46 protein-coding genes (2 of these 46 cut by a window edge) are annotated in these 57,671 nt (G+C 62.1%); 13 read left to right on the forward strand and 33 right to left on the reverse strand.

Going from position 1 to position 57,671, the window contains the following annotated elements; genetic code table 11:
• Positions 1-819, forward strand: the 3' end of a protein-coding gene (locus tag EK416_RS15390; protein WP_127079020.1) for a M23 family metallopeptidase. It extends 1,182 nt beyond the left edge of the window; 819 of the gene's 2,001 nt are visible here — the last part of the coding sequence; its start codon lies beyond the left edge, outside the window; it ends in the stop codon at positions 817-819.
• A gap of 43 nt (positions 820-862) precedes the next feature.
• Here the strand turns inward: EK416_RS15390 and pdxY are convergent, their stop codons facing one another.
• Positions 863-1,726, reverse strand: a complete 864-nt coding sequence (pdxY, locus tag EK416_RS15395; protein WP_127079022.1) for a pyridoxal kinase — start codon at positions 1,724-1,726, stop codon at positions 863-865.
• Between the two features lie 131 nt (positions 1,727-1,857).
• On the opposite strand from pdxY, the gene EK416_RS15400 reads away from it, so the two are divergent.
• Complete coding sequence (locus EK416_RS15400) at positions 1,858-2,727, forward strand: HpcH/HpaI aldolase/citrate lyase family protein (RefSeq protein ID WP_127079024.1); 870 nt, start codon at positions 1,858-1,860, stop codon at positions 2,725-2,727.
• Positions 2,728-2,809: 82 nt separating this feature from the next.
• On the opposite strand, the gene chrA is transcribed toward EK416_RS15400, so the two are convergent.
• Positions 2,810-4,036 (reverse strand): chromate efflux transporter, encoded by a 1,227-nt coding sequence (chrA, locus tag EK416_RS15405; protein ID WP_127079026.1) that lies wholly within the window; start codon positions 4,034-4,036, stop codon positions 2,810-2,812.
• Between the two features lie 709 nt (positions 4,037-4,745).
• Between chrA and EK416_RS15410 the strand changes: the two genes are divergently transcribed.
• Complete coding sequence (locus tag EK416_RS15410) at positions 4,746-5,981, forward strand: DEAD/DEAH box helicase (RefSeq protein ID WP_127079028.1); 1,236 nt, start codon at positions 4,746-4,748, stop codon at positions 5,979-5,981.
• Positions 5,982-6,148: 167 nt separating this feature from the next.
• On the opposite strand, the gene EK416_RS15415 is transcribed toward EK416_RS15410, so the two are convergent.
• The 10 genes from EK416_RS15415 to EK416_RS15460 form a co-directional block, all read right to left on the reverse strand.
• Complete coding sequence (locus tag EK416_RS15415; protein WP_127079030.1) at positions 6,149-6,514, reverse strand: HesB/IscA family protein; 366 nt, start codon at positions 6,512-6,514, stop codon at positions 6,149-6,151.
• Between the two features lie 192 nt (positions 6,515-6,706).
• The gene (locus tag EK416_RS15420) at positions 6,707-7,171 is read right to left on the reverse strand and encodes an SUF system Fe-S cluster assembly protein (RefSeq protein WP_127079032.1); all 465 of its coding nucleotides are present in this window, start codon (positions 7,169-7,171) and stop codon (positions 6,707-6,709) included.
• Positions 7,168-8,418, reverse strand: coding sequence for a cysteine desulfurase (locus tag EK416_RS15425; RefSeq protein WP_127079034.1), 1,251 nt, complete (start codon positions 8,416-8,418; stop codon positions 7,168-7,170). Before EK416_RS15425 ends, EK416_RS15420 begins: the two co-directional genes overlap by 4 nt.
• Before the next feature lie 22 nt (positions 8,419-8,440).
• Positions 8,441-9,766, reverse strand: coding sequence for a Fe-S cluster assembly protein SufD (gene sufD / locus EK416_RS15430; RefSeq protein WP_127079036.1), 1,326 nt, complete (start codon positions 9,764-9,766; stop codon positions 8,441-8,443).
• Positions 9,767-9,775: 9 nt separating this feature from the next.
• Entirely contained in the window at positions 9,776-10,525 is a 750-nt protein-coding gene (gene sufC / locus EK416_RS15435; RefSeq protein WP_127079038.1) for a Fe-S cluster assembly ATPase SufC, read from the reverse strand.
• Positions 10,526-10,533: 8 nt separating this feature from the next.
• Entirely contained in the window at positions 10,534-10,761 is a 228-nt protein-coding gene (locus EK416_RS15440) for a hypothetical protein (RefSeq protein WP_127079040.1), read from the reverse strand.
• Complete coding sequence (locus EK416_RS15445) at positions 10,758-11,120, reverse strand: DUF4267 domain-containing protein (protein ID WP_127079042.1); 363 nt, start codon at positions 11,118-11,120, stop codon at positions 10,758-10,760. The genes EK416_RS15440 and EK416_RS15445 overlap by 4 nt, the downstream gene beginning before the upstream one ends.
• A gap of 41 nt (positions 11,121-11,161) precedes the next feature.
• A complete protein-coding gene (gene sufB, locus EK416_RS15450) occupies positions 11,162-12,643 on the reverse strand; it encodes a Fe-S cluster assembly protein SufB (RefSeq protein WP_127079044.1) in 1,482 nt (493 codons plus the stop codon).
• Positions 12,644-12,686: 43 nt separating this feature from the next.
• Positions 12,687-13,811: a cysteine desulfurase family protein gene (locus EK416_RS15455; protein ID WP_127079046.1), complete on the reverse strand. Its 1,125-nt coding sequence runs from the start codon at positions 13,809-13,811 to the stop codon at positions 12,687-12,689.
• Positions 13,808-14,287, reverse strand: coding sequence for an Rrf2 family transcriptional regulator (locus EK416_RS15460; protein ID WP_127079048.1), 480 nt, complete (start codon positions 14,285-14,287; stop codon positions 13,808-13,810). Before EK416_RS15460 ends, EK416_RS15455 begins: the two co-directional genes overlap by 4 nt.
• Positions 14,288-14,577: 290 nt before the next feature.
• Here EK416_RS15460 and EK416_RS15465 point away from each other — a divergent pair, with 290 nt between their 5' ends.
• Together EK416_RS15465 and EK416_RS15470 are read left to right on the forward strand one after the other, a co-directional pair.
• A complete protein-coding gene (locus EK416_RS15465; protein ID WP_127079050.1) occupies positions 14,578-15,270 on the forward strand; it encodes an alpha/beta hydrolase in 693 nt (230 codons plus the stop codon).
• A 258-nt stretch (positions 15,271-15,528) separates the two neighbouring features.
• The gene (locus tag EK416_RS15470; protein WP_127079052.1) at positions 15,529-15,906 is read left to right on the forward strand and encodes a response regulator; all 378 of its coding nucleotides are present in this window, start codon (positions 15,529-15,531) and stop codon (positions 15,904-15,906) included.
• Positions 15,907-16,417: 511 nt separating this feature from the next.
• On the opposite strand, the gene rpmG is transcribed toward EK416_RS15470, so the two are convergent.
• The 3 genes from rpmG to topA form a co-directional block, all read right to left on the reverse strand.
• Positions 16,418-16,585, reverse strand: a complete 168-nt coding sequence (rpmG, locus tag EK416_RS15475) for a 50S ribosomal protein L33 (protein WP_013420445.1) — start codon at positions 16,583-16,585, stop codon at positions 16,418-16,420.
• Between the two features lie 288 nt (positions 16,586-16,873).
• Positions 16,874-19,216: a ribonuclease R gene (gene rnr, locus EK416_RS15480; protein WP_127079054.1), complete on the reverse strand. Its 2,343-nt coding sequence runs from the start codon at positions 19,214-19,216 to the stop codon at positions 16,874-16,876.
• A complete protein-coding gene (gene topA / locus EK416_RS15485) occupies positions 19,213-22,011 on the reverse strand; it encodes a type I DNA topoisomerase (RefSeq protein WP_127079056.1) in 2,799 nt (932 codons plus the stop codon). The genes rnr and topA overlap by 4 nt, the downstream gene beginning before the upstream one ends.
• 513 nt (positions 22,012-22,524) lie before the next feature.
• Between topA and EK416_RS15490 the strand changes: the two genes are divergently transcribed.
• Positions 22,525-23,067, forward strand: coding sequence for a Uma2 family endonuclease (locus EK416_RS15490; RefSeq protein WP_210211006.1), 543 nt, complete (start codon positions 22,525-22,527; stop codon positions 23,065-23,067).
• Positions 23,068-23,082: 15 nt separating this feature from the next.
• On the opposite strand, the gene EK416_RS15495 is transcribed toward EK416_RS15490, so the two are convergent.
• The 4 genes from EK416_RS15495 to leuS form a co-directional block, all read right to left on the reverse strand.
• Positions 23,083-24,339, reverse strand: coding sequence for an adenosylmethionine--8-amino-7-oxononanoate transaminase (locus EK416_RS15495; RefSeq protein WP_127079060.1), 1,257 nt, complete (start codon positions 24,337-24,339; stop codon positions 23,083-23,085).
• A gap of 48 nt (positions 24,340-24,387) precedes the next feature.
• Positions 24,388-25,422, reverse strand: a complete 1,035-nt coding sequence (gene holA, locus EK416_RS15500; RefSeq protein ID WP_127079062.1) for a DNA polymerase III subunit delta — start codon at positions 25,420-25,422, stop codon at positions 24,388-24,390.
• A gap of 103 nt (positions 25,423-25,525) precedes the next feature.
• On the reverse strand, positions 25,526-26,092 hold the full coding sequence (locus tag EK416_RS15505) for a hypothetical protein (protein ID WP_127079064.1): 567 nt from the start codon (positions 26,090-26,092) through the stop codon (positions 25,526-25,528).
• Complete coding sequence (leuS, locus tag EK416_RS15510; protein ID WP_127079066.1) at positions 26,079-28,685, reverse strand: leucine--tRNA ligase; 2,607 nt, start codon at positions 28,683-28,685, stop codon at positions 26,079-26,081. The genes EK416_RS15505 and leuS overlap by 14 nt, the downstream gene beginning before the upstream one ends.
• A gap of 88 nt (positions 28,686-28,773) precedes the next feature.
• Between leuS and EK416_RS15515 the strand changes: the two genes are divergently transcribed.
• On the forward strand, positions 28,774-29,463 hold the full coding sequence (locus EK416_RS15515; protein ID WP_127079068.1) for a YggS family pyridoxal phosphate-dependent enzyme: 690 nt from the start codon (positions 28,774-28,776) through the stop codon (positions 29,461-29,463).
• A gap of 157 nt (positions 29,464-29,620) precedes the next feature.
• On the opposite strand, the gene EK416_RS15520 is transcribed toward EK416_RS15515, so the two are convergent.
• From EK416_RS15520 to EK416_RS15550, 7 genes are all read right to left on the reverse strand, one after another.
• Positions 29,621-30,316: a hypothetical protein gene (locus EK416_RS15520; protein WP_127079070.1), complete on the reverse strand. Its 696-nt coding sequence runs from the start codon at positions 30,314-30,316 to the stop codon at positions 29,621-29,623.
• Positions 30,317-30,404: 88 nt separating this feature from the next.
• A complete protein-coding gene (locus tag EK416_RS15525; RefSeq protein WP_127079072.1) occupies positions 30,405-34,175 on the reverse strand; it encodes a vitamin B12-dependent ribonucleotide reductase in 3,771 nt (1,256 codons plus the stop codon).
• Positions 34,176-34,859: 684 nt separating this feature from the next.
• Complete coding sequence (trmB, locus tag EK416_RS15530) at positions 34,860-35,498, reverse strand: tRNA (guanine(46)-N(7))-methyltransferase TrmB (RefSeq protein WP_245434076.1); 639 nt, start codon at positions 35,496-35,498, stop codon at positions 34,860-34,862.
• 122 nt (positions 35,499-35,620) lie between these two features.
• Positions 35,621-36,790: a methionine adenosyltransferase gene (gene metK / locus EK416_RS15535; RefSeq protein ID WP_127079076.1), complete on the reverse strand. Its 1,170-nt coding sequence runs from the start codon at positions 36,788-36,790 to the stop codon at positions 35,621-35,623.
• Positions 36,791-36,844: 54 nt separating this feature from the next.
• A complete protein-coding gene (locus tag EK416_RS15540) occupies positions 36,845-37,351 on the reverse strand; it encodes a helix-turn-helix domain-containing protein (RefSeq protein WP_164730054.1) in 507 nt (168 codons plus the stop codon).
• A gap of 204 nt (positions 37,352-37,555) precedes the next feature.
• Positions 37,556-39,199 carry an apolipoprotein N-acyltransferase gene (gene lnt / locus EK416_RS15545; protein WP_127079080.1) on the reverse strand — a complete coding sequence of 548 codons (1,644 nt, stop codon included), beginning with the start codon at positions 39,197-39,199 and terminating at the stop codon, positions 37,556-37,558.
• 219 nt (positions 39,200-39,418) lie between these two features.
• Positions 39,419-40,231, reverse strand: a complete 813-nt coding sequence (locus EK416_RS15550) for a hypothetical protein (protein ID WP_127079082.1) — start codon at positions 40,229-40,231, stop codon at positions 39,419-39,421.
• 267 nt (positions 40,232-40,498) lie between these two features.
• On the opposite strand from EK416_RS15550, the gene groES reads away from it, so the two are divergent.
• From groES to EK416_RS15565, 3 genes are all read left to right on the forward strand, one after another.
• A complete protein-coding gene (gene groES / locus EK416_RS15555; protein ID WP_127079815.1) occupies positions 40,499-40,816 on the forward strand; it encodes a co-chaperone GroES in 318 nt (105 codons plus the stop codon).
• 56 nt (positions 40,817-40,872) lie between these two features.
• Entirely contained in the window at positions 40,873-42,501 is a 1,629-nt protein-coding gene (gene groL, locus EK416_RS15560; protein ID WP_127079084.1) for a chaperonin GroEL, read from the forward strand.
• Positions 42,502-42,692: 191 nt separating this feature from the next.
• Entirely contained in the window at positions 42,693-43,946 is a 1,254-nt protein-coding gene (locus EK416_RS15565) for an MFS transporter (RefSeq protein ID WP_245434077.1), read from the forward strand.
• A gap of 19 nt (positions 43,947-43,965) precedes the next feature.
• On the opposite strand, the gene mepA is transcribed toward EK416_RS15565, so the two are convergent.
• Positions 43,966-45,237 carry a penicillin-insensitive murein endopeptidase gene (gene mepA, locus EK416_RS15570; RefSeq protein ID WP_127079086.1) on the reverse strand — a complete coding sequence of 424 codons (1,272 nt, stop codon included), beginning with the start codon at positions 45,235-45,237 and terminating at the stop codon, positions 43,966-43,968.
• Positions 45,238-45,449: 212 nt separating this feature from the next.
• The gene (locus EK416_RS15575; protein WP_127079088.1) at positions 45,450-46,841 is read right to left on the reverse strand and encodes an aspartate aminotransferase family protein; all 1,392 of its coding nucleotides are present in this window, start codon (positions 46,839-46,841) and stop codon (positions 45,450-45,452) included.
• Between the two features lie 167 nt (positions 46,842-47,008).
• Here EK416_RS15575 and EK416_RS15580 point away from each other — a divergent pair, with 167 nt between their 5' ends.
• Positions 47,009-47,536, forward strand: coding sequence for a DUF2147 domain-containing protein (locus EK416_RS15580; protein ID WP_164730056.1), 528 nt, complete (start codon positions 47,009-47,011; stop codon positions 47,534-47,536).
• On the opposite strand, the gene hpnN is transcribed toward EK416_RS15580, so the two are convergent.
• Positions 47,506-50,172, reverse strand: coding sequence for a hopanoid transporter HpnN (gene hpnN, locus EK416_RS15585; RefSeq protein ID WP_127079092.1), 2,667 nt, complete (start codon positions 50,170-50,172; stop codon positions 47,506-47,508). The two genes, EK416_RS15580 and hpnN, sit on opposite strands and share 31 nt — an antisense overlap.
• 582 nt (positions 50,173-50,754) lie before the next feature.
• Here hpnN and EK416_RS15590 point away from each other — a divergent pair.
• Complete coding sequence (locus EK416_RS15590; RefSeq protein WP_127079094.1) at positions 50,755-52,047, forward strand: GNAT family N-acetyltransferase; 1,293 nt, start codon at positions 50,755-50,757, stop codon at positions 52,045-52,047.
• A gap of 150 nt (positions 52,048-52,197) precedes the next feature.
• On the opposite strand, the gene EK416_RS15595 is transcribed toward EK416_RS15590, so the two are convergent.
• The 3 genes from EK416_RS15595 to EK416_RS15605 all read right to left on the reverse strand — a co-directional run bounded on the left by EK416_RS15595 (position 52,198) and on the right by EK416_RS15605 (position 55,871).
• Positions 52,198-53,766 (reverse strand): TROVE domain-containing protein, encoded by a 1,569-nt coding sequence (locus tag EK416_RS15595; protein ID WP_127079097.1) that lies wholly within the window; start codon positions 53,764-53,766, stop codon positions 52,198-52,200.
• Between the two features lie 198 nt (positions 53,767-53,964).
• On the reverse strand, positions 53,965-54,741 hold the full coding sequence (gene cobF / locus EK416_RS15600; RefSeq protein WP_127079099.1) for a precorrin-6A synthase (deacetylating): 777 nt from the start codon (positions 54,739-54,741) through the stop codon (positions 53,965-53,967).
• Positions 54,742-54,752: 11 nt separating this feature from the next.
• Positions 54,753-55,871 (reverse strand): hypothetical protein, encoded by a 1,119-nt coding sequence (locus EK416_RS15605; protein WP_127079101.1) that lies wholly within the window; start codon positions 55,869-55,871, stop codon positions 54,753-54,755.
• A 284-nt stretch (positions 55,872-56,155) separates the two neighbouring features.
• On the opposite strand from EK416_RS15605, the gene EK416_RS15610 reads away from it, so the two are divergent.
• On the forward strand, positions 56,156-56,614 hold the full coding sequence (locus tag EK416_RS15610; RefSeq protein WP_127079102.1) for a GyrI-like domain-containing protein: 459 nt from the start codon (positions 56,156-56,158) through the stop codon (positions 56,612-56,614).
• A gap of 91 nt (positions 56,615-56,705) precedes the next feature.
• Here the strand turns inward: EK416_RS15610 and bchE are convergent, their stop codons facing one another.
• Positions 56,706-57,671, reverse strand: the 3' portion of a protein-coding gene (gene bchE, locus EK416_RS15615) for a magnesium-protoporphyrin IX monomethyl ester anaerobic oxidative cyclase (protein WP_127079104.1). Its footprint extends 861 nt past the window's final position; the window shows 966 of its 1,827 coding nt (coding positions 862-1,827); the start codon falls outside the window, past its right edge — the gene reads right to left on this strand; it ends in the stop codon at positions 56,706-56,708.

Below are 57,671 nucleotides of genomic sequence, written 5' to 3' on the forward strand. Positions count from 1 at the left end.
ACATTCGGCGACAGGGCGAGCGTCTATCTCAGCGTCTATCGCGCGGCGCAATCGCAGGAAATTCCATACGACTTCCTCATGAAGTTCATAAAGGTCCACTCCTATGATGTGGACTTCAAGCAGCGCGTGAAGGCGGGCGATAGTTTCGAGCTGTTTTTCGATCTGGTGCAGGACGAAAACGGCACGGAACGCCCCGGCGAACTGTTTTACGCCGCCGTCACCATCGGGGGAGAGACGCACGGCTATTATCGGTTCCGCACGAACGAGGGTGTCGACTATTTTGACGATCGGGGATCGAACTCGAAGAAGTTTCTGATGCGTACCCCCATTCGCGGCGCCCGTCTGACATCCGGCTTCGGCTGGCGCAAGCACCCGCTGCTGCATACGCTTCGGCTCCACTCCGGCGTCGACTGGGGAGGCCCGATCGGCACGCCGATCTACGCCTCCGGCAATGGCGTGATCGAAACGGCGGAGCGCAACGGCAGCTACGGCAATTACGTTCGCATCCGCCACGCGAACGGCTACAAGACCGCATATGGCCATATGCTGCGTTTCGCCCAAGGGGTCGCGACGGGCGTCAAGGTCCGACAGGGCCAGGTCATCGGCTATCTCGGCAACACCGGCATGTCGACGGGTCCGCATCTCCACTATGAAGTGCTCATCAACAACCGCTTCACCAATCCGCTTTCGATCAAGATTCCGAAGGCGCGCCAACTTCAAGGGCGCCTGCTCGCCGATTTCCGCAAGGAACGAGCCCGCATCGACGATCTGATGCGCCGCCCACCGGTGAAGACGCGTCTCGCGACGGTCGAGCGATAAGCCCGCCTGCCGCGTCATGCAGCAAATTCGTGTTGCCGGCTGATCAGATCGTCTCGTCTTCGTCGTCGAGGCCGGGCAGCGATGCAAGCGACGCGAGCAAGGGATCGGTCGCGGCCCAGATGGCTTGCGTTTCGATCAACGCAAGTTCGGTGCGCCCCTCGCTTTTGTCGACGACCGCCTCGATGGCCGCGGTGGATGCGCGAAGAGCTGCGCTCGCGACAAAGCCGTTCAGCTTGTAAGACAACAGAAACGCCGCAAGCGCATCGCCCGTGCCGTGTGCGGCAAGCGAGCGCTTTGCCGACACAGTGGCAAAGACCTCGCCACCTTTTACAAGGATGTTGGCAAGCGCGTCGGGTTTTCCAGCAGGCCCGGAAGTTACGACAACGGTCGGTCGCGCGAGCGTCAGGGCCGCCGCAACAGCACTCGCCGGGCTGGCGATTGGGCGCTTTGCCAGCCATCCGAGTTCGAAAAGGTTCGGGGTCACGGCATCGGCTTCCGGCAGAAGCACATCGCGCACCGCCTCGGCTGTCGCCTCGCTGACATAAAGGCCACGCGGAAGGTCGCCGATGACCGGATCGCACAAATAAAGCGCCGCCGGATTTGTGGCCCTGATCTTCGCGATCCAGTGGCGGCAAAACTCCGCATGGGCTGGCGTCGGAATATATCCCGTCAGTATGCCGTCAATCTCGGCAAGCCGGCCGTTTTCCTCCGCCGCGCGGAGCAGCGCATCGAGCTTGTCTACGTCGATCGGCTCGCCGGCGAGCGCCTTGTAACCGGGGCGGTTCGAGAGCAGAATCGTGGGCAAGGGCAGGACATCATGCCCCATGCGTTGCATGACAAAGGCCGTCGCGGAATTGCCGACATGCCCGTAAATCACCTGTGACGAGATCGATAGAACTTTCGCCATATGGACCGCGCGCTCTTTTTGGACAGTCTTACGCGGATTGCGCCGCCTTGGCTCGCAAAATTTTTGCCGATGGCGGCAATGCGCTTGCCTGCTCAATGCAAAGTTGAGTTATATCCTAAGGAGAACACCCGATGATCAAGCCTCGCCGCAGCGTCCTTTACATGCCCGGCTCGAACGCGCGCGCGCTCGAAAAGGCGAAAACGCTGCCCGCCGACGCGCTCATTCTCGACCTCGAAGACGCAGTCGCACCCGACGCAAAGGAGCTTGCCCGCAATCAGGTTTGCGAAGCGGTGAAGGCGGGAGGCTACGGCGCGCACAAGATCGTCATCCGTGTGAACGGCTTCTCGACGCCCTACGGCGAGGCGGATTTCGCGGCGGCGCTCGAAGCGATGCCCGACGCGATCCTACTGCCGAAGGTCGAGTCGGCGGCAGATCTCGACCTCGCTCGCAAGCGGGCGCCGAAGGGCACGTCCATCTCGCTCTGGGCGATGATCGAGACGCCGCTTGCCATTTTCAACCTGAAGGAAATCGCGCAGGCCGCCGCCTCGAACGAGCTGCCGCTGACCTGTTTCGTGCTCGGCACCAACGACCTCGTGAAGGCCACGCGCGTTCAACCGGGCGCGGATCGCCTGCCGCTCCTCGCATGGCTGTCGCTGACGGTCGCCGCCGCGCGCGCCTACGGCATTGCGGTCGTCGACGGCGTCTACAATTCGATCAAGGACGAGGAAGGATTCCGCGCGGAATGCGTGCAAGGCCGCGCGCTGGGCATGGACGGAAAGACGCTCATCCATCCGAATCAGCTCGCCATCTGCAACGAGGTGTTTTCGCCTTCGGCCGATGAAATCGCCGCCGCGACGAAGATCGTCGACGCGTTCAACCTGCCTGAGAACCAAGGCAAGGGCGCGATCAGCCTCGACGGGCGCATGGTGGAGCGCCTCCATGCCGACATAGCGCGGCAGACGCTCGCCCTTGCGGAAGCCATCGCGGGGCCGAAGCATTAGGTCATGACGCGGCGCGGCGCTTCGGATCAGCCGGTGCGCTGCGCGAAGCCGCGTTTCACCGCCTTCATTTCGAGGGACGGTCTCAGTGTGCCAACGCCATGGCGATCCCTCCAAGCGCGCTGAAGACGACAACGGCAAGGGGTGGCGCGCGCCACGCGGTCAGGAGCACCAAGCCGGCGAGCGCGATCCCGAAATCGCCGATGGACGTGACAGAACCGGTCCAGACAGGATCGTAAAGCGCGGCGGCCAAAAGACCGACAACCGCAGCGTTCACGCCACTCATGGCGGCCTGCGCACCTCTTCGTTGGCGGAACGTATCCCAGAAGGGCAGCGTCCCGAGCAGGATAAGAATACCGGGAAGAAAAATGCCGATCAGCCCCAGCACGGCCCCCGCGATGCCGCGCGGGCCAATGGTCGCCACGGTTCCAAGGTAAGCCGCAAAGGTAAAGAGCGGGCCCGGCATTGCCTGAGCTGCCCCGTACCCGGCCAGAAACGCACTTTCGCTAACCCACCCCGGCGCTACGATTGCCTCGCTTAAAAGGGGAAGCACCACATGTCCGCCGCCGAACACAAGCGCGCCGGACCGAAAGAACGCATCGAACAGTGAGACGAGCGGCGATGACGTCATGACATCGACAAGCGGCAGGCCGATCAGCAGGCCAAAGAAAGCGATCAGCGCCAGCACGCCTGCGCTGCGGGAAACGGGCATCCTTATCGGGCGGGGAGGCACAGGCGGCGCGTGACGACAAAGCCAGAGGCCCGCGGCTCCGCCGAGGGCGATCGCGCCGATCTGGGCCGCCGAAGACGAGCTGAAAAGTATGACGAGCGCCGACACGACCGCGATCGAGGCTCGCTCCCTGTCCGGGCAAAGCGTCCGCGCCATGTGCCAGACGGCCTGCGCCACGATGGCGACGGCGACGAGTTTCAGCCCGTGGACCAGGCCCCGCCCCACAGGCCCATCGAGCGCGCCCGCGCCGTAGGCGAAAAGCACCAGTGCTACGGCAGAAGGAAGCGTGAAGCCTATCCACGCCGCGAGCGCGCCGCCATAGCCCGCCCGCATCAACCCGATGGAGAACGAAACCTGACTACTCGCCGGGCCGGGCAGAAACTGGCACAGGCCGACAAGCTCAGCGTAAGCTTGTTCGTCGAGCCATTTCCGGCGAACGACGAGTTCTTCGCGGAAATATCCCAGGTGCGCGATGGGCCCGCCGAAGGAGGTAAGGCCAAGCCTGAGGAACACCAAAAGAACTTCAAGGATGTTTCCCGTTTGCGGGCCTTTTCCAGCAGGCGGCTGCGCCTCCGTCGCCATGGGCAACTCCTGCATGATCGGCCGGTCTGAAATCCCGGGGCACAGCGGAGAAAAGCTCTTGCGCACCATGCGTTCGGCCGGGTTCACATCGGATTAAGCGCAGGATGGGGAGCGCTGAACGGTGCCGCTGCATTTCATGGTGTCCAAGATCTCCAACCGCCTTACATTGGGGGAACTCTCATTAATCGAGAGACCCGGACGCGCGAGAGTAACCTGAATGGCGGCGAGGATCATGTGAGAAAGCGAAATCTGAAGCATTTTCTTACGAAGCCCCGAGGCAGGCTCGAAAATACCAATACCAATATGACATTTTCGATGTCGCGCGAGACAGCCGCACGCTTGAAAGACGCCGCGCTGGCAAGAGGCACCGATGTGCAAGGCGTCATCGAGCTGGCTGTCGATGAGTGGCTTGCTCGCCAGATGCCAGGGGCTTTGCGTTAGGCTCGAACAAGCATCGGCTCTCGGCGCCGCTCCCGTTGCGCGCCAGCCCGACACCCGGCACCCTCGGTCAAAAGCGAGATTGACATGGGTCCGGATAGATGACAGCTTGCCGTCAAATTGCGGCCGTGCAGTCTGAAGCATGGATTTTCTTGCTTCACCCGCCGCATGTTTTTTTCCAATAATCAGGCCGTCCAGCTGCGCGTGGATTTAGGCTCTTTGCCGTCAGGTGTGCATCTCAGGGGTGCCGCGCGGCTCAAAGGACAATCTCGTGACTTCTGTGACCTTCGAAGCCTTAGGGCTTGCAACCCCCCTGTTGCGCGCGCTCGCTGACGAAAACTACGTTCAGCCGACGCCGATTCAGGAAAAGGCTATCCCCCATCTTCTGCAGGGCCGCGACGTGCTCGGCCTCGCTCAGACCGGCACCGGCAAGACCGCCGCATTCGCGCTGCCCATCCTGCATCTTCTCGCGGAACGGCAGGACAACCCCAAACCGAAAACCGCGCGAGCGCTCGTCCTGGTTCCGACACGCGAACTGGGGCTGCAAATCGCCGAAAGCTTCAAGGCTTACAGCCGACACCTGAAACTGACGAGCACCGTCATCATGGGTGGCGTCGCGATCGGCCCGCAGATAAGGGCGTTGAGCCGGGGCGTGGATTTCCTTGTGGCGACCCCCGGGCGCCTGCTGGATCACTTGTCCCAAGGCACCGTCGACCTCGGGCAGACAGCCTTCTTCGTGATGGACGAAGCGGACATGATGCTCGACATGGGCTTCATTCGCGACGTTCGCAAGCTCATGAAGGCCATGCCACGGAAAAGGCAATCGATCATGTTCTCGGCCACGATGCCCAAGGAAATAGCGACGCTGGCCGCGGAAATCCTGAAAGATCCCGTCCGGGTCACCATTCCGGCGAAAACGGTCGCCGTCGAACGAATCGATCAGCGCGTTCACCTCGTCTCCTCGGGCAACAAGCCCAACATGCTCGCCGGACTGCTGGATCAGCCGGAGTTCGACCGGGTCATCGTCTTCACCCGAACCAAGCGTTCCGCCAACCGTGTCGCGGAACGTCTCGCGCAGGGCGGAATCGCCACAGAGGCCATTCACGGAAACAAGAGCCAGGCGGCGCGGCAGAAGGCGCTTGAAAATCTTCGGATAGGAAAAGCGCGCGTGCTCGTCGCGACCGATATTCTGGCGCGCGGGATCGATGTGGACAGCATCAGCCACGTCATCAATTACGAATTGCCGAACGACCCGGAAAACTACGTTCATCGGATTGGCCGAACAGCGCGCGCAGGGACCGACGGCATCGCCATCTCCTTCTGCGACATGAGTGAACGAAGCAGCCTGCGCAACATCGAACGCTTCCTCGGGCGCACGCTGCCCCAGGTGACCGATACACCGGTTATCGTCGCGACCACGGCGAACGTGATCGCAGCGCAACCGAGGCCGTCGAGGACTCGCAAATATCGCCCGACACGATCCTCCTCCAGATCGGCGTCCCGCTGATCGGGGCCTGAAAATCGCAGCGTCATGCCTCGTCCGATTTACGGCAGGACGCTGCAAGTCTTGAAATTCAATGAGTGGCGTGGATCGATTGGCCACGTATGCGCGCGCGCATCATGGCTGGCGCATGACGGCAAGAAGCGACACGAGTTTGCGGATAAAACCTTGTGTTACTCGCCTGCCTGCGCCGGGCTGATTTCGACGCTCTCCCCGCAACCGCAAGCGCTCGTCTGGTTCGGGTTCTTGAAAACAAAACCCGAGGTGAATTTCTCGGTCCTGTAATCCATTTCGGTGCCGAGCAGGTAGAGGATCGCCGTAGGCTCGATGAGAATGCGCACGCCCTTCTCTTCGACCACCTCTTCGAAGGGACGCGTCTCGGATGCATACTCCATCGTGTATTCCAACCCCGCGCAGCCGCCCTTTTTGACGCCCACGCGAAGTCCCACCACGGGCGTCTCGGACCGTCCCATGATGGCCTTTACACGCTCCGCCGCCGCATCGGTCAGCGTAACGACCTTGCCAAAAGACCTTGCCAATTTCGCCTCCCTTGCTCGCCGCCAAGGAGCTTTCGCGCCGATCGCAAAAGGCTCCGGCTGTTGATGTGACGCTATAGTCTCGCGAGACGAACACACTCGCCACAGAAGTGAGGCCGATTTCAAATCCGCCGCTCTTCCCCGATATAGGGAGCCGGTGGGCAGAAACCAGATATCTCTCCTTATCGTGCAGCGTCAGAACATGTTGAGCGCGACACGCGCCTCGTCCGACATCCGAGATGGATCCCACGGCGGCGTGAACACGATCTTCACGCGCACGAGGCTCACGCCTTCCACCGCGCCGAGCGCATTTTCCACCCAAACCGGCATATCGCCCGCCACGGGACATCCCGGCGCTGTCAGCGTCATTTCCACGTCCACTTCGCGGTCGGAATTGATGTCGATCTTGTAGATGAGGCCAAGCTCGTAGATGTCGACCGGAATTTCCGGGTCGTAGATCGTCTTCAGGGCGGCGATCAGCGCGTCCGTGATCCGGTCAAGCTCTTCCTGCGGAATGCCGACCTCATCATGCGCCGACTTCGCCGTTTCCACCGTATGCGCGCACGGATCCGGCAAATCCTTGTGCTTCGGATCGTCCTGAGGTCCGTCCCACGGGGCGTTTTCGATCCGCGTCTTTGCCTGTTCCATGGTCTCGCTCATCTGAAAAAACGCTCCGCTTTCTGTAGCCCTTCGACGAGCGCGTCTACTTCGGCGCGCGTGTTGTAAAGGGCGAAGGATGCCCGGCAGGTCGATGTCAGCCCGAAGCGTGCGAGCAGCGGCTCCGCGCAGTGGCTGCCCGCGCGGACCGCGATGCCCGAACGGTCGAGAATCGTCGCCACGTCGTGGCTGTGCGCTCCCTCCATCGCGAAGGAAAGGATTGCGCCCTTTTCGCGCGCGCTACCGATGAAGCGCAGCGAATTGAACGGCTTCAGCTGCTCCTCGGCGTAGCGCAGCAAATCGAGTTCGTGCGCGCGGATCTTCGCCTTGCCGATGCTGTCGATATAGTCGAGCGCAGCCGTCAGCCCCGCCGCCTGTGCGATCATCGGGGTGCCTGCCTCGAAGCGGTAGGGCGGGTCGTTGTACCTGATCGCGTCCCGCGTGACGGTCTCGATCATTTCGCCGCCGCCGAGGAAAGGCGGCATCGCTTCGAGATGCTCGCGCTTGGCATAGAGCGCGCCGATGCCCGTCGGGCCGTAAAGCTTGTGTCCGGTGATGACGTAGAAATCGCAGTCGATGTCCTGCACGTCGACGTCGCAATGCACCGCGCCCTGGCTGCCGTCTATCAGCACATAGGCGCCGTGCGCGTGCGCGATGCGGCAGATGTCCTTGATCGGCGTCGTTGTGCCGAGCACGTTCGACATGTGCGTGATGGCGACGATCTTAGTTTTCGGCGTGAGCGCTGCCTCGAAATCCTCAAGACGAAACTCGCCCTCGTCCGTGACCGGCACCCAGTTGAGAACGACGCCGCGCCGCTCGCGGTGGAAATGCCAGGGCACGATGTTCGAGTGATGCTCCATGATCGAGAGCAGCACTTCGTCGCCCTCTTTCAGATGAAGCCCGCCGAAAGACGCGGCGACGAGGTTGATGGCCTCGCTCGCATTCTTCGTGAAGACGATCTGCTCCGAACTCGGCGCGTTGAGGAACTTCGCCACGCGCTCGCGGCCGCCTTCGTATGCCGCCGTCGCCGCGTTCGCGAGGTAGTGCAGCCCGCGGTGCACGTTCGCATATTCTTCGGAATAAGATTTCAGAATCGCGTCGAGCACAACTTTCGGCTTCTGCGCGCTCGCCGCGTTGTCGAGATAGACGAGCGGCTTGCCGTAGACTTCGAGCGAAAGCGCCGGGAAGTCTCTGCGGATCGCTTCCAGATCGTAGGAAGCAGCCGCGATGTCTTTCTCAATCAGGGTCATCACTTGTTCTCCCGAGGAGGCTCTACTTCGCAGCGAGCCATGCCGCAACCTTTTCGTCCAGCGCGGCGTGCAAGCCTTCGTTATCGACCGTATCGAGCGCCGCGCCGACGAACGCCGCGATGAGGAGCGCCCGCGCCTGCGTCTCAGGGATGCCGCGCGCCTGCAGATAGAACATCAGATCCTCGTCGAGTTGGCCCGCCGTTGCGCCATGGCCGCAGACGACATCGTCGGCAAAAATCTCAAGTTCGGGCTTCGAATCGAATTCGGCGTCGTTCGAGAGGAGCAGCGCGTTCGCCATCTGCTTTCCGTCGGTCTTCTGCGCGCCGCGCTGCACGGCAACCTTGCCCTGGAAAACGGCTCTCGCGCGGTCGTCGAGCACGGCCTTGACGAGTTCGCGGCTTTCGCAATGCGGCGCTGCGTGATCGACAACGAGGGTGAAATCGACATGACTGCGACCGCGCGCCAGAATGGCAGCGTTATAGGTTGCGCGCGCATGCGGTCCGGTGAAACGGATCGTTCCCTCCGAGCGGGTCAGCGCGCCGCCGATTGCTGCGTGAGTCGGCTCGTAAACCGCGCCTTCACCAAGCGTGACGGTGGCGGAGGACAGATGCAGCGAGGCTTCGCTCTGGGTCAGTCGGGCGTGCTTGAGTGTGGCGCCCTTGCCGATTTCGAGCGCCGTGAAAGACCATGCCTGCGAGGCGCCCGCGCCGAGATGCGTCTCGATGATCGAAGCTTCCGCGCCGTCGCCGAGCGTGATCGCATTGCGCAGCGCATAGGCATTCCCTTCGCCCGGCGCGATGACGATAAAGTGGATCGGCTTGTCGAGTTTCCGGCCAGGCGCAATGGAAATCAGCGCGCCCGAAGTCGCGAACGTCGTCGAAAGCGCGGCGACGACATCACCTTTCGGCAGGGTGAGTGCCGCAAGGGCGTCTCCGGCTTCGCTTTCCGATTTCAGTTTGCTGCAAAGCGGCTTGAAAGAGATGCCCGGCGCGCCTTGAAGGGTCGAAAGATCGGGGCGGAATTTGCCGCCCGCGAACACGACGCGATAGGATTCGACGTTTGCAAGCGTTCGGCCGAGAGACGCATTGACATCGACCTGCTCCGCGCCGTCGAGTCCACCGAGCGGATGCACCGTGGTCATCAGCGCGCGAAGGTCGGTGTATTTCCACGCTTCAACGCGGCGATGCGGCACGCCCAGCGCAGCGAAGGCGTCGAGCGCTTCCTCGCGCCATGCTCTGACCGCCGGAACGTCCGCACCCGGCAGCCTGCCGCTTACGCTCGCGTAGAGGTCGAGGAAGCGCTGTTCTGCCGGCGTGGCCGCGGCCGTGATTGTCTGATGAATGGTCATGGCCGCTCCTTAAGCCGCTTCGGCGCCGTAGGACGCGTAGCCCGACTCTTCCAGTTCCAGCGCGAGTTCCTTGCCGCCCGAGCGCAGCACCTGACCGCGCGCCATCACGTGCACCACATCAGGCACGATGTAATTCAGCAGGCGCTGATAGTGGGTGATGACGATCATCGCCGTATCGGGCGAGCGGAGACGGTTGACGCCCTCGGCAGCGACGCGGATCGCGTCGATGTCGAGCCCGGAATCCATTTCGTCGAGGAGGCAGAGCGTCGGCTTCAGCAGCGCCATTTGCAGCACTTCGTTACGCTTCTTCTCGCCGCCGGAAAAACCGACGTTGAGCGGACGCTTCAGCATCTCCATGGAGATCCCGAGCTTTTCCGCCTCTGTCTTCACCGCGCGCATGAAGTCCGGGATCGAGATTTCGGCTTCGCCGCGCGCCTTGCGATGCGCGTTCATCGCCGCGCGAAGGAAGGTCAGCGACGCGACGCCGGGAATTTCCATCGGGTACTGGAACGCGAGGAACACGCCCGCCTGCGCGCGCTCTTCCGGCGACATGGCGAACAGATCCTGGCCGTTCCATGTGGCCGAACCGCCCGTTACCTCGTAGCCTTCCTTGCCCGAGAGGACATAGGAAAGCGTGGATTTTCCCGAGCCGTTCGGTCCCATGATGGCGTGAACTTCGCCCTTCGGCACCGTAAGGCTGAAGCCTTTCAGGATTTCCTTGCCGTCGACTTCCGCGCGAAGGTCTTTGATTTCAAGCATTTGTTTTCCTAACTCCGAGTTCCGTCCGCGCCACCCGAACGCAAGCGTTGTTCATCCCGCTTTGTCTTCCGCCAGTCGAACCAGAAAGCGCCGATCCCAAGCGCAATGAAGAAAATGTAGAGCACGAGCTGAGCAGACTCCGTCAGAGCGTAAATGACGGCCAGTGCCACGATCACCAGAACGGCAAACGCAATCGGCAAGCCGTAACCGCCGCGTGTTTTCACAGAATCATTCATGTTGGCCTCCGTGCCAAAATCAAACCGAGGATAAGCGTCACCGGAAAACCTATCAGATGACGCGCCGCCGCTGTCCAGCCGAGCGACTTCGCCGCGATCACATAATCCGCGAGCGGCACGAGCGAAAGCGCGAGAAGCGCGAAACCCGCCGCCCGAGCCTGCCTCCCCACCGCGAGCGAAAGCACGATCAGCCCGAGAGAGATATCGCGCGCGCCGAGCGCTGGCATCAGGTCCGTGTTCGCTGCCAGGTGCGACGGATCGATGCCGAACGCCTGCACGGCGTTGCCCGGCGCCCAGATCATCGCGGTGCCGATGAGGCACAGAAACGCGCCGAGCAATGCGGCCAGTATCAGCGCCATTCGTCTCCCCCTCCGCCGTGGCTCGCGCCGTGTTCAATCCGTTAACCCACGCTGCCTTCGAGGCTGATCGAGATGAGCTTTTGCGTTTCGGCCAGAAACTCCATCGGAAGCTGCTGAAGCACGTCGCGCACGAAGCCGTTCACGATCAGCGCCACGGCTTCTTCCTCCGAAAGCCCGCGCTGGAGGCAGTAGAACAGCTGGTCGTCCGAGATCTTCGACGTCGTCGCTTCGTGCTCGAACTGCGCCGTTGCGTTTTTCGCCTCGATGTATGGCACCGTATGCGCGCCGCACTGGTCGCCGATGAGCAGGCTGTCGCACTGCGTGAAATTACGTGCGTTCGTGGCGCGGCGGTGCGCCGAGACAAGCCCGCGATAGGTGTTGTCCGACCGGCCCGCCGAGATGCCCTTCGAGATGATGCGGCTCGACGTGTTCTTGCCGAGATGGATCATTTTCGTACCCGAGTCGACCTGCTGGCGGCCGTTCGAGATGGCAATGGAGTAGAACTCGCCGCGGCTGCCGTCGCCGCGAAGGATGCAGGACGGATATTTCCACGTGATCGCCGAGCCGGTTTCGACCTGTGTCCACGAGATCTTCGAGTTCCGGCCACGGCAATCGCCGCGCTTCGTCACGAAATTATAGACGCCGCCTTTGCCGTCCTTGTCGCCCGGATACCAGTTCTGAACGGTGGAATATTTGATTTCCGCATCGTCGAGCGCGATCAGCTCGACCACGGCGGCGTGAAGCTGGTTCTCGTCGCGCATCGGCGCGGTGCAGCCTTCGAGGTAGCTCACATAGGAGCCCTTGTCCGCGATGATGAGCGTGCGCTCGAACTGTCCGGTGTTCTTCTCGTTGATGCGGAAGTAGGTGGAAAGCTCCATCGGGCAGCGGACACCCTCGGGCACGTAGACGAACGAGCCGTCGGAGTAGACCGCCGAGTTCAGCGTCGCGAAATAATTGTCCGAGGTGGGCACGACGCTGCCGAGATATTTGCGAACGAGTTCGGGATGGTCGCGCACGGCCTCCGAGATCGGGCAGAAGATCACGCCCGCCTTCGCAAGTTCATCCTTGAAGGTCGTCACAACGGAGACGCTGTCGAACACCGCATCCACGGCCACGCGCGGCGCTGTAACCTCCGCGCCTTCCACGCCCGCAAGCACGGCCTGTTCGCGCAGCGGAATGCCGAGCTTCTCGTAGGTGCGAAGCAGTTCCGGGTCCACCTCGTCGAGGCTCTTCGGCTTTTCGGCCGACTTCGGCGCGGAATAATAATACAAATCGTCGTAGTCTATCTTCTGATAGTGCACGCGCGCCCAGGTGGGCTCCTCCATCGTGCGCCAGCGGCGATAGGCTTCGAGCCGCCATTCGAGCAGCCATTCCGGCTCGTCCTTCTTCGCCGAGATAAAGCGAACGACCTCCTCGCTCAGACCTTTCGGCGCGCGGACGGTCTCGATGTCGGTCGTGAAACCGTATTTGTACTTGTCGACATCGATTTCGCTGACGCGTTCGATCGTGTCCTGTTCGGCCATGTCTCACTCCTTCGAGGCGGCCCGCCGAAACGGACCTTTCATTTCAGGCGGCGGAGCGCGTTTCGCGCCTGCCGCAAATCTTCTCCAGAGCGGCAAGAAACCGCTCGATGTCTTCATCGCGCGTCGCCCAACCGGTCGAAACCCGGATCGCGCCCGCCGCGAGATTTTCGCCCGCACCCATCGCCGTGAGCACATGCGATCGCTCCACCTTGCCCGACGAGCATGCGGAACCGGAACTCACCGCCACGCCTTCGAGATCGAGCGCCATCAGCATCACGTCGGCGCGCCTTCCGGGAACGGCGAAGCATGTCGTGTTCGCCAGCCGGCCCGCGCCTTCGCCGAAAATGACGGCGTCCGGAGCGATAGCTTGCAAGCGTTGTTCCAGCTTCGAACGAAATGCCGCACACTTGGCAATCAACATCTCTTGATCGCGCAGAGCCGCCTCAAGCGCGGCGGCCAATCCGGCGATAGCAGCAACGTTTTCAGTGCCGGAACGCAAACGGCGCTCCTGGCCGCCGCCTTTCACAAAAGCGGGAGGCGGCTCCCCACAGCCCCGCAAGATCGCCGCGCCAACGCCTTTCGGTCCGCCAAATTTGTGCGCGGAGAAAAAAACAGCGTCGGATTGTTCTAATTCCGACAAATGCATCCGGCCGACAGCTTGCACCGCATCGCAAACAAGCGTTCCCCCCTTCTCGCGAACGAGCTGCGCGATCTCGCGCAGCGGCTGGAGAACGCCCGTCTCGTTGTTCGCGGCCTGCACCGCCACGACCACGCCGGGTGCCACGGCTTCTTCGAGCGCGCCAAGATCCAAGCGACCTTCCGCCGTTACCGGCAAACCCCGCACACTCTCCGCCGCGAAACGATGCCCTTTCAGCACGCAGGGATGCTCGACCGCCGAAACGGCAAGCGCCGCGTCGCCACGCGGATGAAGCAGCCAGTTCGCCGCCTCCGTCCCACCAGAGGTGAACGTCACAGCCGAAGCCTTCACGCCAAAAGCCCTTGCCACCGTCTCGCGCGCTCGCTCCACGGCCGCGCGAGACGCGCGACCTTCGCCATGGATCGACGAGGGGTTCCCGACAAAATCCAGTGCATCGATCATCGCCGCGCGCGCCTCCGGTCGAAGCGGAGCCGTCGCGTTATAGTCGAGATACACGCGCTCCACGTTCAAACCTCCGCTTTCGACACGATGCGAAGAGCCTCCTCGTCGGCCGGAAACGGCACCACCTGCGCGCCGGAAAAGCGACCGTTGAGCACGTCCGCTACGGTTGCGTCGGCCAGAAATCGTTCGATATGCGTGCCGAGCGCGAGCCACAGATGGTGAGTGGAGCACCGCTTTGAGGCGACGCACCCGGATTTAGTCTCGGTTTCGCAACGCGTCATGCGGACCGGCTCATCCACCGCAGCCATCACGTCGCCAATCGAAATTGCCTCCGCGCTACGTTCGAGGACATAGCCGCCGCCCGGTCCACGTACCGACCGGACAATTCCCTTTCGCCGCAGCTTCATGAAAAGCTGCTCAAGATAGGCGAGCGACAGATCGAGACGCAGCGAAATATCGCTCAGGGCAAGAGGTCGGCCATCGCTCTGTCGGGCAACTTCGACGATGGCCATCACGGCGTAGCGACCTTTGGTGCTGAGCAGCATATTTATGCTTTCTTTACGCCCCGTTAGTGAGAAAGGGCGTGGAAATTCACGCCTCTTTTGTGATACGACACCGAAAACCTCGCGGCGGCGAGATCACAACGGGTCAAAATTCCCTTGCTACTCTGTATAGGATTTCCGACCGTCAGAGTCAACTATTGGGGCGGTTCGCTCGCGGCTCGCAAGCGCGCGCCTGAGCGCGAGAGGCGCCGCGATCAGGCGCCGCGCTGAGATAAGGCCAGCAAAAAAACATCAGCCAGCGCAGAGTTTCGCGATAACGAGGTCTAAGAAGAATGCCCGAAGTAATCATCAATGGCCCGGCGGGCCGGATAGAAGGACGCTATCATCACGAGTCGGCGTCCGGCGCTCCGATTGCGATCATCCTTCATCCGCACCCGCAATTCGGCGGGACCATGAACAACCAGATCGTTTATAGCCTTTATTACACCTTCGTGCAGCGCGGATTCTCCGTGCTCCGTTTCAACTTTCGCGGCGTGGGACGCAGCCAGGGGCTTTTCGATCAGGGACCAGGCGAACTCTCGGATGCCGCGACGGCGCTCGACTGGCTCCAGCTCGCAAACCCGGATGCGAAATCCTGCTGGATTGCGGGCGTTTCCTTCGGGGCGTGGATCGCGATGCAGCTTCTGATGCGGCGCCCGGAAATCGACGGCTTCATCTCGGTCGCCCCGCCCGCCAATCTCTACGATTTCAGCTTTCTCGCGCCGTGCCCCTCATCGGGGCTGATGATCAACGGAGACCGCGACCGCGTGGTGCCGCCCTCAGCAGTAAAGACGCTGGTGGACAAGCTCAAGACGCAAAAAGGCATCGTCGTCAGTCACGAAGTCATTCCTGGCGCAAACCACTTTTTCGAAGACAAGATCGAAGATCTCGTCACTGCCATGGAGAAATACCTCGACAGGCGCACCCTTGCCGTGCCGAAATCATCCCGCAAGGAAAAACCGGAGCAGGACAGCGATACGAAATAACTCGCGCTGTGGTTCAGCCGTTCGCGAAACTGGAGGAGTCGGCGCTTTCGTCGGCTCCACTCAAGCCACGCACTTTATTCTACTCGTCGGAAAGGCGATCAAACTTTATTAACTCTTTCGCGCGAATATGCCCGGGCTGATGGTATTTACAAAAAAAAGCCCATGCGCCCAAACTCATATCTGAAACGACAGAGACCGCTAAGGCAACCGGCGCCAGCATTGCCGCAAAGCCTTCGGCCCAAATCGAGCAAGGGCGCCATGGGAAAGACAATCCTGATCGTCGAAGATAATGAGCTTAACATGAAGCTCTTTCACGATCTTCTGGAGGCTCACGGCTATACCACCCTGCAAACGAGAAACGGGATCGACGCAATTGCGCTCGCGCGCAAGCATCGGCCGGACCTCATTGTCATGGATATTCAGCTTCCGGAAGTCTCCGGCCTCGATGTCACAAAATGGCTAAAGGAAGACGATAGCCTGCGACATATTCCGATCGTCGCTGTCACCGCGTTCGCGATGAAGGGCGACGAGGAACGCATCCGCGAGGGCGGTTGCGAAGCCTATGTGTCAAAACCGATTTCCGTTTCACGCTTCCTCGAAACAATCCGTCAATTCATTCCGGCGAATCTGGCGTAGAAGGCTGGGGATAACGGGGAAAACTCGTGACGCGAGACGTTGCGCGGAAAAATGCAGTGCTTTTCGAGGATTATTTCCTATAGAACGGAAATGTGTTGTTTAACAAGCGCTTGCTGACAAGCTTAAGTTGTCGTTAAAAAAGCGGGCAATGTTCACGAAGTGTTAAGGAGAGGGAGCGCAAAATCCGACGAGTGAGGCAGAACGATGTCATTCTTGCCTTGCCAAAATCGGTTGTTTCCTCATACTTATAAGCAGTTACCCTGCGGAGTGCTCGGGTCCGCCGCATCTCCTGGGTCCGTAGGGCATACGACCGAAGCCTCTTGTCGTCGCAAACATGACGGTTTCGGCAAAAGCACGTTGGATCACGCCCTCTTGATCCGATGGCGCTCAGATCAGCTCCGCATCATAATCGGACTTACCCCGCTGCCGATGGTTGCGGAGCTGATCATCTCTTCATTTCTGATGAAAAATCGACAAGGAGAACGCGAAGCCGCGGCTAGCGCGGCCGTCGCTACTTGATCTTCGCTTCCTTGAATTCCACGTGATGCTTGACCACGGGATCATACTTCTTGAGCGCAAGCTTCTCGGTCAAATTGCGCGGGTTCTTCTTGGTTACATAATAGTAGCCGGTACCCGCCGTGCTCACCAATTTGATTTTCTGAGTTACTGGTTTTGCCATGATACGTCCGAAACTTCTCCCCAATCGAGCGCAGAAAGTGCCCGCCTTGAGTCCCGCTGTCAACCCCGGCGGCGATTTTAAATCATTTCAGTTGAAAACCACGAACTTTCAGCAACTTTTTTCTATTCCCGGTTGAAAGGCTATTTCCAAAAAGAGCAAGATCGGCGAATGCGCGCTCTGGTTGTGCTTTCGGTCGTTTCCCCGTATCGAGGGCACAGTGCCGTATTTTCAAGGTGGCGACCGGGTTATCCGCCCCGGATCGGACCCGGTTGCCCCAGAAAGCCTGATCTAGCGCCGTCCCTTGGCGCCCTTGCCTGACCTGAGCCGAGCTTTTTTACCGCCGGAGCTTTTCCTCCCGACCTTGGCGAGCGCAGCGGAAAACTTCCCGTCGCTCATCATGTCGAACCGCAGCGCGCCTGCTGCCGGGTTCGCCTCGACGAGTTTCACATCGACGCGGTCGCCAAGGCGGAAGCTCTCGCCCGTGCGCTCACCGACGATGGCATGCAGGTTCTCCAGGTGCTTGTAGTAGTCGCGACCGAGCGTCGCCATGGGCACGAAGCCGTCAGCTCCCGTGTCGAGCAGCTTCACGAACAGGCCAAAGCGCGTCACGCCCGACACGCGCGCCTTGAACGTTTCGCCGACGCGTTCCGCCAGATGCATCGCGATGAGCCGGTCCACCGTCTCGCGCTCGGCCGACATGGCCTTGCGCTCGCTTTGCGAAATGTTCTCCGCGATGGCGTCGAGCTTCGTCTTCTCCGCGTCGGACAGGCCGCCCTCTCCCAGCCCGAAGGCGCTGACAAGCGCGCGATGCACGACAAGGTCGGCATAGCGGCGGATGGGTGAGGTGAAATGCGCATAGCGGCGCAAGTTAAGGCCGAAATGGCCGATGTTGCCCGGCCGGTATTCGGCCTGCGCCTGCGAGCGCAGCACCACCTCGTTCAGGATCTCCTCGTGTTCCGTACCGATCGCCTTGTTCAGCACGCGATTGAATTGGCCGGGACGGTTGAAGGTCGTCTTGCCGGCGTTGACGCCGATGCTCGCGAGAAACTCGGAGAGCGCCACCAGCTTCTCCGATGAGGGCGCATCGTGGATACGGTAGATGAGCGGCGACTTCTTGGCCTCCAGCGCCTCGGCGGCGGCAACGTTCGCCTGGATCATGAACTCCTCGATGAGCCGGTGCGCCTCCAGCCGCTCGGGAATGATGACCTTCGACACAAGCCCGCGCTCGTCGAGAACGATCTTGCGTTCCGGCAGATCGAGGTCGAGCGGCCCGCGACGATTGCGTGCTTCCTTCAGCACCTCGTATACAGCCCAGAGCGGCTTCAGGATCGGCTCAAGCAGCGGCCCGGTCTTGGCGTTAGGGCTGCCGTCTATGGCCGCCTGCGCCTCCTGATACGACAGCTTGGCCGCAGAGCGCATCATGGCGCGGGAAAAACGCTGTCCGGTCTTCTTGCCGTCGCGGTCGAACACCATCCGCACGGCGAGGCACGGCCGAAGCTCGTTTTCGCGCAGCGAGCAAAGCCCGTTCGAGAGCTTCTCCGGCAGCATCGGCACGACACGGTCGGGGAAATAGACTGAATTGCCGCGCAGCAGCGCTTCTTCGTCGAGCGCCGAGCCGGAGCGCACGTAAAAGGAGACGTCCGCGATGGCGACGATGACGACCGAGCCGCCCTCGTTGGCGGGATCGGTGTCGGGCGCGGCCCAAACCGCGTCGTCATGGTCTTTCGCGTCCGAAGGATCGATGGTGATGAGCGGCACGCGCGTCAGGTCTTCGCGGTGCGACATCGTCGCTCCCGGCAGACGCTCAAGCTCGGCCAGCACATCCTCGCCGAACACATCGCGCAGCCCGTGATTGTGGATCGCGATGAGGCTTACGGCCTTCTCGGCCTTGGGATGGCCGATGCGCTCTGTGATGCGCGCGGACGGACGATTTGTGCGCGAGTCCCGCAGCGTCTCGAAGCGGACGAGCTCGCCGTCCTCGGCGCCGTCCATCTCGCCATCGGCGACCGGCCACTCCTTCAAATCCTTCTTGTCGATGGACTCGACCACGAAGCCGCGACCGGACTTGCGCAAGATGCCGAGCTGGCGCGCGCGTTCGCGCGGCAAGCGCTTGATGGGAGATGCGATGTAGGCGAAGCCGCCGGACTCTTCGGGCGCTTCCCCGCCATCGCCGTCCGCATCGGCTCCGCGCCCGGCTTCCCTGATGCGCGCCAGAACGTGATCGCCGACGCCGATGGCGGGGCCTTCGTATCGGCGCGTGATGTTGAGGAGAATGCGAGGCGGCGCGCCGTCTTCATCCGCGTTCCAGTTCAGCGGCGCGCAAACGAGATCGCCTTCGCGATCCTGCGTCTTGACCACGATAACGGCGACGTTCGCCAGGGCCTCTTTCTTCACCACGCGGCGCGTGTCCGCGATGAGGCCGTCCGCCGCGAGTTCTTTCAGGATGCGTTTGAGTTCGATGCGATCCGAGCCCTTGATATCGAAGGCTCTGGCGATTTCGCGGCGGCCAATATTGCCGGTCGAGGAACGAATGAATTTGAGAATATCGTCTTTGGTCGGTGTCTTCGAGCGCACCACATCGGTGCGCTTCTCTTTCAGTTTCATGGTGTCTTTCTGACGAGGCGGGCTCATGTCGTCCCGCCCGCCGCTCTGGGTGTTGCCTTCTTCGCCACAGCTTTCGCTTTCGGCTTCGTGTCGGCCTCGGTGGTCTTGGCCGCCTTCTCCTTCGCGGAGCTTTTCGTCTTGCCGTTGGCGGCGGTCTTTTTCGCTGCGGCGGCCTTGGCCTTCTTCGGCGCTTCCGCCTCTTCGCCCGCATCGGTGGCCTTGGCCTTTACGGACTTCTTTTCTTTCGCGGGCGCATCCTTGGCCTTGGCGGATTTCGCCGTCTTGCCGCGCCCTTTCTTCGTATCGCCCGCTTCGATGCGCGCCGCGATCAGCCGCACCGCCTCTTCGACGGTCACATCCTGCGGTTCGGTTCCCTTGGGGATCGTGGCGTTGACCTTGCCCCACTTTATATAGGGACCGAAGCGGCCGGCGAGAACTTCCATCTTGCCGCCCTTTTCAGGGTGCTCGCCCAAAACCTTGATCGGCTCGGTTTTCGGGGCGCGGCCCTTGCCGCCGGAGCCGCCTTCCGCGATCACGGTCACGGCGCGGTTGAGGCCGATGGTGAAGACCTCCTCCGCATCGATCTTCACATATTTCCCGTCGTGCTCGACATAGGGACCGTAGCGCCCGAAGCCCGCTGAAATCTGCTTCTGCGTCTCGGGATGCAGCCCCACGGCACGCGGCAACGCGAGGAGCTTCAGCGCGAGTTCGAGGTTCACCTCGGCCCCCTTCAGCCCCGACGGAATGGACGCGCGTTTCGGCTTCTCGCCGTCGCCGCCCTCGCCAAGCTGGATATACGGGCCAAAACGTCCGTTCTTGAGGCAAATGGCAAGCCCCGTCTCGGGATCGTTGCCCAGCACCGTGTCGCCCGCTGGCGCGGCGCCGTCGCCATTGCCGTTTTCGCCGGTCTTGAGCTGGCGCGTGTAGCGGCATTCGGGATAGTTCGAACAACCGACAAACGCACCGAACCTGCCGACCTTCAGCGACAATTGCCCCTGATTGCAGAGCGGGCAGAGACGCGGATCGCCGCCGTCTTCCTTCGCGGGGAAGATATGCGGGCCGAGCAGTTCGTTCAGCGCATCGAGCACCTGCGCCACGCGCAGATCCTTGATGTCCGTCACCGCACCGATGAAGTCCTGCCAGAATTCGCGCAGCAGCGCCTTCCAGTCGAGCTTGCCATCGGATATCTGGTCGAGCCGGTCTTCGAGATAGGCCGTGAAGTCGTATTCGACGTAACGCTTGAAGAACGCTTCGAGGAACGTGGTGACGAGCCGTCCCTTGTCTTCGGGGACGAGCCGTTTCTTGTCGAGCTTCACATATTCGCGCTCGCGGAGCACGGCCATCGTGCTCGCATAGGTCGACGGGCGTCCAATGCCGAGACGCTCCATCTCGCGGATAAGCGTCGCCTCGGTATAGCGCGGCGGCGGCTCGGTGAAATGCTGTGCGGCGGTGACGCCAGAATCCTTCAGCGCCTCGCCCTGCTTCAGCGCGGGCAGGCGAGCGGAGTCCTCGTCGTCGGTGTCGTCGCGGCCTTCTTCATAAAGCCTCATGAAGCCGTCGAACTTCACCACGGACCCGGTCGCACGCACCCCATAGGGCACGCCGTCCTTGCCGGGCACGGAGATTTCCGCCGTTGTGCGCTCGATGTCGGCGCTCGCCATCTGGCTTGCAACCGCGCGCTGCCATATCAGCTTGTAGAGCCGCGCCTCTTCAGCCGAGAGACCGCGAAGCTTGTCCGGGTGACGGCGGAAGTCGGTCGGGCGGATCGCTTCGTGCGCTTCCTGCGCGTTCTTCGCCTTGGTCTTGTAGATGCGCGGCGCGTTCGGCACATAACGCGGGCCGAACTGGCTTTCGATCTGGCCGCGAGCCTGTGCGATGGCTTCCGGCACGATCTGCACGCCGTCCGTTCTCATATAAGTAATGAGACCGACCGTCTCGCCGCCGATGTCGATGCCCTCGTAAAGCTTCTGCGCGATCTGCATCGTCTGGCGCGGCGAAAGACCGAGCTTGCGCGACGCTTCCTGTTGCAGTGACGAGGTGGTGAAAGGCGGCGCGGGATTGCGCTTGTGGTCCTTCGCCTCGATGCTGTCGACGCGGTAGGATTGCCCCGTGATCGCATCGCGATAGGCGTGCGCGGTCGTCTCGTCCGGGATGTCGAACTTGTCGAGCTTCTTGCCGTCACGAGCGACGAGGCGCGCGGTGAACGCGTCGCCGCCGCCGTTCTTGAGCGCCGCTTCGACCGTCCAGTATTCGCGCGTGCGGAACGCCTCGATTTCGGCTTCGCGGTCGACAACGAGACGCAACGCCACGGACTGCACGCGGCCCGCCGAGCGCGCGCCCGGCAGTTTGCGCCACAGCACCGGCGAGAGCGTGAAACCGACGAGATAGTCGAGAGCGCGGCGCGCCAGATAGGCATCGACCAGCGGCTCGTCGATCTTGCGCGGGTTCTTCATCGCGGTGAGGATCGCATCCTTCGTCACGGCATTGAACGCGACGCGCTCCACGGACACGCCGTTCAGCGCGCGCTTCTGCTCCAGAATTTTCAGCAGGTGCCAGGAGATGGCCTCGCCTTCGCGATCCGGGTCAGTCGCGAGAATGAGGCGATCCGCGCCCTTTACGGCCTTGGCGATCTCGTTGACGATCCGGCTGGAGTCGGCCTCCACCTCCCACGTCATTTCAAAGTCGTTATCCGGCAGAACGGAGCCGTCCTTCGCGGGCAGGTCTCGCACATGGCCGTACGATGCGATGACCTTGTAATCGGCCCCCAGATACTTGTTGATAGTTTTCGCCTTCGCGGCGCTTTCGACGATAACGATGTTCATTGAGATACGATCTTGTTCGTGAGGCCGTGGCCTGGAGGGCTATCAGGTCGGCGGGGAGAATCGATCCTTCAAGAGTAGAACAGCTGCACCATAACGGCGCACCCTGATCCCTTCCGCCTGACAATCACGCCTGCCCGAGAGTTTTTCCTCGCCCTAACTGGCCGCGATGTCTTGCTTTTTGCCGGTTTCGACTAGAGAGGACATTCCCTGCAAATGTGTGCTTTTCCGAAACCCTTCCCTTGGTCAGTCGTTTCCATTGCCTTCTCCAGGATTCGGATATCAGGCTTGTAATGCGCAACCGCGCCCGATAAATCAAGCCTGAAGCGTTCAGAGGTCGGACACACGGACGGCCAACCGGGGCAAAACCTGTATGAAAACAGATACAGCGCAGCCTCCCCATGGCGCAGATCGGCCGCCATTGGCGACGATAGGCAAATGCGATATCATGACGCCATGACCATAAGAGCTTTACCGAAAGAGCCGCGAGATCGAACGACCCGGGCAGCAGAGGGAATGCCACGGCGGCGCTTCACGCTCGACGAACTGGAGAAGATGACGGCCGCAGGCATCCTCGACGAGGATGAACGCATCGAGCTGATCGGTGGAGATGTCGTGCCGATGACCCCGAAGGGGAACCACCACGAGGTTTTGAAAGCCGCCCTGAACTGGCATTGGGCGCGGCGTACGCCGGATCATCTCCGTTTCGTCCCGGAGACCACCTTGCGGCTCGCGCACGACACCTATCTCGAACCCGACTTCGTGTTCTTCGACAAGGAAACCGGCGTTTCGGGCCTGAATGCTGAAACGGCGCATCTCGTCGTGGAGATTGCGGATTCGAGCTACGCCTACGACATCGGGCGGAAGGCGGCGCTTTATGCCGCTTTCGGTATCCCGGAACTCTGGGTCATCCACGCGGTCAGGCTCGAAACGCGCGTCCATCGGAAGCCTTCTCCCGCAGGCTATCAGGCGACGAACGACCTTTCGGCCGATCGCCGTCTTGTCCCGGCTTTCTGCGAGCATCTCGCGGTCACGCTCGGCGAACTCGACCTGCGATAAAGCTTTTGCGCGCAATCAAACAAGCGCTGCGGCTTCCTCGATAGCGGCATAAACCGCGTCCAGTTCGTTCGGCGTCGTACAATAGGGCGGCATGATGTAGACCGTGTTGCCGAGCGGACGCAGCAAAAGCCCTCGCGACAGAAAGAAATCCATCAGCTTCGGCGCGATGCCTGCGAGATAGCCGGCGTCCTTCACGCGAAGGTCCATCGCCGCGATAGTGCCGAGGCTGCGCGCGTCGGTGAAGCCGCGATGCCCAGCGAGCCGCGCCACGCGTTCTGCCTGCGCTGCAACGAGGCCCGCGATCCGATCCCGCACAGGCTCATCGCGCCAGACGCGAAGATTTGCGGCAGCGGCGGCGCAGGCAATCGGGTTTGCCGTGAACGAACTCGAATGGAAGAACATGCGCGCACGATCCGGCGAATAATGAGCCTCGAAGATCTCTTGCGTCGCGAGCGTCACCGCGAGCGGGATCACGCCGCCGGTCAGCCCCTTCGCGAGGCACATGATGTCGGGCGCGATGCCCGCCTGCTCGCAAGCGAACAGCGTCCCGGTGCGGCCGAAGCCCGTCATCACCTCGTCCGCTATGAAAAGGACGCCGCGCCGTCGCGCGATATGGTGAAGCTCGCGCAACGCGTCAGGCGTATAAAAGAGCATGCCGCCAGAGCCGAGGATTAGCGGCTCCACGATGATCGCGGCGGGCGGATCGCGGCGACACGCAGCCTCGAACGCGTCGAACGCCACTTGCTCCCGGCCCGGCGCGGGGTAGGGTATGCGCTCGACTTCGAACAGCAGCGGCCCGTACGGATCGTTGAAAACGCCGCGCGCTCCGACCGACATGCACCCGATGGTGTCGCCGTGATAGGCGTGCTCCAGCGCCACGATGCGGGTGCGCTTTTCTCCGCGATGGACGAAATAGCCGAGCCCCATCTTCAGCGCCACTTCCACCGAGGTCGAGCCGCTGTCCGAGAAGAAGACGCGTTCGAGCCCCTCCGGCGCAATCTCGACGAGCCCGCGCGCCACTTCCTCCGCCGGTTCATGCGTGAAACCCGCGAAAATGAGCTGATCCAGCAAGCCCGCCTGCGCGCGGATCGCCTCCGCGATGGGCGGGTGATTATGCCCGTGCGTGATGACCCACCACGACGCGATGCCGTCATAGATGCGGCGACCGTCGGCAGCCTCAAGCCAGGCGCCTTCGCTGCGCGCGATCTTCGTCATGACAGGCTGGAGCGCGTGCTGCGTGAAGGGGTGCCAGATCGGCGATTGCGATGTCATGTCATTGCTCCTTGCGGGCGCGAACGCTTGAGCCTCACGCCCTTCCGGCTATCGGCGGCTCGCCGCGCGTGCTTCTTTCGCGACGGTGAGCAGAAAGCGCGCGGCGATATCCTCGGCAAGCGCGGGCTTGAGGCGCGTGTCGCGCAACGCGCCATTAAGATCGCCCAGCCGCGCCGCCAAGGCCGGGACCGTCCATTTGCGGATCTGTGCCGCGAGAGCGTCCTGCTGTTTGTAATACACCGGCGGCCGCAGTTCCTTGATGGCCTGCATCGGCGATGCCCCCGCATCTACAGCAACGCGCAGCGCATGAAGACGAAGCAGGCTCGACCCGAGCACTACGAAGACCGGCGAGACGTTCGACTCTACCGCCATGTAGCGCTCGAACGCGAGGATCGCCTTGCGGCCGTCGCCGTCGAGCGCCGCGTCCACGATGTCGGACAGGTCCGCAGTTTGCTGATCGTTCAGGCACTCTTCCACCTGCGCCGCGGTGATGCGGCGGTCATCTCCCGCATAGGTGATGAGCTTCGCGGTTTCCGAGCGCGCCAGCAGCGCCGAAAAATCGCAACGCGCAGCCACGAGCGCCGCCGCTTCTCCATCGATCTCGTAACCGGCTTCGGCGGCCTGATGGCGGATCGCCGCGACGACGCTGTCGGGGTCTTCGCCATAACATCCGATCGCCGCGAGATGCGCGGCTGCCTCGAAGCTCTGCGCGAGCTTGTGGCTTTTCTTCATGTCCGGCGCTTGCGCGATCAGGAAGGCGCCATCGAAAGGGCGCGCGATAGCGTCCGCCAGGATCGCCTGCGCCTTTACCGGCAGCGACGTCAGCCAGACGATGCGCGTTCCCCCGAAAAGCGAATGCGTCGTCAATTCCACGATGACGCGGTCGGGATCGGCGGCAAGATCGGTGTCGTGCAGGCGGGCGAGTTCAGCGTCCGGGCCTAGCCTCTTCAGGAGGACGCGGCTCAGGGCATCCGCGCGGGCGGCGATTTGCAACGCGTCCGAGCCATAGAACAGAAAACCGCGAACCGCAGGCTGCGGTGCGGCGAGGAACCTGTCCAGCGATGAGGCGCCTGGCGCGACCATGGAAAACTTCTGGCCCGGTTAGGTTCGAGCTTCAGTCACCCGAATTTCTGCGAGCGACGACAGTCGGTCAACCCGGTCGGGATGAACAGTGTCGATGCTCTGGCTACGCGTCGCGCGAGAGATAAGCGGCGAGGCGCGTTTTCAACGTGTCAGCGAGCGTGCGGGCCGCGCGGTCCTGCGCGTTGAGCGCGGCGCGGGTGTCGCCGTAGATGGAACCCGCATTGCCGGTCGAACCCGCAAGGTCGTAGGCTGCTTCGGACGTGCTCGCGCCCTTGAACACGGTTTCATTGTCCGAGAGGCGAACGAGGCGGAACTCCGCGTCAAGCTGCAGGATGCGGCCCGTCGGGTTGCCCGCCTGCGTGACGAGGGTGTTTCGATAGCTTTCGCGCAACGCGATGTCGAGCCGATAGACGGGAGCAAGTGTGCCACCCCCGCCCGTGGTGCCGAAAAGAAGCTCGTTGCGCAGCTTCTGGCCGGTGCGGCTCGGAATCGTGGCGATTTCGACGCGCTTCATCGCCTCTACGAGAGACTGTCCGCCGGCCGTCGGAGTGCCGTACAGCGGATGAAATCCGCAGCCGGCCGAACCGAAAGCGAGGAAACCTGCGATCACGGCAAGTCCTGCCCCCCTGCGAAGCCGCTTGCCGCTTTTCGAGATTTCAAGCCACGACATTGACGATCCTTTCGGGAACCACGATCACCTTTTTGATCGGCCTACCGTCCACTGCCCGAGTGACGCTTTCGAGGCGAAGCGCCGCCGCCTCGACATCGGCGCGGTCCGCGTTGCGCGGCACGACGATCTCGTCACGGCGTTTCCCGTTCACCTGTACGGCAATGGTTACGGTATCGTCAACGAGCAAGCTCTGCTCAACCTCCGGCCAAGCTTCGTTTGCGAGAAGCGTGTTGTAGCCAAGCAGCGAAAAGCCCTCTTCGGCAAGGTGCGGCATGATCGGATTGATCATGTGCACAAAGAAAACGCTCGCCTCGCGCAGCGCGAAGCCGAAGCTTTCATCTCCCGCCGTGCCCTTGTCCTGAAGCGCGCCTTGCAGCGCATTCGCGAATTCGTAGACCGCCGCGATGGCGCGGTTGAAGCGCAGCCCCTCGATCTCCTCGGCGACAGCGGCGAGCCCCTTGTGCGCGGCGCGGCGCAAGGCCTGCGCGGGCGCGGAAAACGTGGCGGGCGCCTTTGCGTCGACGGGCGCTAGCCTCGGTTCCGCCTCGTTCAGAAGCCGCCAGACGCGCTGTGTAAAGCGCCACGCGCCCTGCACGCCTTCCTCGGTCCAGACCACATCGCGTTCCGGCGGGCTGTCGGAAAGCACGAACCAGCGCGCGACATCGGCGCCGTAGTGCTGCGTGAAGACATCGGGATCGATGGTGTTCTTCTTCGATTTCGACATCTTTTCGATGCTGCCGATGCTGATCGGCGCGCCATCGAGGCGGAAAGCCTTGCGCACGCCGCTCTCGGTCTCGATCTTGACCTCGTCCGGGGCGAGCCAGTTCTGCTTGTCGTCGAAATAGGTTTCGTGCAGCACCATGCCCTGCGTGAACAGGGCATTGAACGGCTCCGCAAGGCCGAGATAACCGCAATCCTTCATCGCGCGCGTGAAGAACCGCGCATAGAGAAGGTGCAGGATCGCGTGCTCGACGCCGCCGATATACTGATCGACAGGCAGCCAGTAATCCGCCTGCGCGCTCTCCACCGGCTCGGCGGCATGAGGCGCGGTGAAGCGCGCGAAGTACCACGAGCTATCCACGAAGGTGTCGAACGTATCCGTTTCGCGCGTCGCCTTGCCTCCGCAGGTCGGGCATTCGACATGCTTCCACGTGGGGTGATGATCCAGCGGATTGCCGGGCTTGTCGAACGACACGTCATCCGGGAGACGCACCGGCAGATCCTTGTCCGGCACCGGCACGACACCGCATTTTTCGCAATGGATGACGGGGATCGGACAGCCCCAGTAGCGCTGGCGCGACACACCCCAATCGCGCAGGCGGAAGGTGGTCTTCTTCTCGCCTATGCCGCGCTTCGCGAGGCGGTCCGCAACTTCTTCCTTCGCGGCATCCACGGTCAAGCCGTTGAGGAAAGAGGAATTTTGCAGCAGGCCCGGACCCGTATAGGCTTCGTCGCCGACCTTGAACTCGGCCGGGTCGGCATCTTCCGGAATGACGACGGCTTTCACCGTGAGGTTATATTTCCGCGCGAAATCGAGGTCGCGCTGATCGTGCGCGGGGCAGCCGAAGATCGCGCCCGTGCCGTAGTCCATCAGGATGAAGTTCGCCACATAGACCGGCAGCTTGACGCCCTCATCGAACGGATGCGCGGCGAAGAGCCCCGTGTCGTAGCCCTTCTTTTCCGCGCGGTCGATATCCTCCTGCGCGGTGCCGATGCGACGGCAATCCTCGATGAATTCGACGAGCTTCGGATCGGTCTTCGCGAGTTCCCTCGCGAGCGGATGCTCGGGCGAAATGCCGACAAAACTCGCGCCGAAAAGGGTGTCGGGCCGCGTGGTGAACACCTGCACCGTTTGGTGTCCCGTCGGCAGGCCGTTGCCCGAGAGGCTGAAACGCATGAGCAGGCCCTGGCTCTTGCCGATCCAGTTCCTCTGCATGAGCCGCACCTTGTCGGGCCACTTGTCGAGCGTATCGAGCCCATCAAGCAGATCATCGGCGTAATGCGTGATCTTGAAGAACCACTGCGCCAGCTCCTTCTGCTCGACGAGCGCGCCGGAGCGCCAGCCGCGGCCGTCGATCACCTGCTCGTTCGCGAGCACGGTGTGATCGACCGGATCCCAGTTCACCTTGCTCTTCTTCCGGTAGACGAGGCCCTTCTTGTAGAAGGCCTGAAAGATGCGCTGCTGCTGGTGGTAATATTCGGGGTCGCAGGTGGCGAATTCGCGCGTCCAGTCGAGCGACAGGCCGATGCGCTTCAGCTGTGTGCGCATGGCTTCGATATTGTCGTAGGTCCATTCGCGCGGGTTGATGCCCTTCTGGATCGCGGCGTTTTCCGCCGGGAGGCCGAACGCATCCCAGCCGAAGGGATGCAGCACGTTGAAGCCCCGCGCGCGCTTGTAGCGCGCCACGACATCGCCCATCGTGTAATTGCGGACGTGACCCACATGGATGCGCCCGGACGGGTAGGGGAACATCTCAAGCACGTAATATTTGGGTCTCGAGCGATCGGTGGACGTGAGAAAAGTCTGTTGCTCTTCCCAAATCCGCTGCCAATGTTTCTCACGCTCCGGGGCGTTGTAGCGTTCCTGTGCCATGGGTCATGTTCCTCGCGCGAAAGCGCGGCAAAAAAGGTTTGCGTGATATGAAGTTGAAAGGGAGCCTCGGTCAAGAGAAGCGCATGACATGAGCACAGACGATCAACCGTTCAATTCCAGCGCCGTTGAAGACGCTTATCTTTCGATCCGCGAGCGCGTATGGCGCGCGGCGCAGAACGCGGGGCGCGATCCGGCTTCCGTGAAGCTCGTGGCGGTGACGAAAACCTTCGACGCAGAGCATATCCGGCCGGTTCTCCGGCAAGGTCACGTTCTCTTCGGCGAAAACCGCATTCAGGAAGCCATGCGGAAATGGCCGCCGCTGCGCGAGGAATATCCGCGCGCGGAGCTGCATGTCATCGGCCCGATCCAGACGAACAAGGCGCGCGAGGCGGTGGCGTTCTTCGACTGCATCGAGACGGTCGACCGGCCGAAACTCGCGGCGGCGCTGGCGCATGAGATTCAGAAGCAGGGACGCGCCCCGAAGCTGTTCGTGCAGGTCAATATCGGAGAGGAGCCGCAGAAAGCGGGCGTCGCGCCGGATGAAGCCGCCGCATTTGTACGCCAGTGCGAATGCGAGTTCGGCCTTTCCGTCGCGGGGCTGATGTGCATCCCGCCGTTCGACGACGATCCGGTGCCCTATTTCGAGAAGATGGCGGCGCTGCGGAAGGAACTCGGGCTGCTCGAACTCAGCATGGGCATGAGCGGCGACTTCGAGGCCGCCATCGCGGCGGGCGCGACGCTCGTGCGCGTCGGCTCCGCGATTTTCGGCGGGCGATGACGGAGCGGGGCTGGAGCGGTCCGCTTTGATTGCATCAAAAGCGCGCTCCAGCTTTTTGTCAGGCCGTCGCGTCTATCGGAAAACCGCTTCGCACCCTTCCGGTCTACGGCGTCGTACCGTTAATGAGCCTCCCGAAACGCATAGAGTTCCGCCGTGTTCAGTGGACCGGCGATTTATCGCTATTTCCCTGCGGAACCTCGTCGATGAGAATCGGCATGGAAAGGGGAGCGGCGTGCTTCGGCGCTTCGAGATAGCCGACAGGCACGGGCGCGGGTTCAGGCAGAAGGTCTGCCATCTCTTCGGCGCGGGAGGAGAAAAACACGTCGTCGATCTGCGCCAGGAACACCTCGCACGCCGTGCGCAATTCGAACAGCGCGGTGCGGCCGCCCACGAGATAGGATCCGCCATGGACCGGCTGGTGCACGCTGCGCGGGTCTGGCTGACGCAGCGACAGGAAGCGCGAGAGCGAACCGCCGCCATTGAACATGCGCTGCGCGTCGCGGACGAACTCAGCCTGCAACGCCTCGCAAGCGGATGTGGCCTCAAGCATCTGTTCGATCTCGTCCTGGAAATCGGGCGCGATCCTGCGCAGTTCCGAAGCCCAGTTGCGCGCGCGCATGATCTTCATGAGCATCAGCGCTTCGCGTTCCTGGAAGGTCTTGCATCCTTCGCGGAAACGACCGAGCCGGGCAGCGATTTCCGCGTGCCCGGCTCCTTTGACGTCAGCTTTTGGAAGCGCGGTTCGCTCGAAGAACCATGCATCGCTGATTGCTGATTTCAGCGCATCTTTCAGGAGATACACGATCGTATAGATATCGTGGTCTTGCGGTTGGGTGATCGTCCAGAGCGCCATCGTTGCGTCAGCCCTTGGCTAAGTCCGAGGCGATCATCCCGAGGTTTGCGCGAGGGTCCGCGCAAATCCTCCGAACGCTATGGCAGCCTTATGAGCATCCCGTCGTGCCGCCGCAGGTATCGCACTTCAGACAAGTTCCGTTGCGAACGAGAGTGAAGTTGCCGCATGTGCCGCAGGCTTCCCCCTCGTAACCTTTCGCGCGCGCTTCCGCGAGCAAGTCGGCCTTACCGGGCCTTGCTGCGAGCGGTACCGTCTGATGGGAATGGTTCAACGCGGCACTTGCCCCATCGCGCGCGTTTACATCGAGAGAGCCCAGCGGAGACTTGTCTTCGTCTTCCGGACGCAAGGCATAAGCGAGGGCGCCATTTGTTTCATACGAACCGGCGCCACCGATTCGCTCATTCTTAGGCTGATCCTGAACTATGACAACTTTGTGGTGAAGTCCGCGTGTGAGACCCTTCGACACATAGCGATCCGCATAGATCACCGGATTGGTGGCAGCCGCCGCGGCGGCCTTCTGCCCCGGCCTGTCGTCCGCGACGCCGCCGCCCATCACCGTCGCGCCGATCTGTGCCGGGTCGACATGGGCGAGGTCGTTGCGGCCGAGATAGGACACGGCGAGTTCGCGGAAGATGTAGTCGAGGATCGACGTCGCGTTCTTGATCGCCTCGTTGCCCTGCACGAAGCCCGCCGGTTCAAAGCGCGTGAAGGTGAACGCCTCTACGAACTCGTCGAGCGGCACGCCATATTGCAGGCCGAGGCTGATCGCGATGGCGAAGTTGTTCATCAGGCTGCGGAACGCGGCGCCTTCCTTGTGCATGTCGATGAAGATTTCACCGAGGCGTCCGTCTTCGAACTCGCCGGTGCGCAGGTACACCTTGTGACCGCCGACCACGGCCTTCTGCGTGTAGCCCTTGCGCCGGTTCGGCAGCTTCTCGCGCTCGACCTTTGTGCGGACGCGCTCGATGATGCGCTCGACGATGCGCTCCGCAACGATCTGCGCGCGACGGCCCTGCGGCGCGGCGGCCAACGCTTCGGCCGCGTCCTCGGCATCCGCGTCGTTGTCGGTGAGAAGCTGCGCGGACAGCGGCTGCGAAAGCTTCGACCCGTCGCGATAGAGCGCATTGGCCTTCAGCGCCAGCTTCCACGACAGCATGTAGGCTTCGCGGCAATCGGCGATGCTAGCCGAGTTCGGCATGTTGATCGTCTTCGAGATCGCGCCGGAGATGAACGGCTGCGCCGCCGCCATCATGCGGATGTGACTCTGCCACGACAGCGCGCGCTTTCCCTTTTTACCGCACGGGTTCGCGCAATCGAACACGGGCAGATGCTCAGGCTTAATGGCCGGAGCGCCTTCGAGGGTCATGGTGCCGCAAACATACTCGTTCGCCGCATCGATCTCCGCCCTCGGGAAGCCGATCGCCGCCAGCAGGTCGAAGCCGGGCGCGTCCATCTGCTCGTCGGTGAGCTTCAGCACGCCCTTGCAGAAATCGTCGCCGAGCGTCCACTTGTTAAAGACGAACTTGATGTCGAAGGCGCTCGCGAGGCCCGCCTCGACGGCGGCGATCTTCTCCGGCGTGAAGCCCTTCGCCGCGAGCGTCTTGTGGTTGATGTGGGGAGCCGTGGCGAGCGTGCCGCGTCCGACCGCATAGGCGATGATCGCGTCGATCTGCGTCTGCGTGTAGCCGAGGTTCCGCAGCGCTTCCGGCACGGCGCGGTTGATGATCTTGAAATAGCCGCCGCCGGCAAGCTTCTTGAACTTAACGAGAGCGAAGTCCGGCTCGATGCCCGTCGTGTCGCAGTCCATCACGAGGCCGATCGTGCCCGTCGGCGCGATGACCGACACCTGCGCGTTGCGGAAACCGTGCTTCTGCCCGAGCGAGATCACATCGTCCCACACTTCGCGGGCCACCGTGACGAGATCGGTCTGCGGGCAGACGCCGTCTTTCAGCGGCACGGGGTTCGTGGAAAGCATCTCGTAGCCGTTGTCACGCCCATAGGCCGCACGGCGATGGTTCTTCATCACGCGCAGCATATGGGCGGCGTTCGTGCCGTAACCGGCGAACGCGCCGAGTTCCTGCGCCATCTCGGCCGACGTAGCGTAGCTGACGCCGGTCATCAGCGCCGAAACCGCCGCCGCGAGCGCCCGACCTTCGTCCGAGTCGTAGCCGAGACCGGAAACCATGAGGAGGCCGCCGAGGTTCGCATAGCCGAGGCCGAGAGTGCGGAAGTCGAACGAGCGCTGCGCGATTTCCTTCGAGGGGAACTGCGCCATCGTCACGGAGATTTCGAGCACCACCGTCCACAAGCGGCAGGCATGCGCGAAAGCTTCGGTATCGACAATGCGGCCGTCGCTGGCCTGCGGGCGGAACGACAGCAGGTTCAGCGACGCGAGATTGCAGGCCGTGTCGTCAAGGAACATGTATTCGGAGCACGGATTGGACGCGCGGATCGGGCCGCTCGCAGGGCAGGTGTGCCAGTCGTTGATCGTGGTGTGGAACTGGATGCCCGGATCGGCGCTGGCCCATGCCGCTTCCGAGATCTGATCCATCAACGCGCGTGCCTTCAGCGTCTTCGCGGCCTTGCCCGTCGTTCGGGACGTCAGGTTCCAATCGCCATCGACTTCCACGGCGCGCAGGAACGCATCGTCCACGCGAACCGTGTTGTTCGAATTCTGGCCGCCGACGGTGCGATACGCTTCGCCTTCCCAATCCGTGTCGAAGCTCGGAAACTCGATGGACTTGAAGCCCTGCCGCGCGAAGTGGATGACGCGCTGGATGTAGGCATCGGGCACGAAGGCGGCGCGCGCCGCCTTGATCTCGCGCTTAAGCGCCACATTCTTGGACGGGTCGAAGCAGTCTTCGCCGTGGCCCTCGCAATTCACGCAGGCGCGCATGATGGCCGCGAGGTGCTTGGCGCACGCCTTCGAACCGGCGACGAGCGCCGCCACCTTCTGCTCTTCGAGCACCTTCCAGTTGATGAACGTCTCGATGTCCGGATGGTCGGCGTCGACGATCACCATTTTCGCGGCGCGGCGCGTCGTGCCGCCGGACTTGATCGCCCCCGCCGCCTTGTCGCCGATCTTGAGGAAGCTCATAAGGCCGGAAGACTTGCCGCCGCCGGAAAGGCGCTCACCTTCGCTGCGCAGCTTCGAGAAGTTCGAGCCGGTGCCGGAGCCGTATTTGAAAAGGCGCGCCTCGCGTACCCACAAATCCATGATGCCGTTTTCGTTGACGAGATCGTCTTCGACGGACTGGATGAAGCAGGCATGCGGCTGCGGGTGCTCATAGGCGCTTTCAGAGCGCACGAGTTCGCCCGTCTGGAAATCCACGTAATAGTGACCCTGGCCGGGGCCGTCGATGCCGTAGGCCCAATGCAGGCCGGTGTTGAACCATTGCGGGCTGTTCGGCGCGGCCATCTGCATCGCGAGCATATAGCAAAGCTCGTCGTGGAACGTCCGGGCGTCCTCCTCCGACGAGAAATAGCCCCCCTTCCAGCCCCAGTATGTCCACGCGCCCACCATGCGGTCGAACACCTGACGCGCGTCCTTTTCAGGACCATAGCGCTCTGCCTCGGGCAGCTCGGCAAGCGCCTGCAGGTCGGGCACGGAGCGCCACAGCCACGAGGGAACGCTGTTTTCCTCGATGCGCTTCAGGCGCGCGGGCACCCCGGCCTTGCGGAAATATTTCTGCGCAATGATATCGGCGGCCACCTGGCTCCACTGGTCCGGCACGAAAAAGCCTTCGAGCTGGAAAATCATTTTTCCATCCGGATTTTTCAGTTCGCTCGTCGCCTGACGGAACCGAATCGTCTCGTAGGGAGACTGCCCGCTCGTAGTGAATCGCCGTTCGATCCGCATGGATTCTCCTGCCCGGCGCATCATTGCGCCTGCCCGCTTTGTTCAAAGTGATGTTTGGGACGCAGAACTCGAAGACGCACATAGAGCGCACCTCTGACGAAAGGGCGCGCGCCAGCGCACCCGGAAATCGGGTGGCTGAAACAACTGGATTGGAAGACCTTGAGCCGACTGAGGATGAAATGCCGCCCCGCCCTCCCTGAAAGGGCGCTCCCCGCAGCGACACGCCTGAACGTAGTTGATTCGCATGCGTATGGCTGTCACTTCGCCGCAACATCGCACAAATGCTTGGGGGTGATGTTGATGGGGGCGCTATATGTTGTGTCGATCTTGTTCAAAAGCCCTGCGCGGGCGATAATTCCCTGTTGACAAGCGGGGGACAAGCTGTGGGCTGATTTGGGTCCGTCGCCGGCTGTTCGACGCCAAAATTCGCGAGGCGCGCAGCGCGGCTGCTTGCCTGGGGCTTAACAAGATGGCGGAGGCAAAGGGCTCTGCGTCCAGCCGCACGCGGTCCGCCGAGCATTGCAGGCGCTGTTACGCGCACAACCGTTCGAGAAGCCCCTTTCTATCGGAGTGCCCGACGCGCCCCATGCAGACCAGCCGCCGGACGCAAATACGCATCACAGGAACGATACGTCGCCCATGCGAGGTCTTCCGATTATAAGGAAACGTTGGGAACGCCCGTCTTCAGGCCCTTGACGGCTCGATCACGCGCTGAAGGACAAGAAACGTCGCGCCGCGCCCCTCTCGCCGTGCCTTCTGCTCGTAGCGCGTTACGGGCCAGTCCGGCAGGGCGTCGCGGTTCTCGGTCGTGAAAACCTGCGCGATGTCGAAAGCGGGATGGGCGCGCGCAGCTTCGATGGCAGCCTCGGCGTAATCATCGATGTCAGAGGCAAAACGGAATTCCGCGCCCGGCCGCAGCAGGGGCGCGAGTTCATCGAGAAGGTGCGCGGAAAACAGCCGCCGCTCGCGATGGCGCTTTTTTGGCCACGGGTCGGGGAACAACATGAAGGCACGTGCCAGACTTTCCGGCGGCAGCGCCTGAAGCAGGGCAAGCACATCGTCCGCGTATAAACGGACGCGTTCGGAAAGCTCGCGCGCGACGAGGGCATCCATCGCCGCCACGACGCCATTCAGGTAGGGTTCGGCGCCGATCACCCCGACATGTGGATTGTTGGCGACCTGCCAGACGAGATGCTCTCCGCCGCCAAAGCCGATTTCGAGCCAGATGTCCCGCACGCTGCCGGGAAAAAGCCGCTTCAGGGCGTCAGCGTCCAGCGGTGCGCTGACGTCGATCGAGCGGTTTTGCAGCGCGTCGGCAAGCAACGACGATTGCCGCAGAGAGAGCGTTCTGCCCTTTCTGCGGCCAAATGATCGAAGCCGTCTTTCGGAGGAATGTGCTGCGCCGTCGGCATTCCCGCACGGCGCAGTCTCGCCTTTCGTCACGCTCAGCTCAGCGCGTCTTTCAGCGCGTCGACGAGGTCCAGCCGCTCCCAGGAGAAGCCACCGTCATCGGTCGGCGTGCGACCGAAGTGGCCGTAGCTGGCAGTCCGCTGATAAATCGGGCGGCTGAGTTGCAGGCGCTCGCGGATGCCACGGGGGCTGAGGTCCACGATCTCGGCGATCACGGCTTCAAGCTTGCTTTCGTCCACGCTGCCCGTCCCATGAAGGTCGGTGTAGATGGACAGCGGCTTCGCCACGCCGATGGCGTAGGAGAGCTGAAGCGTGCACTTGTCGGCAAGACCCGCCGCGACAATATTCTTCGCCACCCAGCGCGCCGCGTAAGCCGCAGAGCGATCGACCTTCGTCGGATCCTTGCCGGAGAACGCGCCGCCGCCGTGCGGGGCTGCACCGCCGTAGGTGTCCACAATGATCTTGCGGCCGGTAAGACCGGTATCGCCATCGGGGCCACCGATCACGAAGCGTCCCGTCGGGTTAACGTAGAACTCTTCCTTCGGCGGGAACCAGCCCTGCGGCAGCACCTCGGCCACGATGTTGCCGACGATTTCGCGAATACGCTCCTGTGTCGCGTCTTCGGCGTGCTGCGTCGAAACGACGACAGAGGTCGCGCGCACCGGCTTGCCGTTTTCATAGTACAGAGAAACCTGGCTCTTGGCGTCGGGGCCAAGTTCTGGAAGCTGCCCTGACCGGCGCAGCTTCGAAATCTCGTACAGGATTCGATGCGAATAATAGATCGGCGCGGGCATGTAGCTTTCGGTTTCGCGCGTCGCGAAGCCGAACATGATACCCTGATCGCCGGCGCCCTCATCCTTGTTGCCCGCGGCGTCAACGCCCTGGGCGATATCAGCGGATTGAGCGTGCACGTAGGAGACGATATCGGCGGTCCGCCAGTCGAATCCCTCCTGCTCGTAACCGATGTCGCGGATCACGTTGCGCGCCGTCTCGATCAGCTTGTCGCTCGTGACGGAGGACGGCCCACGGACTTCGCCCGCCAGAACGACACGGTTCGTGGTCGCGAGAGTCTCCAATGCCACCCGCGAATGCGGATCGGCGGCGAGGTAAAGATCGACAATCGCGTCCGAGATCTGGTCGCAGACCTTGTCTGGGTGCCCCTCGGATACCGATTCGCTTGTGAAATGATAGCTATTGCGAGACACTGCCTCGTTCCAATCATTGCAAGATTTGCCTGGAATGCATGGCAACTCACCATGCTAGCCGAGATCGTTCCCAATCCCCGGCTGGCCTTCCTTAGCGTCCGGCTTTTCCTCTGACAAGGCCCTTACGAGATCTATGACGCGGCGCCGCACCTTCGGATCCTGTATCTTGGCAAACGCCTTGTTTAGTTCGAGACCTTCGCGAGAGTTGAGAAAATCGAGAAGAAAACCCTCTTGCTCGGGCTCATGAAGGCCGTGATTTGCGCTTGCCGGCGTGCCATGAGAAAATGCGTCTTCAAAGAAATAGCCAACCGGCACTTCCAGAATTTTCGAAAGCTGGAAGAGGCGGCTTGCGCCGATCCGGTTCGTTCTCTTTTCGTATTTCTGAATCTGCTGGAAAGTGAGATTCATTTTCTCACCCAGCTTCTCCTGACTCATGCCGATGATCATGCGACGATATCGCACGCGGCTGCCGACATGAATATCCACCGGATTCGGCTTGCGCCCTGCGGTTTCATATATCTCGTCATTATCGGCCAATATTGACACCGAAGACTCGACCATGCCCATATTCCGCCCCATCTCTCTCCGCCATCTTTAAGTTGTGCGCACTCAGCCGTATGACCTATTCCCACTACCTAAAAGTTGTAGTTATGCGTGAACGAGCCGTCAAGCTTCTTCTTATCTGCTAACGGATCGTTTTGGAGACATCGCCAAGGCGTTCTTCTCTTAACCTCAAGAATCCTCAGTGAGTTCCGGAATTAAGAATCATCTGACTTTTGCGAGAGCAACCATAGCCAGATAAAATTGAAGCGTGAAGAAAAATAACGCAATAAACGACTGCATCCTCGTTTTTTGATAACAGGTTATCGGTAATGCATGGGGCAAGCTGTGGTCAATTGTCCCAGCTTTACCCAAATCTATTTTGTTCAAAATGCGGCCAAAAGGGTCGATGACCGCCGAAATTCCGGTATTGGCTACCCTGACAACCGGCAAGCCTTCTTCGACGGCGCGAATGCGTGCCAGATGGAGGTGTTGATATGGTCCGGTGGACTGTCCAAACCACGCATCGTTAGTAATATTGACCAGCCATTTCGGTCTTTCCGGCAGATTTCCCGTTCTTCCCGGAAAAATAATCTCGTAGCAGATCAGCGGCAGAAAAGGCGCCGCCTGCGGGGTTTCGATTGGCCGTGCCGGCCCCAGCCCCGCCTCAAAACCGTCCAACCTATGGGAAAAAGCGGAAAAACCCGCCTTCATCAGAACGTCCCTGAAGGGCACATATTCACCGAATGGGACGAGGTGGATCTTGTCGTACACAGCCCTGATCTCAGCCCCTTTCCCCAACAAAAATAAGCTGTTGAAAGCTCGATCGAAGCGTGGACGACCGTCCGGTTCGCGGCTTCCCTCGGCACGTTCGGCGCCTATGATCAGTGAAGTCCCGTCTGGAATGAGCGCTGAAAGCGCATCGCGCACCTCGTCGCTGTATATCTGATCATTGAAGGCGAAAAGGACCGGTACGGAAGATTCAGGCCAGATGACATGCGTGAACGCGGCGATGTCTTCGCCAGACGTGCCGCTGCGGCTCAACTGAAGCGCGCGCTCGAAGATCCAGCGGCGATTTTCCGGTTTCCACTTTTCCTGCTGCGGAATATTCGGCTGAACGATGCGGATCCGCACTCCTGGCACATCACCGACGCTCTGCTGAAGCCTTTGCACGCCGACCGCGTAGAACGCCGCGAGGGTCAAGGCCGCGACCAGAGCGGGGACGCGAAGCCTGTCGAAGCGTGCCCCCGGCGCCGCGATGAAGGCTGCCGGCGCAGAGAAGATGAAAAGCGCCGCGAGCGTCAGACCGTAAATGCCGATATAGGCCGCCATCTGCATCGGCGCATCGTCAGCGGCAAGCGCCTGTCCGAACAGGTTCCAGGGAAAACCGGTGAAGAAATATCCCCGCGCGGCCTCCACGCAGAAAAAAGCGAAAACGAACCCGATGATGCGCGCATAGCCGCGCCGCCACATCGCCGCAGCAAGCCCCCCCGCGACCGCATAGAACAGCCCGAGCGCCGCGCAAAGTCCCGCCACAGCGAACGGCATCAGGACCGCGTAACGTTGCGCGTCGACGTAGAACGCGAAGCCGATCCAGTAGATACCCGCGAGAAAATAGCCGAAGCCGAACGCCCAGCCGAGCAGCGCCGCGCTCTTGAGACGGTTCAGATAGTCTTCAAGGCGCGTCGCCGCATCCTCGCGAAGCGCAACGGCATCGAGCACCCAGATCATCAACGGGAAGGTCAGGAACAGCACCGGCCAGAGATGAAACGGCGCCATGGCAAGCACAGACAGCACGCCCGCGATAAAGGCGATCAGCGCCAGTTTCCAGGTCTTGAGACCGGCGATGGCCGTCGGCAGGGAGTCCATGAAGAACCTTGGTGGGAGAGTGTCGGCAGGCGACGCAGCATTAAGTGCTTGCAAATATCGAGCCCGTTCGCTGCTGACGAGATGGAATCGCAAAATGCGACTGCAAGGTTGGGGAAAGGTGGCGCGCCTGCCACTCGTCGGCCGAGCCAACCTGTTGAAAAATGAGCATCCCCCAGGCGGATAGATGGTCGGGCAGCCTAGCCACCCGACCGTCGTCCATCAGCGAATCTTGACCAGATCGAATTGCGAGTAGCAATCGCGGCTCGGCAGATTGTCATGCCCGCTGAGAGCGTTGGAGAAGGCTTCCGTCAGGTTCACGCCCTCTGCCCTTGCGCGAACGCTCGCGAGAAGAACAGGCCGCTCATAGCTCGAGTCCGCGTCCTCTTTGGCCTTGCAGGCTTCCTTGTCGTATTGACCCAGATTGAGCGTCCAAAGCGGGATCGAGGCATCCGTCACCTTGGAAATCCATCCTGCAACCGTCTGAGCGCGGGCAAGCGCGCGCGCTTCCTCCGCGTCGCGGTCGCCTTCGCGGGAGGCCAGGCCAACGGCGATCAGGTCGAGCGCGCTGGCGAACGACTCCCTCACCTTCGGAGTGATGATGCGGTCGGCGGTTTCTTCTTCGGGGATCACGACATCGTTGGAAACGACTTCGACCGTGCTTCCCTTGACCCAGGTATAGTCGCTGGTGACGATGATATAATCGAAAGATGCCGAGCGCCCTTCCGCGTCCTTGCCGTCAATGCGGAAGAAATACGCATTCTCGACCCTTTCCTTGGGTGCACTCTTGTCGGAGACCGCCTGTGGAACGGCCACTACGGGTTGTGGCGCAGGCGCGGCCTCCACCTTTTTTGCCGCCCGCTCGGCGTAAAGGATAGCGCCTTCGACCAGAGCGGCCAGAAACAGCAAGACCGCGAGGATCCAGAGCCAGATTCCGGCGCGCCGCTTCTTTTCTTCCTTGGGTTTCTCCCCATCTCCCGCGAGAGGAGGCTGCGCCGAGCCGGGATTAACGTTTTTTGCAAGAATATCGGTCATTGAAATCCTCCCCTGAATCTCGGGACGAGGCCCGACGCGCCGCAGTGTGGCATGCCACGTCGAGTGCAATTTTATTATGACGAGATTTCGTCAAATTCGCTTCTTCATCCTTCACGCCTGCTAAAGACCCCTCGCCGAAATTGGCACTCACCACTTGACAGTGCTAACAGTTCCGCTCTATCTCTTCGGCAGGGTGAACGCGAGCGAATATGCCGCACCCACACATTCACCATCCAGATTTGTCGTCTGAGGAGGATACACATGTCAGTGAAATTCCGGCCCCTGCATGACCGCGTTGTCGTGCGCCGTCTCGAAGAAGAAGAGCGCACCAAAGGCGGCATCATCATTCCGGACACGGCGAAGGAAAAGCCTCAGCAGGGCGAAGTGATCGCCGTTGGCCCCGGCGCCCGTAACGAAGAAGGCAAGCTCGTTGCTCTCGACGTAAAGGAAGGCGACCGTGTCCTGTTCGGCAAGTGGTCCGGCACCGAAGTCAAGATCGACGGCGAAGACCTTCTGATCATGAAGGAAAGCGACATCCTCGGCATCCTCGAGGGTCACGACGGCGGCAAGAAGAAGAAATCCTAAACGCCGATACCTCTCTAATTCCCAAGTTTCACACTCAATTCGAAGGGTCATGAACAATGGCTGCTAAAGAAGTACGTTTTGGCCAGGACGCCCGTGATCGCCTGCTCCGTGGCGTGGACATTCTCGCCGACGCCGTGAAAGTTACGCTCGGCCCGAAAGGCCGCAATGTCGTGATCGACAAGTCCTTCGGCGCTCCGCGCATCACGAAGGACGGCGTGACCGTCGCGAAGGAAATCGAGCTTGAAGACAAGTTCGAGAACATGGGCGCGCAGATGGTGCGCGAAGTCGCTTCCAAGACCAACGACATCGCTGGCGACGGCACGACCACCGCGACCGTTCTGGCTCAGGCCATCGTGAAGGAAGGCGCGAAGTCCGTCGCCGCCGGCGCGAACCCGATGGACCTCAAGCGCGGCGTCGACCTCGCGGTCGCGGCTGTCGTGAAGGATCTCCAGAGCAAGGCGAAGAAGGTCACCTCTTCCTCCGAAGTCGCGCAGGTCGGCACGATCTCCGCGAACGGCGATGCCGAAGTCGGCTCCAAGATCGCGGAAGCGATGGAGAAGGTCGGCAACGAAGGCGTCATCACGGTTGAAGAGAGCAAGTCGCTCGATTTCGAACTCGAAGTCGTGGAAGGCATGCAGTTCGACCGCGGCTATATCTCGCCGTACTTCATCACCGACGCCGAGAAGATGCGCGTCGATCTCGACGATCCGTTCATCCTGATCTACGAGAAGAAGCTCTCCAATCTTCAGCCGCTGCTGCCGGTTCTCGAAGCCGTCGTCCAGTCGGCCCGTCCGCTCCTGATCATCGCGGAAGACGTCGAAGGCGAGGCTCTGGCCACGCTCGTCGTCAACAAGCTGCGCGGCGGCCTCAAGGTTGCGGCCGTGAAGGCTCCTGGCTTCGGCGACCGCCGCAAGGCCATGCTGCAGGACATCGCCGTTCTGACCGGCGGCCAGCTCATCTCCGAAGACCTTGGCATCAAGCTTGAGAACGTCAACGTTGCCATGCTCGGCCGCGCCAAGAAGATCACCATCACGAAGGACGACACGACCATCGTCGACGGCTCCGGCGACCAGAAGGAGATCGAGGCCCGCATCAACCAGATCAAGGCCCAGATCGAAGACACCACTTCCGACTACGACCGTGAGAAGCTCCAGGAGCGTCTTGCGAAGCTCGCGGGCGGCGTCGCGGTGATCCGCGTCGGCGGCGCGACGGAAGTCGAAGTGAAGGAAAAGAAGGACCGCGTCGACGACGCCCTCAACGCGACCCGCGCGGCCGTGGAAGAAGGCTTCCTGCCGGGCGGCGGCGTTGCCCTGCTCCGTGCGATCTCGGCGCTTGAAGGCCTCAAGGGCGAGAACGAAGACCAGAAGGCGGGCATCAACATCGTCCGTCGCGCGATCCAGACCCCGATCCGCACCATTGCGACGAACGCGGGCGAAGACGGCGCGGTTATCGCCGGCAAGGTTCTTGAAAACAAGGACTACAGCTTCGGCTACAACGCCGCGACCGGGGAATATACGAACCTCGTCGCCGCTGGCGTCATCGATCCGGTGAAGGTGGTTCGCATCGCGCTTCAGGACGCCGCTTCCGTGGCGGGCCTCCTGATCACGACCGAAGCCATGATCGCCGAGAAGCCGAAGAAGGACGCTCCGCTTCCGGCGATGCCGGGCGGTGGCATGGACTACTAAAGTCCTCGCCAGAGCGGCCGAAACACGAAGCCCGCGACGCAAGTTGCGGGCTTTTTCTTTTTGCGTTTGACGAATTATCCACGTGCGTCGCCGATTGCCTGAAGCTGTCGGGGATCATATTTGCGCTCGGTTGCTTTGCTTTCCACGCGCGGCGCTCAGGGCTCACGCGGCAGGAAACAGGAAATGCCCCCGTGCAGCCGGACGATGCGCAGCCTCCTATCTCGGACCATAATCAAAGCGCCCTCGACTGGCTGAATTTCCTGCTCGCGGATGTCAAGGACGGTCTCGGGCCGTTCCTTGCGATCTATCTCACATCGAGCCAGCAGTGGGACGCGGGCAGCGCGGGCCTGGTCCTGACCATCGGCGGCCTGGCGACCGTTCTTGCGCGCAGCCCGGCGGGCGCGCTCGTGGACGCCATTGCCTGGAAGCGCTCCCTGATTGTCGTCGGCGTGGCCATCGTCGCAGTCGCGTCGCTCGCGATGTCGGCCAACCCGACATTCTGGACGGTCGCGGTCGGCCAAGCTTTCATCGGCATTTCCGACGCGATCCTTCCCCTCGCCGTTACCGCGATCAGCCTCGGTATCGTGGGGCGCAAGGCTTTCGCACGCCGCGTAGGGCGAAACGAGGCGTGGAGCCACGGAGGCAACGTCACGGCGGCCATCCTCGCCGGAGCGGCGGGATATTTCATCGCGCAGGTCGCCATGCTCTGGACCGTCGCGCTGCTCGCGGCGCTTTGCGCGGTGGCGGTGTATCGGATCGACGCCAGCGCCATCGACAACGACGTGGCGCGCGGCGAGGAGAAACACGGGCAAACGCCCGAAGCGGTCGGCATGCTCCTGCGCAACAGGCCGCTGTTGTGGTTCACCGCCGCAATCACGCTGTTCCATTTCGCGAACGCGGCCATGCTGCCGCTCGCGGGCGAGAAGCTCAGCGTCGGCAAACCGGACGAAAGCCCGCTTTTCATGGCATCCTGCGTCGTCACCGCTCAACTCGTGATGATCCCGATGGCGATCCTTGTCGGACACCGCGCGGATGCGTGGGGCCGCAAGCCCCTGTTTCTGTGTGCCTTCGCAGTCTTGCCGTTACGTGGGCTTTTATTCGCTCTCGCTGACAACCCGTGGGCCATCGTCGCCATTCAAATCCTCGACGGTATCGGCGCGGGCATTTTCGGCGCGCTGTTTTATATCGTCGTGGCGGATTTCACGCGCGGCACCGGCCGCTTCAACCTCGCGCTCGGCGCGGCGGGGGCGAGCTGGGGTCTTGGCGCGGCGTTGAGCAACGCCGTCGCCGGGCAAATCGTCGACAGCTTCGGATTTTCCGCGGCGTTCTACTTTCTGGCCGCGTGTGCGCTCGGGGCGTTGGCCATTTTCGCAGTCGCAGTCCCCGAGTCGCGAGATTATGAGGCGGCAAGCCCGGAAGGACAGGAATTGACGGCGACATCGTGATGGCCACCGTCAGGCGTTATCAATGTGCGGCAAGCGTGATCGAAGGCGACGCGTTCAGCACCGCCGTACAAGCCGGCGGAAGCTGCGCCATTGTGATGCCGGGCTTCGACTTCGCGGCGGGCGCGGATGCCACCGTGGGTTTCGGCGCGGCCGGAACCACCGGTTTTGAGAGTTGCGCGATCCACTTGTCGAGGCCCCCGCCGCACCCGTCGCCAGCGGGAAGAGGCGGCTGACCGCGGCACCCATCATCGCCAGCGGGGCAGGCGAGTCGGACATGGAAGTGTGCATCGTGGCCCATGATGGGCTGGATCTTGTGCAGAAAGCCGCGATCGTCCTTCACGTTGTCGCACATCCATTTCTTGATCGCGGGATTGACGAAGACGCGCGTCACTTCCGGATACGACACCGCGCGCCGAAGCAACTTTATGTGGTCCGGCGTCCACATCTGCTCATTGACATGAACGGGATCGAGAAGAACGCTCTCCATCTTCATCTGCTCACGCTCGTCGGCGGCAAGCGTGCGGTCGGGCATCGGCTTGTACCAGATGTCGACATCGAGACCGACCTGATGGCTCGCGTGACCGAACGGCATCGGGCCGCCGCGCGGCATTGACATGTCGCCGATCAGGAGGCCCGGCCATCCGTCCTTCGCCTTCGCATCCCTGGCAAACTTTTCGATGAAGGTCACGAGCGCGGGATTGCCCCAGTGGCGGTTGCGCGAAAGCCGCATGCCCTGCCAGACGGGGCCATTGTCGGCAAGCTGTTCCGCACCGGCGAGGCACCCCTTCGCATAGAACCCGATGGATCGCGTTTCCATCTTGGCGGGTTCGCGGACGGCGCCGAAAAGCAGCTTCGCGGGCGTCGTCTTCAAGACTTTCGGAGCGATAGCCCCGGTGCCGGGGATCGGAACCGGCGCCGCGGCGGGAGTGGCGCCCGCAGTCAGTCTGACCCCGGGAGCCGAGGCGGTCGTGGGCGTGTCCGCAAGAGGATGCGGTGCAGCCGCGGCGACGGGGGCGGTCTGAACGGCGGAGGGAGGTGTCGCGATTTCAGGCTGTGGCGGGGCCGCTGGCGCGTCCGTCGTCGCCCCGGCACCACGCAATTCCGATGGCGTCGCCTGCGCCGTGACAACGCGCTTGGGCGTGCCGCGACGGGGGTTATAGGCTGTCGCTTTCGGGGCGTCAGAGGACGCCGTCAAGCCCGCGAGAGCGTCCGCACCGCCGGAAGCAACCGTCACCGCCAGCGCGACACTCGTAACCAGCGACGCGTTGAGGAGAATATTTCGCGCTTTCATCCAAAGTCTCCCCGCCTGATCGTCCCGCTTCCTGCGGGCGAGCAGCCGATCATCAAAGACCAGACGCCGTGGCTGTGTCAGCGCGCGGCGCTCCCGACTGCCCTCTTCGACTGTTATTCAGACGATAAAACAGATAACGGGTTGAATTGTAGCGGAAAGGCTTCACCGTTTCGTTGCCAAAACCTTAAACAGCGTTAACCTCAACGTGTGCGTCAGGCGTCCGCTCGCGATTTGAGTGCATGCCCCGCGAGCGTCTTGCCGAGCGACCAGGCCGCGCCCGGCACCTTGTGGGCGGCGGCGATGGTCGCATCGAACGAGTCCTCGATCCACGTGCAGTCGTCGTCGGTGAGGGTGAGTGCGGGCAGCAGCTTGACAATATTCATGCCGTGCCCCGCGACCTGGCAAAGGATCTTGTGCTCCTTGAACATCGGGATCGTGATCATCTGGCTGAAGAGACCCTTGTTCGCCGCCTCCAGCGCGTGCCACGACATGCGCAACGCGAAAGACTTCGGCTCGCCGAACTCGATGCCGATCATGAGCCCCTTGCCGCGTACGTCCTTCATCAGCTCGTAGCGGCCGATCATCGAGCGGAACGAGGCCGTGAGCCGCTCACCTTTTGCGGCGGCGTTCTCGATAACCCCGTCTTCTTCGAGGATCGAAAGCGTCGCGAGGGCGGCCGCCATCGCCATGTCGTTCTTGGCGAAGGTAGAGCCATGGACCACCGCACGGTCCATGCGGTTGAACAGTTTGTCGAAGATCCACTTGCGCGTCAGCACCGCGCCAACCGGCACATGGCCGCCCGAAAGCGCCTTGGCGACGAGCACGAGATCCGGCTCGATGCCCGGCCAGTGATCGATGGCGAAGAACTTGCCTGTGCGGCCGACGCCGGTCTGGATTTCATCGGCGACGAAAAGCGTGCCGTACTTCCTGCAAAGCTCCTGAACCCCTTTCAGATAGCCGTCGTCGGGGACGTGAACGCCCTTGCCCTGGATCGGCTCGACGAAGAAGCCCGCGATTTTCTTGGTCTTCAGCGCGTCTTCCAACGCATTGAGGTCGTTGAACGGCACTTCCACCGTGTCGGTGAGGAAGCCTTCAAAGCCCTTGCGGAAGATCTGGTCGCCATTGAGCGAGAGCGAGCCGTAGGACAGGCCGTGGAACGCATGGCTGCAATGGGCGAGGCCCGCACGGCCCGTGGCGGCGCGCACGAACTTGATGGCGGCTTCAACGCTCTCCGTGCCGGAATTGGCGAAGAATGCCTTCTCCAGCCACGGCGCCCGCGCGAGAAGGCGCTCTGCCACGACGCCGGCAAGCGGCGACACGTCCATCTGCACGAGGTTTGGAAATTCGCTGTCGAGCACCTGCCGCAGCGCATCGTGGACCTTCGGATTGTTGCGCCCCAGCGCGAAAACGCCCCAGCCCGACAGGAGATCGAGATATTTGTCGCCCGCGCGGTCCCACAAATAGGGGCCTTGCCCGCGCACGAAGCCGACATCGTAGCCGATCGTCTTGAGAACGCGCACCATCTGCTCGTTCAGGTGCCGCGTATGGAGCGCATAGCGCCCCGCCTCGTTCTCCGCGAAAAGCGATTTGATATCGATGCTCATGCCATTCAGCTCCTCGGCAGTGGTCGCGGAATGCGCGCCCGACCGTATCTTGAATTGTTGCGGGGATAGCATGCGATGCCAACCGAACGCAAAATTTGTTCTCAACCGCAGAATTTCCACATTGGGGGCACATGAGGCACGCAGGCAACAGATTGGAGTCAAAATTCATGAAGGCATTTCATCTCGCAGCGGTCGCGGGCCTGCTCATCGCCGGTCCCGCTTTCGCCCAGCCGAAACCCGCTGCTCCGAAACCTGCCCCGGCGGCACCGGCTGCGCCCGCGGCTCCATCCGTTCTGGGCGAATGGCTTGTCGAGGACGGCACCGCTCAAGTGCGCGTCGTTTCCTGTGCGGACGGCGTCTGGGGCATCATCTCGTGGACGAAGGGCGAGCCCGGAGTCGATAGCAAGAACCCCGACCCGGCGAAGCAGACGCGATCCGTGCTCGGCATGCCGATCCTTCTCGGCATGAAGCCCTCGGCAGACAAGCCGGGCCGCTTCGATGGCGAAGTCTACAACGCCGAGGAAGGCGAGAATTACATCTCGCACATCAGCCTTTCGAGCCCGGACGTGCTGCGCATCGAAGGCTGCGTGCTCGGCGGGTGGATCTGCGGCGGGCAGGACTGGAGTCGCGTGAAGACCCCGCCGCAGAAAGGCGCTCTGACCGATCAGGCCGTGTGCTCCGAACTTCCGAGATAGGCGGCGGGACGCTTCGGTTCCGTCTTCTTCCCTTCCGTTTCTTCCTCTTCCACCTTTCGCGGCGGCCCCATCAGCAGCGGTTGAAACAGCACCGCTGCCGCCATCGTCGACATGAGCGACAGGGCCAGCAACTCACCCATGCTCGAAGTGCCGGGGTGCTTCGAAAGGTAGAGGCTTCCAAATGCCACCGCCGTCGTCATGCCGCTGAAGAACACAGCGCGCGTGAGCGGCGAGGCAAGGAGGCCGCTTTTCCCGTCGCGCCACGCGATGATGTAGTAGATCTTGAACGCGACGCCGACGCCGAGCAAAAGCGGCAGCGCGATGATGTTCGCGAAGTTCAGCGGCAGGTCGAGGATCACGCACAGTTCCAGCGTGACCGCGCAGGCCAGCAGCAGCGGGAACAGTGTGAGCGCCACGTCTCTCACACGTCTCAGGAAGATGAAAAGCAGGATCGAGATCGAAGTCAGCGCCCAGAAGCCCGCTTCGAGGAACGCGTTGACGATGGTGTCGCCCGCTTCCTGAATGCCGATGGCTTCGCCGGTCGCATTCGGTGCAACCGCCGTTACCTCGTCGACGAAGCGGCGCAGAACATCGTTGTTTTCCGAGTCGCCGCTCGGCGAAACCGAGATGCGCACGCGGCCATCCGCCGTTTTCCAGTCGGACACAAGGTGAGGCGGCAGCGTGGCGAGCGTTACCGTTCCGGGGTCGAAGCTCGCCCGGAGCGTGTTCAGCGTGATGTTGAGCGGATCAACCAGCGCCGCAGTCGCGCGCGCGCGCGCTTCGGGCGAAGCCTTGGAGAGTGCGGCAAGCGCCTCCGACAGCCGCTTTGCCGCCTCGACGCCCTCTTTCTGGCCGCGCACCCGAGAGATGATCACGCTGAGGAGATTCGACGTTCCTTGCAGTTTCTCGGCGATTTCCGCATCGGTCGGTGCGGGCTGAACGGCCTTCGGCTTGAGCACGGTTTCGAGCGTCACGGCCGTCTGTGCGATCAACGCGCGCTTCTGGTCCTGATTTTCGGGGATGAACGAACTCAGAGTCGTGGTGCGCGCCACCTCGGGCAGCGCCGCAATCTTTTTCGCGAGCGCATCCGCCTCGGCCTGGGACGGCGTAAGCACCTCAATGGTGCGGCCCGCCGTTTCCGGATCTTTCTTGAGGTCGAGATACGTTGCAACCGATTCCACCTTCGGGCTGCGGAGGTTCATCGGGTTGAAATCGAACCGCAGCCAATTGAGAAGCGGCAAACCTGCAAGCACGACGCATAACGTACCGATGAGGATCGGCATGCGGTTCCGGTCCATGAAGTCGTCGACGGGCTTCAGGAACGCATAGCCGAGCGGATGCGGCTCAGCCGGCGGGTTCAGCAACCGCAGCATCGCGGGGAGCACGGTGATGCTCGTCAGGAACGCGACGATCATGCCCATACCGGCGACGAGGCCAAGTTCCGAAAGCCCCTTGTAGGCCGTGGGCGTGAAGGCGAGGAACCCCGCCGCCGTCGCCATGGCCGCCAGAGCGAGGCGGCTACCGAGATGCGAGGCGTTTTGCGTGAGCGCGCCCCGCAGATTGTCGTTTTCAAAGCGCTCCGCACGATAACCGACACTGAACTGCAATCCGAAATCGACGCCTATCCCCACGAACAGCACGAAGAACGCGACGGAGATCGGATTGAACGAGCCTACCGCGGCCAGCCCCAGCGCGGCCGTTATCGCAAGCCCCACGATCAGCGACACGAACACGGCGAAGATGATCCGCCCCGAATGCAGCGCGAGCCAGAGTATGACAAGCACGGACACGATCGTGAGCGTTCCGTGCATGCCCGCGTCTTCCTTGAGGGTTCCGAACTCCTCGTCGGAGATCGGAACCGGCCCGGTCAGACGCACAGTGACGCCCTGATCGGGCAAACCGAGTTCGGCCGCCGTCTTGCGGATGGCGTCGGAAGCCTCAAGGCCCGGCTGGAGATCGTTGAAATCCAGAACCGGCACGATCTCGATAAGCTGCCGCTTTTCACTCGTCTTCGATGCCTGCCCGCTCAGCATCTCACGCCAGCTGAAGTGGGCAGGACGCCCGGCAGTAGCATTCTCGATTGCCGCCGCCATCGAATTGAATTGCGGCGCAACGCTGTTCAGCGTGACCTGACGCCCCTGCACGCCTTGCGTTGTCAGCGTGATCGCGCCCATCACGCCGCGAAGGCTGGGGTCGGCGGCGAGCGGTTCGAGCAACGGTTTCGCGCGCGTCAGCTGCCCAAGCGCGTCCTTGAGTTCGCTTTCGGAAAGGAAAAGAAGGCCGTTCTTCTGGAAGAAGGGGCCGCCGGTAAGCTGCTGCACGCTCCTGATGAGACTCTTCTCTTCCGAAAGCCGTTGCGCAAGTCGTTGCGCGGCCTGATCGGCGAGTTCCGGCGTAGGGCCGTCCACCACCGCGACGATGGCGGACTCGACTTTCGGAAATGCCTTCGCGAACGCAACCTCGCGCTGCCGCCACGGAAGTTCAGTCGAGATCAGCTTGCTGATATCCGTGTTGATCGCAAAATGCGCGGCGAAATAATAACCGGATATGATCGTGACGACGAGCGCTGCGGCCAGTACTCGCCAGGGATGGCGCGAACAGATATCGACGGTCTTTACTATGGGCTCTTTGAGCATTTCCTACCGTATTTGGATTAGTGCAACCGACACTTTCATCGCCGCGAACAATGCAGATATGTCCACGCTTGGCAACCGGAAAGAGTGATCGCGCGACGGATTGCAACCTGAGTTAAGACTTGGAGCGGGCCACCATTCCAAGACGGCACTTTTCTGAAATGGGATTTTAGAAAGCCAATCCAAGGCTCGTCCCCTCTCCGCTTTTTACCGGGCCGATGACCCTCATTGCTGCTATTTCGCGCATCTGTTGCAAATGAGGCACGATCGCGCAGCTTCGTGTAAACGAAGCTTGCATAGGTGTTAAGAGGAGAATGTTTTTGCGGCTTCCCGGTTCGGGGAATTGAATTTCGATCGCCTTTTCCGATCCGCCGGAACTATCGCCAAAACGGCACGCCAGTCATGACTTTCGCGGCGACCGTCGCTAAAGCCATGGAATGCCGTCATTTTTTTCGGCATGGTTTCGAAACCGTCAAGAAATCGGCGATTTTTGCGATAAGTCCTTACACTCCAGCTTTTGTTCATGCCTGTCTTGCGGTGCTAGAAGCCCCTGCAAAGAACGGGGAATCAGAGAGGAAACCCGGCATGAGCGATCTCGTAAACGAGGAAGCCGCGGTTTTTGGCGCAGGCGAGTTGAACAGGGTCCGCCCCGCATTGAGGCGCGACGCACCGGAAAGCGGCGTCGTTTACCGCGTCCCTTCGCGCGAATTTGCGCCGGAGGCCCGCACGGCGCGCGGAGCCGACAGCGTCAGCGTGGCGACATACGCGGAAATCGACGCGTCCGGCGGATGGGATCAGGCGTTCAGCGGCCAATACAAGGACGGCCGCTATTACAGGATCGTGCAGGAGACCCTGCATCCGGAGCACAGCTACCGCTATTTCGTGCTGCGCGATCAAGCGGGGCGGCAGAGGGCCATCCAGCCGTTTTTCGTCCTCGATCAGGATATTCTGGCGGGCGCGAGCGGCGCGATCACAGCCGCTGTGGACCGGGTCCGGCAGCGGTTCCCGAAGTTTCTGACCCTTCGCACGCTGATGATTGGTTGCGTGGCGGGCGAGGGCCATCTCGACAATCACGAGGCTTTCGCCGATCCCAAGACGTGCTCGCTCCTCGCAAAGGCCGCTCTGGAAGAGGCGAAGAAGGAACGCGCGGGGCTCATTGTCTTCAAGGAATTTCCGTCCGCCTATCGGGACGTCCTCGGCCATCTGAAGAACGACGGCTTTATCTGCTTGCCAAGCCTGCCGATGGCGAGCCTCAGCACCGCTCACAAGGATTTCGACGCCTACATGGCCGCGTCGCTCAGCCGCGCGACCCGCAAGGATCTTCGCCGCAAGTTCAAGGCCGCGCAGTCCGCCGGGCTGACGATGTCGGTCGTGGAAGACATCACGCCATTCGTCGACGAGATCTATCCGCTTTATCTCAACGTCTACAATCGCTCGAAGCTGCATTTCGAGAAGCTGACGAAGGACTATCTCTGCGCGCTTGGCCAGCGCATGCCCGACCGCACGCGTTTCTTCGTTTGGCGTCAGGGCGACCGCATCGTCGCGTTCAATCTGTGCATGGTGCACAACGAGGCGATCTACGACCAGTATATCGGCCTCGATTACGAGGTGGCGCTCGATCTGCACCTCTACCACTACACCATTCGCGACATCATGAGCTGGGCGATGGCAAACGGCTACAAGCGCTACATCAGCAACGGACTGAACTACGATCCGAAGCATCATCTGCGCATGCAACTCGACCCGCTCGACCTCTACGCGCGGCATCGCTCGCCGATCATCAACGCAGCCTTGAAGGTTGTGCTGCCTTATCTGGAACCGACCAAGTACGATCCGCACCTGAAAAAGTTCGCGAACTATTCCGATCTGCGGGCCTGAATCGCCGTGCGGTAGATCGGACGCGGCACGACGCTGTGAGCCGGGCGTCGATCCGCTCCTCTGCGTCAAATAGGGTCCGATTTGATGCGTGTCGCCGAAAGACCGGGGCGGGGCGGCCGGACGGGGCGCAAGGCCAGGCCGCCGGCCGCGTCAGTTCCGGATGAAGTCCGCGATCAGGCGCGGCGTGTTCTCGCTGAAGCCGATGATATCGAGCATGCCGCCATCGTTGGTGTCGGCGATGGCGAAACCGGCCGATGCCACACCCGCGATCACGAGCTTCGCCGGGATGCCGGACCGGGAGCGATACTCGCGCAGCGCGAGCGCGGGGTGCACCGATTTCACGCGCACCTCGCTGTCGGTGTAGACGACGAAAGCATCGACCTTGAGGTCGTTTTCCAGGGCGTACAGCATCGGCAGCGCGCAATCCACGGAGTCGGACGAGTAGTTCGCGATTTCGCGCAAGGCCTCGGGCAGCCGCATCGTGGCGTCGATATTCACCGGCAGAAGCCGCTGCTCGTCCAGCCCGCTCGGCACGGTGAAGGCGGCGACGTGGCATTCCCGCTCGACCGACGCCGAGACGAGCGCCATCGCCGCCACCGCGTCGCGCGCGCTCAGCCCCGTTCCGACGACGTGGCTCGCCCCCATCGAATAGGAGCCGTCGACGGCGATCAGAAGCCGCTTGCCGGTCGTGTCCGAATTCGCAAAAGCCGCGTGGAAGGCCGCTTCAAGCGCGTCCTCGACCTGCGGCAGCGGTTCCCAGGTGAGCTTTTCCGCGTTGTCGTGTCCTTTGCGGTAGTCGTCCAGCGCCAGGAGGAAAGCGAACGGGTGAAGATGCGATTGCCAAACCCGTGTGATGTCACGCAGCGACGGCATGATGAGGTTCAGCCCCTCGCCGGTGGATTTCAGCACGCCTGTCGCGGTGAGGCGACCAAGCTCGCGCAGCAGCGTCTTGACGGGCATGCGTTCCACGACAGCGCGCAGCACTTTCTCGTCACGCCGCCAGTGCTTCGGAACCGTCTCGATGGGGAGATCGTGGGCCGCGATCAGCGCCGCCGCCTCGTCCGCCGTCTTCGCATGCTGCAAGGCGACATAGCCTTTCACCACGGATGGCAGGGCCGGGCTTGCCCTTTCGGTCGCGACCCATTCGTAAAGCGCCTTTCGCGCGGGGTCCGCCGCAAGCGGCTGCGAAAGCCGGATGAGATCGCGATGCGTCCACCCGCCCCGCTGACGGCTGATCACGATCTGCCGCGCGAGATCGTCCGTCCGCTGCTCGGCATACCAAAGCGCGACCGCCCGCTTCACCGTTGGATCGAACCCGCGCAGGCTCTGGGCCGCCTCGGCAAACTGGAAAAGATGCTCCGTCGTCCGGCATACCCTCGGCAGGGCGGCGATGGCGGCGCGCTTCACCGCTGCGTTGCCGTGAACGGCAGCGAGCGCCAGCGCGAAGACAGCGGGCGCGTTCGACGGCGCGCGCGAGGCAAGGCTTTTTTCCTCTATTGTCGAAACGGCATGCACGCCGCCGACTTCAAGCGAGCGGAGCACCGAAGGGATATGCTCGGCGTTGAGCGCGCGCTCGCGCGCCACATACCGCCCGTTCTCCGAACCGAGGATCAGGAACCGCTCGAACCGCGACCAGTCGCTCATCGGAAACGGCAGCGCAACGGTGTCCACGACGCGCGGCTTGATACGGCGCAGCAAAAACTTCCTGTAATCGAACATGGTCGGCCCACCTCGAGCGAAAAAGGATTGCTTGCTCCTGTCCTAGAAAAAAATCGAGGCGCGCGGGCGGGCAATGTGGTGCGGCGAATCGGCTCGCTTTCAGCTTGATGATGCAATTCAAGGGAGAAAATGGCGATGCGGGACGTTTTTCCACGCCGAGCCACGCGCCGCCCAGACCGCGATGTGATGACGGGGGGCCTACTCCGGTTGCCCGGTCGCTCCTCCGACCCGCCGCATCAGATAGGTGTCCATGATCCAGCCATGCCTTTCGCGCGCCTCGGCGCGCAGACGCTCGATCTCGCCGCGCACCTCCGAAAGCCGCCCGGCGACGAGAATTTCATCCTTCGTGCCGAGATAGGCGCCCCAATAGATGTCGACCGTCTCCGGCTCCGATACGCGCGTGAAGCTCACCGTGCCATCGAGCATGACGACGACGCTGCCCGGATGACGCGGAAAGTCTTCATCGAGCCGCCGCCCCGTGGTGATGAGCACCGGTTCGGCGATGCGGTTCAGCGGGATCTTGTGCTGCGCGGCGAGCGCCTGAATGGCGCCGATGCCGGGGATCACCTCGTGCTCGAACGCGACGCCCTTAGCGAGCAGGCTGTCGAGAAGGCGCAGCGTGCTGTCGTATACCGCCGGATCGCCCCACACGAGGAACGCGCCCGTTTCGTCCGGCCCCAGTGCCTCCGCGAACAGCCGCTCGTAACTCGCTTCGATGGCGGCGTGCCAGTCCGCCACGTTCGCACGATAATCCTGCGTTTCTGCCCGGCGCGGGATCGGCACGACGACTTCGCGAAAACGCGGCTCGCGGATGAAACGCGCGCACACCTCCTCGCGGAACAGGCGCAGCGCGGCCTTTTCCGTGCCCTTGTCCGGGATGAAGAACACGTCGGCGCGGTTCAGCGCTTCGATGGCCTGCACAGTGAGGTAATCCGGGTTTCCGGCCCCGATGCCGATGACGAGGATCTTTCGCATCGTGTGCTGGCTCAGCTTTCGTTCTGTTCGAGCGACGCGATCAGGCCGCCGATCACGGACCAATAGGCCTGCCCTAGCGACGGCACGCGCCGCAGGATGCCCCGTGCCCAGATCGCCTTGCGTCCGAGTTGCTTCGCGAGCTGAAAATCGACGCTGCCCGGCGGGTCCGCGAGATCCACGACAAGAGCGTGATCGGGCAGGCTGCCGAGTTCGCGCGCGTCGACGACCGGGCCGTTGATGGTCGAGAAGATCGCGTCGAACTTCGGCGACTGAACCGGCAATTCCGAAAGCGGGAGCACGGCGACGCCGGGAAAGACATCGTCCAGCCCGCGCTCGTTCGTTGCAAGATGCACCCGCGCGCCCGCGTCCAGCAGCCGAAGGATGAGGAGATCCGGGATACGCTCGCCCGCGATGACGCACACCGGCGAGCCCTGAAGGCGGCTTCCGGCTTTTTCCACGCGGCTGAAAAGCTCGTCGATCGCCTCCCCGGCGGCGTCGAGGATCGGCCGCAGCAGGTCTTCGTAGCTGTGAACGGTCAGCCCGAGGGCGGCGGCATGGCGGGTGAGTGCCGCATCGGCGCGTGGCGCGATCAGGCGCGCGCCTGTGCTCATGCCGCCGAGCGCAGAGCCGTAGGCGCGTTCCGGCGCAAAGCTCGCATTCGTGTTTGCCTGCGTGGATCGCCCCGGCGCGAAGACCGGCAGGATCGCATAGCGCGCGCCCTTCACGACCGAAGCCGGATCGGCATGGGCCGCGACGGTGCGAAGCTTCGGTTCGAGCGGGGCGCCGAGAACGCTGACCTTCGCGCCAGCCGTGGCGGCGATCCTGGCGATGGCGCGGTCGAGCGGCTGCGTGCCGAGAAAGCCGATGGTGACGCTTGCCCATTCCGGCGCGATCACCGTTTGCGGCGTGGTGTATACGGTATTCCGGCAGCCCCCCGCGTTGTCGTATTCTCCCTCCCAGTCCGAATCCATGCGGCCCATGGTTGGAAAGCCCGAGGGCGATCCCAAGCGGGGGCGAGGCACGCGCTGCGAGGGCGACGGCGCACCGGGCTTGCGGCGAACGCGGATCGTTCGCGGCGCGATGAGGCGCGCGATCCTTTCGAAGCTGCGCGACCAGAAATCAGAAGACACGATGCTTCCCGATGGGTTCGACTTGCATGAGATGATGAGGCACCCGCCTTACGCGCGTTGCCATTGTCGTATTGTGCGAAAAGCGGAGTCTTTCGGCAACTCAAACTTACGGGCTGACCGCGCCCATTACCGCAGACGGGACGCGCTTCGAGTTTGACAATTCATCGGAAAAAATTTTCCTAATCACCTCCTGTAAAGACGAATAATGGAATGCTATTCTCTTCGTAGATTTGTCTTCAAACTCGCGGCGCGCTATTCGCATAGCGACCGAGGGGGAAGAGACGATGGAAATCAAGGAAACGCCCGACATGTGGGCGCTGCGGCTGACCAAGCGCCTGCGCATTCCGGATGTGAAACAAGCCGCGCAGGAGTATGGACCGATCATCGAAAATGCGATTTCTTCCGCGGGGTTGACGCCATCCGGCCCGTGGCTGTTCATCGCTCACAACCTGCCAAAGACCGGCAAGATCCCGTTCGACTGGGCCATCTGCCGACCGGTTGCGAAGCCTGACGCGTATCAGGGCGCCATCGAACTCGTCCATCTCGAACCGATCATCGTCGCGTCTGTCGTCCATCAAGGGTCTATGCGGACGCTTTTCACGCAAGGTTATGCACCGCTCGTCGCCGAGATCGAACGATCGCGGCACGTCTTTTCCGGCGAGAGCCGGGAAGTCTATCATGACTGGAACGGGCCGGGGGCGGCTTACCACCGCATAGAAATCCAGTTCGGGTTGTCGCGATGACGAACCCGGCGGCAAGCCGACATAAAAAAGGCCGGGCGAACCCGGCCTCAGGCGATACGAGCGCCGCTTTCACGCGGCGCTTCTCTTTTCTCTAAACCTTTGCGGGCGCGTCGGTCTTTGTTTCGGCCGTCTCGCAGCCGCAGCTGCCTTCCGGGCCGTGACCCTTGCACTCGCCGGCTTCGGTGTGCTCGTGCTTGGACTCTCCCGAGCACCCGCATCCCGCGTCGGTCGCGGGCTTCGAGACGCTGCCGCCGATGGCCGCTGCCATCGTTGCCTCATCGAGCTGCTGGTCACCGCCTCCGCAAGCCATGACCTTCTGCGGATCGTTCACATCTTCACCGCGCACCTTCGCGGCAGCCGCTGCCATCGGAGAGGTTTCGGCCTTGCGCTTCGGCGCGGCCTTCCACTGGTTGGAGGCGATCTGAAGCTCGGGTGTCTTTTCGAGCGTGCGCGACGTATCGAAGTCGAACTTGAGCTTCTTCTTCGTCTGCGGACCCCAGTAGCCGCGCTTGCCGAGATCGTAGAACTGCCGCTGCCAGGCCGAGAGCAGGAACGCCTTCAGGCAGCCGAGCAGATACTTGCGGCGCACCTTGTCGCCACGCACCCACGGATAGCCCCACAGCGCCTTGTTCATGTAGAAGCGGCGGTAGTTCTTCATCACGCCGTCGAGCAGTTCGCCGCGGTCGATCGCCTTCGGCTTCATGATCGGGGTGACGAAGTTATACTTCTCGAAGTCGAACACTTCGACCGTGTCGCCGAGTTCGCGGTAGAGGTCCGAGAATGGCCACGGCGTGAACATCGACCAGTTGGCCATGTCCGGGTTCCACTCGCGAACCATCTTGTAGGTTTCTTCGAGCGTTTCGAGCGTCTCGTTTTCGAGGCCGACGATGAACTGCGCTTCGGTCACGATGCCGTTCGCGCGCAGAAGGTCGATGGCCTTCTTGTTCTGCGCAACCGTCGTTTCCTTGTTGAACAGGTCGAGGTTGAGCTGCGCCGCCGCTTCGGTGCCGAGCGAGATGTGGACGAGGCCCGCCTTGCGGTAGAGCGGAAGCAGGTC

This window comes from Rhodomicrobium lacus (assembly GCF_003992725.1).
Lineage (GTDB): Bacteria > Pseudomonadota > Alphaproteobacteria > Rhizobiales > Rhodomicrobiaceae > Rhodomicrobium > Rhodomicrobium lacus.

Coding starts and splice junctions, on each gene's coding strand:
- EK416_RS15465 (WP_127079050.1), top strand. CDS start 14,578: ATGCCCGAAGTAATCATCAATGGCCCGGCGGGCCGGATAGAAGGACGC.
- EK416_RS15490 (WP_210211006.1), top strand. CDS start 22,525: ATGCCACGGCGGCGCTTCACGCTCGACGAACTGGAGAAGATGACGGCC.
- EK416_RS15505 (WP_127079064.1), bottom strand. CDS start 26,092: ATGTCGTGGCTTGAAATCTCGAAAAGCGGCAAGCGGCTTCGCAGGGGG.
- rpmG (WP_013420445.1), bottom strand. CDS start 16,585: ATGGCAAAACCAGTAACTCAGAAAATCAAATTGGTGAGCACGGCGGGT.
- EK416_RS15575 (WP_127079088.1), bottom strand. CDS start 46,841: ATGAGCATCGATATCAAATCGCTTTTCGCGGAGAACGAGGCGGGGCGC.
- holA (WP_127079062.1), bottom strand. CDS start 25,422: ATGGTCGCGCCAGGCGCCTCATCGCTGGACAGGTTCCTCGCCGCACCG.
- mepA (WP_127079086.1), bottom strand. CDS start 45,237: ATGAAAGCGCGAAATATTCTCCTCAACGCGTCGCTGGTTACGAGTGTC.
- EK416_RS15515 (WP_127079068.1), top strand. CDS start 28,774: ATGAGCACAGACGATCAACCGTTCAATTCCAGCGCCGTTGAAGACGCT.
- EK416_RS15610 (WP_127079102.1), top strand. CDS start 56,156: ATGGAAATCAAGGAAACGCCCGACATGTGGGCGCTGCGGCTGACCAAG.
- EK416_RS15420 (WP_127079032.1), bottom strand. CDS start 7,171: ATGAGCGAGACCATGGAACAGGCAAAGACGCGGATCGAAAACGCCCCG.
- topA (WP_127079056.1), bottom strand. CDS start 22,011: ATGAACATCGTTATCGTCGAAAGCGCCGCGAAGGCGAAAACTATCAAC.
- EK416_RS15495 (WP_127079060.1), bottom strand. CDS start 24,339: ATGACATCGCAATCGCCGATCTGGCACCCCTTCACGCAGCACGCGCTC.
- EK416_RS15525 (WP_127079072.1), bottom strand. CDS start 34,175: ATGCGGATCGAACGGCGATTCACTACGAGCGGGCAGTCTCCCTACGAG.
- sufB (WP_127079044.1), bottom strand. CDS start 12,643: ATGGCCGAACAGGACACGATCGAACGCGTCAGCGAAATCGATGTCGAC.
- cobF (WP_127079099.1), bottom strand. CDS start 54,741: ATGCGAAAGATCCTCGTCATCGGCATCGGGGCCGGAAACCCGGATTAC.
- groL (WP_127079084.1), top strand. CDS start 40,873: ATGGCTGCTAAAGAAGTACGTTTTGGCCAGGACGCCCGTGATCGCCTG.
- EK416_RS15460 (WP_127079048.1), bottom strand. CDS start 14,287: ATGCTGCTCAGCACCAAAGGTCGCTACGCCGTGATGGCCATCGTCGAA.
- EK416_RS15540 (WP_164730054.1), bottom strand. CDS start 37,351: ATGGTCGAGTCTTCGGTGTCAATATTGGCCGATAATGACGAGATATAT.
- sufC (WP_127079038.1), bottom strand. CDS start 10,525: ATGCTTGAAATCAAAGACCTTCGCGCGGAAGTCGACGGCAAGGAAATC.
- pdxY (WP_127079022.1), bottom strand. CDS start 1,726: ATGGCGAAAGTTCTATCGATCTCGTCACAGGTGATTTACGGGCATGTC.
- EK416_RS15445 (WP_127079042.1), bottom strand. CDS start 11,120: ATGGCGCTGATACTGGCCGCATTGCTCGGCGCGTTTCTGTGCCTCATC.
- EK416_RS15400 (WP_127079024.1), top strand. CDS start 1,858: ATGATCAAGCCTCGCCGCAGCGTCCTTTACATGCCCGGCTCGAACGCG.
- EK416_RS15550 (WP_127079082.1), bottom strand. CDS start 40,231: ATGACCGATATTCTTGCAAAAAACGTTAATCCCGGCTCGGCGCAGCCT.
- chrA (WP_127079026.1), bottom strand. CDS start 4,036: ATGGCGACGGAGGCGCAGCCGCCTGCTGGAAAAGGCCCGCAAACGGGA.
- EK416_RS15440 (WP_127079040.1), bottom strand. CDS start 10,761: ATGAATGATTCTGTGAAAACACGCGGCGGTTACGGCTTGCCGATTGCG.
- EK416_RS15470 (WP_127079052.1), top strand. CDS start 15,529: ATGGGAAAGACAATCCTGATCGTCGAAGATAATGAGCTTAACATGAAG.
- EK416_RS15425 (WP_127079034.1), bottom strand. CDS start 8,418: ATGACCCTGATTGAGAAAGACATCGCGGCTGCTTCCTACGATCTGGAA.
- EK416_RS15580 (WP_164730056.1), top strand. CDS start 47,009: ATGAAGGCATTTCATCTCGCAGCGGTCGCGGGCCTGCTCATCGCCGGT.
- hpnN (WP_127079092.1), bottom strand. CDS start 50,172: ATGCTCAAAGAGCCCATAGTAAAGACCGTCGATATCTGTTCGCGCCAT.
- EK416_RS15595 (WP_127079097.1), bottom strand. CDS start 53,766: ATGTTCGATTACAGGAAGTTTTTGCTGCGCCGTATCAAGCCGCGCGTC.
- lnt (WP_127079080.1), bottom strand. CDS start 39,199: ATGGACTCCCTGCCGACGGCCATCGCCGGTCTCAAGACCTGGAAACTG.
- rnr (WP_127079054.1), bottom strand. CDS start 19,216: ATGAGCCCGCCTCGTCAGAAAGACACCATGAAACTGAAAGAGAAGCGC.
- sufD (WP_127079036.1), bottom strand. CDS start 9,766: ATGACCATTCATCAGACAATCACGGCCGCGGCCACGCCGGCAGAACAG.
- EK416_RS15590 (WP_127079094.1), top strand. CDS start 50,755: ATGAGCGATCTCGTAAACGAGGAAGCCGCGGTTTTTGGCGCAGGCGAG.
- leuS (WP_127079066.1), bottom strand. CDS start 28,685: ATGGCACAGGAACGCTACAACGCCCCGGAGCGTGAGAAACATTGGCAG.
- EK416_RS15520 (WP_127079070.1), bottom strand. CDS start 30,316: ATGGCGCTCTGGACGATCACCCAACCGCAAGACCACGATATCTATACG.